Raw genomic sequence first — 57,671 nt, forward strand, 5'->3', positions numbered from 1 at the left:
CCCGCATGGGATTGAGGCTGTTCGATAACCCTTGTTGTGCCGCTGATAAGGAGCCTGAACCCTATGATGGATACCGAAGCGCGCCGACGCCCTCTGTCGGCGCTGTTGGATAGCAACCGTTGCCTGCGTGTACTCGAAGCCCATAGCCCGATATCGGCGTTGCTCGCGCAGCGCGCCAGGCTGGAGATCAGCCCAGGGCATACGGTGGGGTACGATGCCATCTGGTCGAGTTCGCTGACCGACTCGACCCAGCGCGGGTTACCCGACATCGAAATTCTTTCGCCCAGTAACCGATTGCCGGGGATTCGCGAAATATTCGACGTGTGCTCGCTGCCGCTGATCTTCGATGCCGATACCGGCGGCAAGGCCGAACATTTCGCGATTCATATCAAGATGCTGGAGCGTGCGGGCGTCTCGGCGGTGGTGATCGAAGACAAATGCGGCCTGAAGAAGAACTCACTCTTGGGCATCGAGGTCGACCAGGCGCAGGAGTCCATCGAGGCCTTTTGCGCCAAGCTCCAGGCCGGGTGCACGAGTCGCACCGGCTCAGGGCTGATGATGATTGCCCGGTGTGAAAGCTTGATTCTGAATCGCGGCATGGAAGAGGCGATGGCGCGATGCCTGGCGTATGTCGAGGCGGGGGCGGATGGCATCATGATCCACAGCCGCAAGCAGGATGGCCTGGAAATCCTGGAATTCGCCCGGCAGTTTCGCCTGCAGCGGCCCAGGGTACCGCTGATTTGCGTGCCGACCAGCTATGTTCACCTGAAGTTCGAGGTGCTGGAGCGAGCAGGTTTCAACGCGGTGATTTATGCCAATCACATGTTGCGCAGTGCCTACCTGGCCATGCGCGATACCGCCGTCGGAATCCTCGCCAATGGCAGGACGCTGGAACTGGAGCCACGTTGCCTGGGCATTGACGAGATACTCGACCTGGTGCCGGGCACGCGCTAGCGCCCTGCGCCAGGCTGTGGGCAAATGCTGTGGGAGCGGGCTTGCTCGCGAAAGCGGTGGGTCAGTCGCTGCCTCTGTTACTGCACCACCGCTATCGCAGGCAAGCCAGCTCCCACATTGGATGGAGTACACCGGTCATGTGGGAGCTGGCTTGCCTGCGATGGCGGCCTACCTGTTGGTGCGAAATTCAGAGTGAAATCCCCATTTAAGGGCAGAAAGCGCGGGTTATTTATACTTATTGCACCATTTAATTTCACAAAAGCGACATTTTGCCCTGTCGCGGTGCGAAACGAATTGATAAAGTCCGGCTCATTCTCTGTTTAACAACAATCAATTTGCCGAGACTGTTCATGACCGAATCCGTCGATTCCTTCCTTGCCCGCCTCAAGAAACGCGACCCGGACCAACCGGAATTCCACCAGGCTGTAGAAGAAGTTTTGCGCAGCCTGTGGCCCTTTCTTGAAGCCAACCCGCACTATCTGACCTCGGGCATCCTGGAGCGCATCTGCGAGCCGGAACGCGCGATCACGTTCCGAGTGTCGTGGGTGGATGACCATGGCAAGGTCCAGGTCAATCGCGGTTTCCGTATCCAGATGAACAGCGCCATTGGGCCCTACAAAGGCGGTTTGCGCTTTCACCCCTCAGTCAACCTGGGTGTGCTGAAATTCCTCGCCTTCGAACAGACCTTCAAGAACTCTCTGACCTCGCTGCCCATGGGCGGCGGCAAAGGCGGCTCGGACTTCGACCCCAAGGGCAAGAGCGACGCCGAAGTGATGCGCTTCTGCCAGGCATTCATGAGCGAGCTGTACCGCCATATCGGTGCGGACGTGGACGTACCGGCCGGTGATATCGGCGTGGGCGCACGGGAAATCGGCTTCCTGTTCGGCCAGTACAAACGCCTGAGCAATCAATTCACCTCAGTGCTGACCGGCAAGGGCATGACCTATGGCGGTAGCCTGATCCGCCCTGAAGCCACAGGTTTCGGCTGTGTGTATTTCGCCGAGGAAATGCTCAAGCGCCAAGGCCAGCGCGTCGAAGGCAAGCGTGTGGCGGTGTCCGGCTCCGGTAACGTGGCGCAATACGCGGCGCGCAAGGTCATGGACCTGGGCGGCAAGGTGATTTCCCTGTCGGACTCCGAAGGCACCCTGTACGCCGAAAGCGGCTTGACCGAAGAACAATGGTCGGCGCTGCTGGAGCTGAAAAACGTACAGCGCGGGCGTATCAGTGAACTGGCCACACGTTTCGGCCTGGAGTTCCGCAAAGGCCAGGCGCCTTGGGAACTGGCCTGCGATATCGCGCTGCCCTGCGCCACCCAGAACGAACTTGATGCCGACGCTGCGCGCACCTTGCTGCGCAACGGCTGCCTCTGCGTGGCCGAAGGCGCGAACATGCCGACCACGTTGGAGGCTGTGGATATCTTCATCGACGCGGGCATCCTGTTTGCGCCGGGCAAGGCGTCCAACGCGGGGGGCGTGGCGGTGAGCGGCCTGGAAATGTCGCAAAACGCCATGCGCCTGCTGTGGACCGCCGGGGAAGTGGACAGCAAGCTGCACAACATCATGCAGTCGATCCACCATGCCTGCGTGCATTACGGTGAAGAAAACGGCCGTATCAACTACGTCAAGGGCGCGAACATCGCGGGCTTCGTGAAAGTGGCTGACGCGATGCTGGCCCAGGGTATCGTCTAGGCCTCGGGTTCGATGCGCAGCACTTCGATCAACTGCTCGCCGACGGGGCGCTGCCACAGCACCTCGTCGCCCACCTGGGCGCCCAACAAGGCACGGCCCAGGGGCGAGCCCCAGTTGATCAAGCCTGCGTTGGCATCGGCCTGGTCTTCCCCGACTAACTGGATGCGCTGCTGTTCGTCCTGCTCGTTGGCGAACGTGACCCAACTGCCGATCTGCACCTTGTCGGTGGACGTGGCCGGCGCGACTACCTGGGCGCTCTGCACCCGCTGGTTGAAGTAACGCAGGTCCCGCTCAAGGTCAGCCTGACGCTGTTTATCAGCCTGTTCGCCCTTGGCGGTTTCGTCGCTGTGCTCCCCTTGCAACTGTGCCACCCTGGCCTGCAATTGCGCCAACCCTTGCGCGGTCAGGCGGTTAGGTTGCGCGCTGACCTGACGCTCCACCGGCTGATCAGCCTGGGCCGCCGCGTTATCTTCATTTACAAAAGCTCGGCTCATGGCGTTCTCCTTCCTATGAAGGTTGGGCCACGTTCGCTGCCTGATCGTTCCCACCGGCGCTGATCGTTCCCACGCTCCGCGTGGGAATGCATCCTGTGACGCTCCGCGTCACGACCTCGCGAGCGGACGCGGAGCGTCCAGGGCGGCATTCCCACGCGGAGCGTGGGAACGATCAGCGTGAGCGATAGGCTTTGGCGGCGTCACGATCTTTTTCCTGCTGCCAATCGTGTTCGCGGTCGTCCCTGCGGTTTTCCTCGTAATCGCGCATTTCCTGGCTTTCGCGCATGGCCTTGCACTGACGAAACCCATCTTCCCAACCTTCGGCGTATGGCCGGTCTTTGAGGTAGCGCGGCACATTCTTGCGAAACGCCCCGGTAATCACCCCAGCGGCCTGGCGACCGCTGCTGCAACCGTCGTCGAAGCCATCGGCGAAGGCGGGTGGGTAACCTTTGGCCAGCAATTCCTGATGGGTTGACTGGCAACCCGACAACCCCACCACCGCGCACAGCATGACCGCATACCGCCACATGGCGTACTCCCTGGCCGTTTTACGGCTGATAAGGGAAGTCTAGAAGGGGATTTGTTGGGGCGGTGTGAAAGGCAGGTCAGAAAGTTGTGGGCCGAGTATAAAACCTGTGGGAGCTGGCTTGCCTGCGATGGCGGTGCGTCAGTCACTTGAACCTTGGCTGATATACCGTATATCGCGAGCAAGCCCGCACTCATTAATCAGTAGTGGTACCACTTCAGCTCAAGCATCACTTCATTCACTGGCGTGGACAGGTGGCTGTACTCACGCTGGGCACTCAGGCGCAGGCCCAGGTTGCGTGACAGTTCCCATTGCTGGTTGAGGCTGATGCTGCGCCGCACTTCGCCGTTGGTGAAGAAATCGCCCTTGGCTTCCAGGCTCAGGTTGCCCAACGGGTTTTTCCACAGCACGCCGGTGTTGAACCCGGCGGCCGGGGAGATGGCTTCGCTGAAGTCGTTGTTGTGCTCCACGCGCACGGTGCCGAGGGCGAAGCCGAGCATGTCGTCGGAGAGTTGCCAGGTGCCACCGGCGCCGCCGTTGACGTGGGCCACCAGGGTTTCGTCGTCGTGTTTGCCCGGTACGCGTTCCAGGCCGCCGGTGACTTGCCACGACCAGGGTTGCAGCAGCGCATTGCGCGGCGTCAGCGAGCGGATGGTGGCAAGGTCCAGTTGCTGGAGCTGCCAGTGATTGCCCTCGTACTGGCGCAGTTTCATTTGCAGGATTTCGATCTGCGCGCCCAAGGGGAAGCCTTCGGCGTTGTCGTTGAGGTCGTGATAGGCCATGCGCAGGCCATATTCACCGAAGGCTTTGTCGCCGCGGGTGCCGATGCCGGCTTGCCAGGTGCGCGACTCATGGCCATTTTCCGGCAGGCCAGGCGGGGTGATCTTCAGGTCTGGCGCCGGGTTCTGGTTGATCGCACGCAGCAGTTCGAAGCTGCGCTGGGAGCGTGTCGCGTCGCGCTCCAGGCCATTGGCGCGGTAGCGGCCCAGGCGGTAAGCGGCGTCCACGATCAGTGCCTGGCGCTCGCGGGGCAGTGCTTTGAATGCCGGTTCCTGCAGTTGCTTTTGGTCGTCGCTGATTTTCAGCACCCACTGTTGCTCATCGCTATCGAGTGGCTTGGCGCGTTCCAGCAGTTCACGTTCACGGGAGGGGCGATAGTCGATCTTTTCCACTAGGCCTGCATCTTTTACCGCTTTGACGGTATCGGTAGGGATCGCGGTGAGTGGGAATTGCTCAGTCAAGCGCAGGCCAGGGCGGGCCACTTGCAGCAGTTCGAGCAGGCGGTAGGAGCAGTTTTCGTCGAAGAAGAAGTAATCGAACTGGATCTGCTTGAGCTCCCACACGTGCTCGACCATACGCTTGGTCTCGACCTCGGTGAGATTCAAGCGGTATTCCCACAAATCGCGGTTTTCGAGGCTGCGGTATTCCGAGAGTTTCTCCTGATAGGGCACCAGGGCGAACAGGCCCGGATAACCGCCCATCAGGCCCTTCCAGGCATAGAGGATGCTGTTGTCGGAGCCTTCGATATAGGCGCCGAAGTTGATCGCATAGCTGAGCAGCGCGGTGTTGTTGCTTTGCACGTCGGCCTGGTCGATGCGCAGCAGGGTGTGGCCGAACATCGACGACGGGCTGTTGAGGTAGGCCGCCGGGAAGATCATCACTGCGCTATGGGGCGCGACGTCCTTGAACCATTGGGTGAACTCTTTGCACTCCAGGGCGGGCAGGTCGTTCAGTTGCAACTGCGCCTTGAGCCAGCGTGTACGGGCGGGGTAAACGCACTGGGCGTGCTTTTCACCCAGGCTGGCCGGTGCATACAGCGCATCAACGGTCGCCTTGAGTTCGGCGTCCGGATGGTGTGCGCCATCGGGAGCGAGGAAGAATTTCTTGTCGCTGACGTAGCTGCGCCAGCCACTGACTTTGCCGGCTTCGTAGTGCCCCAGCGACAGCCAGAACGGATCATTGGCCAGTTGCTGCAAACGTTGATCGTCGAGATGCGGTGCCGCATGCAGCGGGGCGCAGGCGAAGAGAGCCAGGCAAGCGAGGCGTTTGAGCATGGGGGCTACTTAAGTCGGACGGAAAAAAAGACCCAAGGTGGGCGGGTCGAAAAAATAAAACCCGCGCCTCGAAAGGCGCGGGCAGGTCGAGCTTAAGCCTGGGTTGCGTATTTCGCCAGACGGGCATCGCTTTTCAGTACAGCAATGGTGTTGTTGTGCACGTCGTCAGCGGTCACGTCAGCCTTGCTGAAGATCTGCTGGAAGTGCTCGTGGGTCACGGCCGCGAAGTGATCGCGATCTTCCGGCGCAACACCCAGTACCACCGCGTAGGTGGTCAGCGCTTCGCCGTTGCCTTTGGCCATGTCTTCGGACAGCTCGTTCATCATGCCATTCATGGCAATCCAGGACTTGCCGCCGTAGGTCAGGGCGCTGTTGGTGCTGCAACCGTTGGTGCCCGAGGTCATGCCGAAGGTGGCGTTACCCGAAGTACCGTTGGTGGTGGAGGCGAGGAAGTGGGCCGGAGTACCGCGCTGGCCTTCGAACAACATGTTGCCCCAACCGCAGTTCGGGCCACCTGGTGCTTCTGCCATTGCATTGAGGGAGACGACGGTGAAGAGAGTACCAAGAAGGATCCGTTTCATAGCTTTGTTCTCTTTGTGTGCAAACCAATGGACAAGGGTTCAGGTGCTCAACGCACCCTAGGGGCCAGTTATTAGTCCAACCCGCGCAGTTTGGAGTTTAGGCACGTTCCCAGGGTTCCGTGTTTTTTTATAAACATTCAGTGGCGGGCGATTTTTTTGCAGGACGCATGCGATGGCTATGCTTTCCCGAAAGCGCGCCTTGCCAGAGCGCTCAACCGGGAGCCAGAATGCCCCATCTGCCCCGCCTGATGTAAGGAAGCCCGATGCCTGATCCTGTTGCTGCCAGCTTGCGTCTAGCGCCCGAAGCGCTGACTCGCCCTTTCTCCGCTGAACAGTTCAGCTTCTCGACCACCAATGATTTGGAGCCCTTTCGCGGTGTGCTTGGCCAGGAACGTGCGGTTGAAGCCTTGCAGTTCGGCGTGGCCATGCCACGCCCCGGTTACAACGTGTTTGTCATGGGCGAGCCGGGCACCGGCCGCTTTTCGTTCGTCAAACGCTACCTGAAAGCCGAAGGCAAGCGCCTGCAAACCCCGGCGGACTGGGTTTATGTGAATAATTTCGATGAGCCCCGCGAGCCCCGCGCCCTGGAATTGCCAGGTGGCGCCGCCGCGGCGTTTATTGCCGATATCAACGGCCTGGTCGATAACCTGGTCGCCACCTTCCCGGCGGTGTTCGAGCACCCGACTTATCAACAGCGTAAAAGCGCCATCGACCGGGCGTTCAACCAGCGCTACGACAAAGCGCTGGACGTGATCGAGCGCCTGGCCCTGGAAAAAGACGTGGCGCTGTACCGCGACAGCTCCAATATCGCCTTTACGCCGATGCTCGACGGCAAGGCGCTGGACGAAGCCGAGTTTTCGCAACTGCCGGAGGCCGATCGCGAGCGCTTCCACACCGATATCTCCGAGCTGGAAGAACGCCTCAACGAAGAACTGGCCAGCCTGCCGCAGTGGAAGCGTGAGTCCAACAACCAGCTGCGCCAGTTCAACGAAGAAACCATCACCCTGGCCCTGCAGCCTTTGCTGGCGCCCTTGTCGGAAAAATACGCAGAAAATGCCGGCGTCTGTGGCTACCTGCAGGCCATGCAGGTGTACCTGCTCAAAACCGTGGTCGAGCAGTTGGTGGACGACGCCAAGACCGACGCCCAGGCGCGCAAGCTGCTCGAAGAGCAATACTGCCCGAGCCTGGTGGTGGGCCACTCGGTCAACGGTGGCGCGCCGGTGGTGTTTGAACCGCACCCGACCTACGACAACCTGTTCGGCCGTATCGAATACAGCACCGACCAGGGCGCGCTCTACACCACCTATCGCCAGTTGCGTCCCGGCGCGTTGCACCGCGCCAACGGCGGTTTTTTGATCCTGGAAGCCGAAAAAATGCTCAGCGAGCCGTTTGTGTGGGATGCGCTCAAGCGTTCCCTGCAATCGCGCAAGCTGAAGATGGAATCGCCTTTGGGCGAACTCGGCCGCCTGGCCACCGTGACACTCAACCCGCAGATGATTCCCTTGCAGGTCAAGGTGATCATCATCGGCTCGCGCCAGTTGTATTACGCCTTGCAGGACGCCGACCCGGACTTCCAGGAGATGTTCCGCGTACTGGTGGACTTCGACGAAGACATCCCCATGGTCGACGAGAGCCTGGAGCAGTTCGCCCAGTTGCTCAAAACCCGTACTTCGGAAGAAGGCATGGCGCCGCTGACTTCGGACGCGGTGGCGCGCCTGGCGACCTACAGCGCACGCCTGGCCGAACATCAGGGGCGTTTGTCGGCGCGTATTGGTGATTTGTTCCAGCTGGTGAGCGAGGCGGACTTTATTCGCCACCTGGCCGGCGACGAAATGACCGATGCCGGGCATATCGAGCGCGCCCTCAAGGCCAAGGCCACGCGCACCGGCCGCGTGTCGGCGCGGATTCTCGACGACATGCTCGCCGGCGTCATCCTGATCGATACCGCCGGTGCCGCTGTGGGCAAGTGCAACGGCTTGACGGTGCTGGAGGTCGGCGACTCGGCATTCGGCGTGCCGGCGCGGATTTCCGCCACGGTATACCCGGGCGGTAGCGGTATTGTCGACATCGAACGCGAAGTTAACCTCGGCCAGCCGATTCACTCCAAGGGCGTGATGATCCTCACTGGTTACCTGGGCAGCCGCTATGCCCAGGAATTCCCGTTGGCCATCTCCGCCAGTATTGCCCTGGAGCAGTCCTACGGGTATGTGGACGGCGACAGTGCGTCCTTGGGCGAGGCGTGCACCTTGATCTCGGCCTTGTCGAAGACGCCGCTCAAGCAATGTTTTGCCATTACCGGCTCGATCAACCAGTTTGGTGAAGTGCAGGCGGTGGGCGGGGTCAACGAGAAGATCGAAGGCTTCTTCCGCCTTTGCGAAGCTCGCGGGCTGACCGGTGAGCAGGGGGCGATCATCCCTCAGGCCAACGTGGCCACGCTGATGCTCGACGAGAAGGTGTTGCAGGCCGTGCGTGCCGGGCAATTCCATATCTATGCGGTGCGCCAGGCGGATGAGGCCTTGAGCCTGCTGGTGGGCGAGGATGCCGGTGAGCCGGACGCCGAGGGGCAGTTCCCGGAAGGCACCGTGAATGCGCGGGTGGTGGAGCGCTTGCGGGCGATTGCCGAGATGATCAGTGATGAGGATTTGAAGGAGGCGGAGAAGGAGCTGGCGCAGCAGGCGTTGGCGGAAGCCAAGCCAACCTGATTGCTGTCATCACTCGGTCAAGGTGGGAGCTGGCTTGCCTTAAGGCCAGTCAGTTAAGACTTTTTTGTAGGAGCGAGCTTGCTCGCGAAAAACTTTCAGGCGCCGCGTTCATTCAGCAAACACGCGTTATCGTTGCCGTTTTTCGCGAGCAAGCTCGCTCCTACAGAAGGCGATGACCGCTTAAGCCAGCTCCCACAGTGGTCCGTGGTGTTTTTGGGAATGTTTAGCGTGCCACAAAATTGACTCCACCCTCAGGGACCAACGCCCGTTGGTCCCTACAACCTTGGTTTGTCGCGTTTTTATTCTATTCTCAGAGTCAGGGATATCCACAGGAGTCGCAGGATAGAAACAGCCTCGCCTTGCGCTGGGGCTGAACACCGATCTACCGAGGGGCGCCGCCATGTCGCGCAACCTTTGCCTTACTCGCCAGTGCCTGGGCCTGGTCACCCGTATCGAATGCTCCATTCGCCCTCTCGCCGGGGATAACGGGATGTGGACGCTGTTGTTTGCCGCCGGCATGTCGGGCGAGCAGCCTTCCACTGTCAAATCCCAGGGCCCGTTCCATGGGCCCTTCGTGGCAGAACGCATGCTGGGCACCATCGTTGATAGCCTGACCTTGCACGGCTACGAGCAAATGGACGAGCCGCAGATATGGTGCCTGCACCTGCAGGCTCATCTGCGCCAACTCAATGGCGGCCAGGAGCGACTAGCCCTCTGAGGATCGTTCCCACGCTCCGCGTGGTAACGCCGCCCCGGACGCTCCGCGTCCACCCAGGGCTATTTGCTCTCAGGCTTGTCCAGCTTCACCTCAAAGCCGTACTGCACGGTGCTGAGGTCGGTGCGCTGGTAACTTTCCAGCGTGGTCGGCTGGCCGTAGAAGTAATGCACGTCAAACATCGCCGTGCCGTATTCCTCGGCGCGGTGGCTGACACCGAGAATCTCCTTGAGGTAATTGCCGCTGGCATCCTTGGCATAGAAGCGCCAACTGTCGGCGGGGAAGTCCTTCTGGTCGACGATCAGCGCGTTGTCCTTGAGCGACAGGCCCTTGGGCAGCTTGGCTGCGTCAATCGTGGCCTTCTCGATGGTGGCCAGAAACAACGGTACCGAGCCCACCACAAACGCCGGGGTTTCCGGGAACAGGTTGAGGTCGTAGGTGAGCGTGCCGCTGACTGCGTTCAGCTCGAAAGCCTCGGTCGGCAGCTCGATAGGCTCGCCGCGCTCGCCCTTGTCATCGGCGGTGAAAAAGGTGATAGGCGCGTCACTGTTGTTGCGCTCGGCACCGACCAGGTCGTCATTGAAGGTGAACGGGTGGTCGAACACGATTTTTGCGGCGCTGGCGTCTTCGGTCGATTGGCTGATGGTGACGCTGTTTTTCAGTTGGTCCTCCGTCATCGAGGCATCTTTGAGCCAACTGGCGGCGCCGTCGTCATACACCGTGACCGGCATTGGCAGGGGCTGCACGGTGTTTTGCAGGCTGTTCCTGTCAAAGCGCATCACCGGCAGGTCCAGGTCTTTACGGGTGACCGTGGCCTTGGAGAAATCCAGCACATTCACCTGCAGGTTATCGATCAGCCCGTTGAAATACACCTTGGCGTAATGGCTGGTCTGCTGGCGCTCGAAGGCTTTTTGCGCGTCGGTGAGCTGTTTATCGAAGGCATCGGACCACGCGGTCTGTTTTTGCATCTCGGCCAGTTGTTTTTCATAGAACGCCACTTGCGCGGCACTCTCGTTGATCGAGCCTGAGCGGGTCAGAAACTGCCCGGTGCTGTCCCGTGCCTGCACCAGCAGCGGATTGGGTGACGCATCGCCCACTTCGGCGGCCAGGGGCTGGCTGTTGGTCAATTCGATCTCGGCGTAGTTCTTTTCCAGCGTCAGCAGGTTGAGGGTGATGTTGCCGTCGGTGCGTTTATGGCCCACGTCTTGTTTGGTCAGGTCGAACGTCAGCACCTTGCCCGGGGTGACCACCTCCACCGCGCCCTTGAGGCTGATGGGTTGTGGCTGGCTCTTGTTTTCCGTCTCGATGCCTTCGATAAACGGGTAGGTCACCGTCAGGTCGTCGGGGTTGGTCAGGTTGGAGCTGCTGGGGCTCAGTTGAATGCCGGGGTCGGTTTCTGACCATTCCGGTTGGAAGGGAATGACTTTATTGTTGCTCAGGGTGACCGACTGCCATTCCAGGCCATGGGGGAAGGGGAACTGGTCCGGCGCGTTGAAGTTGAACGGGAAGACCGGCTGCAAATCCGTCAGGTAGTCGGAGTGCGAGGTTTTGCGCAGCACGAACAGGCCATTGATGTAGCTGTCCACCAGCGCTTGGGGCGTAGGGTAATGCTTGAGCAGGGCCAGGCTGTCTTCGCCGTATTCGGCTTCGATGGGCTTGCTGGCGAGCTTGACGCGCGCGCGCTCCAGCAACAGCAGCGAGCCGCCCAGGTCGGCGATGGCATCGCGCAGCTTGGGATCCTGGATGCTGTCCAGAGACTGTTCGAACTTTGTGGTTTTCTCTTCGAGGGTCGCCTGCTTCTGCTCTTCTTTGGGGGAGCAGCCGCTGGCCATCAGCAACGCCGCGCACAGGCCGAAAGTGGCCAAAGGGGATCGCACATCCATCATCTGAGTTTTCCTGTCCGACATCATCGAGCCGAGTGAATGGCCTCGACACTAGCAGAAAAATTCTCTTACAGATGCCACTTGGGTCAGTTTTCTCGCGGTGACAGGGGCCGGGTAGCGGCTGGTATACTCGGCGCCATTTTTAGCCAAGCTGTGTGAGATTCAATGGAACGCTTTATCGAAAATACAATGTACGCCTCGCGTTGGCTGCTGGCGCCGATCTACCTGGGGCTGTCCTTGGGCCTGCTGGTCCTGGCGTTGAAATTCTTCCAGGAAATCATTCACGTGATTCCCAACATCTTCACCATGTTGGAAGCCGAAGTGATCCTGCTGCTGCTGTCGTTGATCGACATGGCCCTGGTGGGCGGCTTGCTGGTGATGGTGATGATTTCCGGTTACGAGAACTTCGTGTCGCAGCTGGATATCGACGAAAACAAGGAAAAGCTCAACTGGCTGGGTACCATGGACTCGTCGTCGCTGAAGATGAAAGTTGCGGCCTCCATCGTGGCGATTTCCTCCATCCACCTGCTGCGCATCTTCATGGACGCCAAGAACGTCGATCCACAGCACCTGATGTGGTACGTGATCATCCACATGACCTTCGTGGTCTCGGCGTTCGCCATGGGCTACCTGGACAAACTCACCAAGCATTGATACCCCGCGCTGGCCTTACTGCTCCACGAAGTAATAAGGCTGGCGGTTGACTGCCATTTGCTTGATCACCGTAACCGGCTCTTTTAGCCGGTCAGTGTGGTCCGTCAGCGCAACGTTGCCGGGCTTGGCGCTGAGGAAGGCGCGCAGTTCGGCTTCGGTGTTCAGGATCGGCAAGTAGGCCTGCAGGTAGAACACGCTGGCGCCGTCGATGCGCTCGTTGGGTTGGTACATGGCCACCGTCCTGCCTTCGTCTTGCAGGGTCTGGATCTGGCTGATCACCGGCACGAATGAATGGCGCACATCGGCTTTGGGTGCAAACCAGAACGCCGCGCTCAGGTAGCAGGCGATCGCCAGGCTGAAAACCCCGCCGATGATCTGCCGGTGATAGCGGTACAGCCCCGGCTTATGGTCCTTGGCCCACTCCAGCAACACCCGCGCATACTCGGCAGCCAGTACAGCGGCAGCTGGCGTCAGCGCCATCAAGTACACCGTGCGTTTGCTGGAAGCCAGGGTCAACAGGGTGAACTGCGCCACCAGCCACACACTGAAAAACAACCGATAGCGGTTGCGCACCAGGCTTTTGCGGAAGTGCCACAGGCCCAAGTACACCAGGATGTTCCAGGGCAGGAAGGCCTCGGGCAGTTTCGCGAGGTAATAGTAGAAAGGTTCGTAATGCCCGGCCTCGACGAACGAACCACTGAAGCGCCCGACGCTATTGGTCCATAACACCTCACCCACCGCCTGCATCCCACCGCGCTGAAACAGAAACCCCAGCCAGATCAGCAACGGCACCAAGGCCAACAACGTGAACAGCGCCGGCTTGAGCCAATCGCTCAGCCGCAGGCGCTTATCCATTAGGCTGGTGCTGAACAGGTACACGAAAATCACAATGCCCGGCATCGCCAGGCCCAACACACCCTTGCTCAACGTAGCGATGACCATCCCGGCGGTAAACAACGCCCAGGCCCAAGTACTTGAACCTTCACGCTCAGGCCGCACAGCCTGGTAAAACCCCAGCAGGGCAGCCGTGACACCGAGGCTGAGCAACGAATCCTCACCCACCCCCCGCACATTGCCCCAATAACTGGCCATGGTCGCCAGGATCAGCGCAGCGCTGAACGCCAGCGTCTGCGGCCGCCCGAACCGACGCAACATCCCGTACAACAGCATCACACTGAACAACCCGGCAAACGCCGACGCCAAGCGCACCGCCCCGGTGCTGGCGCCAAACAGGCGAATCGCCCCGGCATCCAGCCATAGGCTCAGGGGCGGTTTTTCCAAGAAGGGTTCACGAAACAGGCGCGGCACCACCCAGTCATTGTCCAGGTGCATCGCCATGGCGATCCCGGAGACCCGGGCTTCGGTAGAGCCTTGCAACTCATGGTTGCCGAGGGCGAAGAAGAACAACAGAGCAGCAAGCAAGAGCAGCAGGGGAGCGGGGCGCGTCATGGAGTCTGGCTACCGAGGCATGAGACCGATCGGGCGACCGGTCATGGGTAGTCAGGGAGTATACGAGCGCGATTCTTAACCTTTGGTGAACGGCCGTGGGGTTTTTCTCCGGCGCGTCAAGGCAGTTTCAAGCTGGGCACTGCCGCTTTGCCTTGTGCGGTCAGCACCGGCTCCAACTGCTCCCAGGTGAAGGCCAAGTCGTTGTCGCAACCGTCACCATTGGCCGGTGTCGAGAGTTGCAGGCCCTGGGTGTTGAAGCTCAGGTGAAAATTGGAGTAATCGGTAATCGCGGGGCAGCCCTCGTCGGTGGTGGTTTGCTTGGCCAGCCAAGTGCTGAAGGCGGCCGGCAGCTTCAAATGGCCGGAATAGGCGTCATGCCATTGCTGATGGCCGCCGAGCCAGGTCCATGGGTCCACACTCTCGCCGGTTTGCAAGTTCCAGGAGTGCAGGCCCCAACTGATGCCCATGGCGCCTTGGCCTGCGGCCCAGCGGTAGAACCGCACGGTGAGAAATTGCGATGACCAATAGGCAGGCTCAACCTCGATCTCACTGGTATAGACCGAGCCGTTTCGACCCAGGTATTCACGCCGCTCATAAAAATAGTCGGTTAGATCTTCGTCATTGACGGCCAACGCGGCGAGTTGCTGGTTGATCTTCTGCACCGCCGGGCCATCGCCCTCCAGCTTGAGCGTGACGCGGGGGCCTTGGGTCTTGAGCTGGTAGGTGTGGTTGTGGAAAGTCTTCTTCTCAGTCTTGATCGGCAGCGGCGCGGCTTCCATGGGCGCGTTATAGGCATCGCTACCGCAGCCGTCCGTACCAATGCGGCGCAGGGCCAGTGGCAGCGGCGCACCGCCGTCGGTTTTGCTCCAAGCACCAGAAAGAGTATCGCCCTGAGGTTTTTGCAGGGCCCAGAAACCGGTGTTGCCTTCCTCCACCCAAGGCGCGTTGTCGTTGGCCTGGGTCAGTTGAATCGGGGTACGGATGCGCTGGTAGTAATAACTGCCATGCTCCCCGTCGGCGCCGTTGAAACAGACGGTGATAGCGGATTTGCCCAAGGTGCCTTGCCAAACCCCGGCCAACTCGGCAGCGGTGGCGAGCAAGGGCATGACGGTGAGGGCGACGACGGCGAAGGGCTTGAACACGGGTATCTGACTTCCGGTTGTCTGATAAAGGCCGTCAGGGTAATGGGAAGTGTGAGGGGATGCCAGCGGGCGAGATACGCTGAGGCAGCTCGCCCTTTTGTGTGTTTTAGGGCTGTGGCGTCTGGCTGGTGAATGGTTGGGTGTTCAAGACTCGTTCTACCAGTAGCTCACCCAGAACGATCAATTGTTGGGCGCCCAGCAACTTGTGGCGGTGCGCGCCTTCAAGTTCGAAAGCCAGGTCGGTGGTCATCGCGTTGAGGGAGGCGAGGGTTTCGCTGGCTTGGATTAGCAGGGTTTCGGGGTGGATGTTTTCGGCGAGGGTGAAGAGGGTGGTTGGGGGATTGGGGGTGTTTTTTTTCATGGCTCAAACTCCTTGATTGATGGAGTCGCCAGACATCGCTGCTAAACGAAAAGGGTGGCGACCGTACGCGGGTTAGCAGACCAGGAATCAAGGAACCCGGCGCACCCGAAAGTGCCCCACGCACAGCCGCCATAAAACGAACCAGCGGATGCTGAAAGCATCGCTCGAACGGATGGTGGCTTTGCAGGCCTTGATATTAACCGAGCTGCTAAACCCGGTCGCTGATTTTGCAGCGACAGGGGGAGGCTAGGCTTGTTGGTTGGGGGGCGCTAGTTCATCAATCGCCCGGCAACTTGCAGGAAAATTCCGAAGCCCGGCCCTGTTGACCTCCCCGCCGTCAGGCTCTGTAAAAACTCCAGTCCTCAGCCTGAACCAACTGGCAGAACGGCCCGTTGAGCGTGGCATTGTGATGAGCCACGATAGCCTCGGCTTTCATCAAGGGCGTATCAGAACAGGTATGACCGTCGGCGATAAGCACCGCATCAAAGCCAAGATCACGTGCGGCACGGCAGGTGCTGTCGACGCAGTATTGCGTTTTCATCCCAGTGACTACCACGCCGGTGGCGCCGCTGGAGCGCAGATTGTCCGCTAGGTCAGTCATTGCAAAAGCGTTAGGCCGACGCTTTTCGAACACCACTTCCCCACCCAGCAGCTTCAGTTCCTCTGCAATCAGCGTAAGCGGGCTGCCCGATTCGATTGGCGAGCCTGCGGGCCCGATATGACGCGCGAGAAAAATCGGCGCGCCTGCGCTGCGGGCCTTGTCCATCAGGGTATTGAGGGTTTCCAACAGCTCGTCGCAGCGCCAGGGTTTTTCCGGGCCGTGGATGAGTCCGACTTGGATATCCAGTATCAACAGGGCGTACATGGGTGCATCTCCTTGCGTGTGAACCAGCGACACAAGGCACAAAAAAAGGCCCTGTCCATCGCTGGCGGGCCTTTGAAGTGTTCGTTTGTTATTGGCTCACGACACCTCGCACGCTCCGCTTGATGCGGTCGTGGTGGTGGTTGTCGAGGTGAGGCAATAGGCAGTCATGGGGCGACACTAGCATTGTGGTTGATGGAATGCCAGGTACAAAAAAGACGTCTTTGGACGTCTTTTTTGTTGATTCCGGGGGAAGCTGAAAAGTTTTTTCACCTTATTAATTTATAAAAGTTGAGCTGGAATATTTTGTAAGAAGTTTCCTCTTTTTTGGTAGGCTTTTTCCATCAGTCGAGAGGAAATGGAATGCCCGCAGTCATCGTTGAAAACGACACATCGCAATGGCAAGACGAGACCGGTGCTGTCTATCACTTCCCCAAGCGGTACCAAGCCTGGCTTGCTGAGGGAACCGAAGTGATCTATTACAAAGGACGCATCAAGGACAAAACCTTTGCTTCTGTCCGCCTCAGCACCGATCCGCATTATTTTGGTATGGCACGCATCGGCAAGGTCTACGCAGACCGGAAGAGTGATAAGGGTGACCTTTTTGCTTTGATCGAAAACTTCACTCCGTTTGAAGGCGCTATCCCCTCGAAAATTAACGGAGCGTACCTGGAGACGATCCCCGCTACTCGCGTGAACAACTATTGGCGTGACGGGGTTCGGTCCGTTTCCCAACTGGATTACGATGCAATCCTAAGTCATGCGAAGCTCCTGTCTCCCCAGGCTGACCAGGTTGCGCCAAATTCCGAAGGCGATTCATTGACCTTTGAATCGGCCAATGAAGGCAGCAAGTCAAGTTACTTTGGAACCCGTTACGAACGCCGGAAAGATCTGAGGATGAAGGCCATTGCTATTCACGGGCTTGACTGCAAGGCATGTGGCTTTGATTTCGAACAGGCGTACGGCGAGCACGCGAGGGGCTTCATTCACGTTCACCATATAGTGCCGATTTCGGACTTTGGTGGTGAGAAAACCGTGAATCCTGAGACCGACCTCGTTACGTTGTGCGCCAACTGTCACGCCGTTGTCCATCGCAAGCGGGATATGACGCTGAGCGTTAATGAGCTGAAAGGCATGTTGCGCGGGCGATGGGTAATCGAGCCTTAGCTTTCTACTGTGTTCAGCCTACGGTTGTGAGGCTGAATCCTGGATAGTGACATCCTACCGGCGGGCCCATTAGCCGTTAATGTAACCGGCAAGCCGGCTTTCAAAGTATTGCGCAGTCTCCTGATCGGTACAGTGTAGGTAGCAGCCTTTCATCCCACTGGAAAATGGGACTGGAACAAGGAGGCGGGTTTATTTTTCCCCATATTTACTGGACTTCAGGCACACAAAAAACGTCCATAGACGTCTTTTTTCGTTCGTTTTGGCCGGGGCAATCTGAATTGATGTTCTATCTCATTGATTATTATCATTAAATTTATTTTTATATTTTGATTGGAATACCTCACGAGATAGCCATGCTCTGGCCCGTCGCTTGTAATCGGTTTTACACCCTTGGTTCTCATCTATGAGTTACGCTTAATGAGAGGCTGAAGGTGGTGAGTGGCAGAAACTGGCCGGGTCTGTTGCAAAAGTAGATCCCCTTTCTGACCTTCGGCAGAATCTCAGCATTGGTCGGCGGGGGGACCAGACAGCGTGGCACAGTTATCGAGTGGGCAGGGGCGCTTGTTTTACTCGTTCAACCTTGAAGATCACACCCCAGCCAATCATTTTCTGCGCAGCATTTATTCGTGTCTCGATCTGAGCGACTTTCGGAATTACCTCGCCGACTTCTATAGCCCGATTGGACGTCCGTCGATGATCCTGAGCTGATGATCCGCATGCTGATCGTGGGTTATTGCTACGGCATTCGCTCCGAGCCGCGGTTGTGCGAAGAAGCCTGTTTGAACCTGGCGTATCGCTGGTTTGCCGATGGTGCCTTGAAGATGAAGTCCCTAATCAGTCGACGTTTTCCAAGAACCGACACGGCCGTTTTCGGGGCAGCGATCTGTTTCACTGGTTGTTCAATGAACTGCTGGAGCGCCGCATGGACGCCGGCTTGGTTAAAGCACCCGTGCCATGCAGAGTACCTTGAAGCGCTCGATGAAGAGGCTATGGCCGAAACGCAACCTATCTCTGACTTGCGGTACGAGTTAGCGCATAAGGGGCAGTTCAATAGTCTCGCTCAATTACGCTTAATTTCGGTACTATCCAGATTATCTAAATATTTTGGATAGTTTAGAAATGGATTTCACGCCGATTATCGTGCAGGTCATGGGACATGCTGAGCTGGCTTATTCCACCCAAGCTGCACATCACGCGATTAAAGTCGCCTTGGGCCATGGGTGATGGCTGCGAACTCTTGCTGCGGCTGTTTGCTCACTGGCAACTGGATGCGCATACCTACCACCGCGAGCACGTGCAAAACCTAAAAAACAGCCAATCGGCAATGCCCGAAATGCGGTAACGTTCTAGTTATTCGCACCCGTAAAATAGTGGCTGATGCCGGCCAACAATTCTGAGTCTGCTCGACCTTCCCCAAATACCGCATCGCGCAGACGTCTGACACCATCTAGTGACGCCCAGAACGCTCATTCAAAGGAGAAATTAATGGAGCTTATGAACCAGCCCTTTACCGGGCAGCTTGGAAACCGTTTGATCGAGCTGCTCGACTCATCGGACTATCACACCCTGAACATCGCGGTCGCCTTCGCAAAGAACAGCGGCGTTCTCAGAATCAAGGACTCGCTCGAAAGGTTCAGAAAACAGGGGGGGAAGGTAAATGTTTACGTCGGCGTCGACCTAGGCGGGACGTCGTACGAAGCTCTTACAGCTTTGCTACTTCATACTGATTCGTTGAATGTTGTCCACTCTGAAACAGGCCAAACATTCCATCCAAAAATCTACCAATTTGTGGGTAAGGACAAGGGACTGTTAGTGGTTGGCTCACACAATTTGACCGGAGGCGGCCTGTGGACTAACTTCGAAAGCTCAGTACTCATCCCGGTAGATGGATCGGGGGCCAATGACGTGAAAATACTGAAGGGGTTGGATGACTACATCGAGAATCTAACCTTACTCAAAGACTCATTCATGTCGATAGGCGCACAAGACGACATACATAAGCTCCTCCAAAACGGCTACATATTTAACGAAGCGATCGAGCAAATACGCCGAGCGAAAGCTGCCACACAGGATGGAGCTCTGGGGCGTCTATTCGGTGACGGTGCCCCTGCAAAGCTACCTCGCCTTACCATACCGAAGAGCAAGAAAGCGGCCTCGGTATCCGCTGCCCCAGCAAGTCCTATCTCACCACCCCAAAGTGATGCGGATCAGACTATTTGGTTTGAAACGAGGAAGATGACTGGCGGATCACGAAATATCCTTGATCTGTCAATGAAGTCTCTGGTTGAGAGCGGGGACCCCACAGGGACCTATTTTGATCTTGGCGAACCAGGGTTCATGCAAGGCGGGGTCATGTTTTTTGGTCTAAATCCTACAGATACTGCTAAGGGTAAAGATATTACCATTAACTTCGAGGGGGTTGACTACGCAGGCAACACCATACTCTTTCCTGATGGAGAAAAGGCAAATGGTACGTGGAGACTCCAAGTAAAAGGCGAAAACTCTTCTAAAGTTAAGATTACTGAAACTTTTAAAGACCTTAACACTGCCGAAGCTGAGCGCTATGGTGCCAAAGGTGAGCTACTGCTCTACTTGCAATTCAAGATAATTACCTTTGCTAAGATTCAGGATGATTACTACTTTATGTCTGTATTTCCAGAGTCTGAGCTTGAAAACTTCCGGGAAGTTTCAAGAATCACGGCTCGAAACGGGAGAACAAATCAAGCTAGGCAGCTTGGCCTGCTCTAGAGGCGACTTAGCCATTCCTGGTGTTTTACTTTCCGAATTCCGCTAATGCCGCCGTTTGCCCCCCCGAACTTGAGCATCACAGCGTTGTCACTCAACGGAGCTCCTTCGGAAACGAACAAAGGGACCTGGTTTGCTTCGCGAAAGCGGTTTATGAACGATGTTACATCGAAGCTGAACGCATACCTTGTCGTGCTTTGATATGGCGGGTCTATATACACGACAGCATTGCTGGGAAAGGGGTCACTTAGGATCGTCATGATATCCATGTTGAGACAGGTCACTCCTTTCATTCCAGTCACGAGCGCATCGATTCTGCGACGCAGCTCGGCTGAAGAGGGTTGCATTGGATTCGCAGGGCTGCGGCGTATGCTAGTCGCGGTTGGTTCCCAGTAGTCCCGAAAGCACGCATTGGCCCAACGTTCTCCGTTGCGAAAAATTTGCTTTCCACCAAAGGAGCAGGCCTGAAGTACCGGATAAAATTCTACCTCATGGTCACCTACCGGGAGCGCCGATAACGACAACATGTGAGCCTTAAGATCGCGCTTATCAATCGGCAGCTCTGACAAAAATCGATCAAACACGTCCATATTGAACGTACCGGATCCAATCGCGGACCAGAAGGCCCCCCAAGAGCTGATGTCGAGCATCCAAATGCGTGATGGATCGACCCCTCTGTTAACCAGCTCGATTGACACCGCGCCAGATCCGCAGCACAGGTCGTAGAATCGCGAGTCCGGCCCTGGGGCGGCCTTGAGCAGATGGTCGACGATCTGAGCCGCTACGCGCTGCTTGCCGCCCTGATATGCGCAAGGTACGCGCATTACACAGCTCATGAGGATTTCCTGCGGATCAGAATTCGTACATATACGCGCCGACCGTTTATGATACCGACACCTCCCTTGTCCTCAGGATGCGGACGATACCCAACTCTTGCAAGAGTCTTAGCAGGTACGTTGCTGCGCGCGTTACCGTTGGCAAGCATAACGATCTCGAACTGATCAGGACTGTATTTGTCTAGGAAAGTGATCGGCACGCCCATGATCCCGTCGTAGTCGATAGGAATATTTTGGGTGCGCCCAACGTCGATAGCATCGTAGTTCTCGTAATGTGGGTACTCTTCCGGCGTATATCGTCGAGTCAATACTATGGGATCGTGCCGCCTGCTAGTGTCCAAGTTGGTAAACCAGCGTACGCCCTTCACCCGGATGAAGCGTCGCCCTCTCTCGTCTATACCACAGCCAGCTGCGTTTAGCGGGTAGCTATCAGGCACATAAAATTTACGATCCCCGGAGCGTATGGATTCCCCATACCAGACTTTATCGTCACGAAAGAGCGGAAAAACCTCCCTGTACGTCACAGCATTCATGTTTCCAAGGATAATGAAATACTTTTCGTGACGCTCCAGCAGGCTAATGTACTCGCGGAAGAGGCTGAAGGGTGGATTGGTGACCACTACATCTGCGCCCTCAAGCAAAGCTTCGCATTCGTCGGACCGAAAATCGCCATCACCTGCAAGATACACTAGAGAGTTGCCTGGCATAGCAAACAAGGACTCTAAATCCAGCGAACCGTCTGGCCTCACAAGCGTTTCGTCAGGTACTTCGGTTACTACCGCCTTGTAGGCGCCCGGCCCCCCCTCTAGTGGATACTCCTGCCCTGCGATTGGAGAGCTTGCGTAGCATGTGGATGTCAGCCCCGCTAGCCCGATGTTGTTGAAGTGAAGCACAAAGAACCGGAAGAAGGCCGATTCAAAAGGGTCATCACAGTTACAAAGTATGGTCTTTCCCTTTAGCTGCTCTCGATGCTTCACCATTTCTCTAGCGACGTCCTCATACTGCGTATAGAACTCATCCTTCTTGACGATAAACGCATGATTGAGTGTCGCATTTCCGGATTTAGAGTCTAGTTTTGGTCGTTCTATCTTCATATCAAATGGCATGGTGCCCTCGCGAACCACCGCTTTAAGAAAACTATTAATTGCGGCGGACATGCTGATGCCAATCGAGTCGAACACCTCGCCGGCGCATCTCTTGACGTCTAGGTCGATGCGTATTGTCGTAGTGGGCTTGATCGACATATTTGAAACTCCTCATGCGACATACAATGTAGCACACTTGAAGAGTAACAGTTTCGCCATTTTTCACCCGGTTCGTAAGCCAGCGGCATTACACCTAGCCGGCGGATACCCAGCTGTGCTGCAGCAGCTAGGCCAGAGCACTGACGTTCACCGTCGGTAGTCGTACCAGCACATCCTAAGATTTTGTTAGCCAGACAGTTGGCGCTGGTGCGATTTTGACCTGTGGAAAAAGGGACGGATTTATTTTTCCCTAATGTCTCGTCCTTGTCCCGTTCGCATAAGGTTTACACCTTCTGATCTGTTTTTCAGGCACAAAAAAAGACGTCCATGGACGTCTTTAGATGATGAATTGGTGGAGCCGGGGGGATTTGAACCCCCGTCCGCCAGTACTCCGCTGTCGGTACTACATGCGTAGCCGTTTCTATTAAGTTAACCCTCAGCGACCCGAAGGGCAGGGTGCTTTGGGCGAGTTGTGTAAGTTTTAGCCGCTTCGTCCACAACGTACTGCACGGCGATTCTGTTCTATATGACAATCACTTTGGGTTTACAGACATCCCCTGGTGATTGCTGGACCCGAAGGTACCAGAAGCTCAGGGCTAAGGCTGCTTACGCAGCGAGAGCGAATTCCTGGCCGTAGTTTTCGTCATTGGCAACTATAAGAAGTTGCAACAGTGGATTTACGAGTTCTGTTACCAACTCGGCATGCACCTAAAGTTTCGCGACCGGCGTCGAATCCTAAACGGCCCCGTGCTTGTAACTCGTTGTTTCTTAGTGAGTGACAAGCCTGTGCAGTGTACGCCAAAACGTCAGCGAAGGCCAACCCGAAGGTTGGCCCTCTCGCTTACTGGCCGCCTTTCTCGCTGTTCTGTAGGTCTTGCAGGGCCTTGGAGGTGATTTCGATGCACTTCTTCTCATCACCGGCGGCGTGGGCGGCCTTGGCCTGGGAGACGGCGGTGTCTATTTCGCCACTTTTACCGCTGGTGTCGGTGGCGAGCAGGGCTTTGCCGTTGTTGATTTTGTCCAGGTTGATCTGGCACAGGTCTTTGTCACCGGCGGCGAAAGCAGGGGAGGCGAGCATCGCAGCGGTCATGAACAAGCCAGCAAGAGCGGAACGCTTCATAGGGTGTCTCCTTGCGCAAAAGGGCTCGACGCTGCTGGCGTGCAACCGCTGCCAGCGACATCACTGAGGGGCCTCGTTTGTCGAGGCCTATGCAGATGACTGCGCCGGTGCGTCAGGGTTCGGTTTTTTTGCCGGGTCAGTGGGCGCGGGCGCGAGTGACTCGGTCGACCAGGTAAACCAGGCCGTGGTAGTCAATGCCACCATGCTGGCTCAGGCCGATCTCGCAGGTGCGGCTGGTGGAGATGCCTTCGCTGCAATATTGCACGGCGTCCTTGAGTGAGCGCAGGGAGTGGGCGTTGAGCTCTGGTGTGGTGAAGCCTTTGTCGCCGGCAAAGCCGCAGCAATGAATGCCTTCGGGGATCACCACGGTTTTTGCGCAGCGTCGTGCCAGTTCGATCAGGGCCTGGCTCTCGCCCAGGTGTTGGGTGCTGCAGGTGACGTGCACGGCGATGGGCGCTTCCTGGGGTGTGAAGTCGAGGCGGTCCATCAGGTGGGTGCGGATAAAGCGCACTGGGTCGTAGAGGTCCAGGCGCGTTTCTCCCAACTCTTGCACCAGGCGCAGGGTGCAGGGGCTGGTGTCGCAGTAGATCGGGTCCAGGCCGCCACGACTGGCGTGGAGCAGGGCGCCGATCAGTTCCTGGCGCTTGTGTTCGGCCTGCTCGGCGTAGCCTTTGGATGCGAAGGGTTGGCCGCAGCAGAGGCTGTCCTGGTTGTCGGGGAAGACCACTTGGTAGCCGGCTTTTTCCAGCAGTTGGCGGGTTTTGTCGTACAGCGACATTTGCTCTTTATCGCCGGCTGCCGGGCCCATGGCGCGGGAGACGCAGGCTGCCAGGTAAACCACGCGCGGGCGCGCGTCCGTCACTGCCGGACTGAAGCGGATGGCTTTTTCCGGCTGTGGCATGGCGTTGGTCCACTGCGGAATTTGCCCTTTGGACAGCTTGGTCAGCGTGCTCGAGAGCTTGGCCAGCCGTGGGGCGCCCAGCAACATGCGCGCACCGTTGGCGACGTGCAGGGTAAAGCGCGCACCTTGCAGCGCGGTGGCGAAATGGCTGGCGAGCCAGTCGGCGGTTTTCGTACGGTCGGCCTCGCGGCTGCGCAGCTTTTTCACCAAGTCGCCGGTATTGATGCCTACAGGGCAACGTTGCGCGCATAAGCCGGTGGCGGCGCAGGTGTCGATGCCCTGGTAGTGGTAGGCCGCTTCCAGTTCGGTGGTGTCCACGCCTGCGCGTTTTTTGGCCTGGATGTCGCGCCAGATCACGATGCGCTGGCGCGGGCTCAGGGTCAGGCCTTTTGACGGGCACACCGGCTCGCAGAACCCACACTCGATGCACTTATCCACAAGCTCATCGGCGGCGGGCAGGGGCTTGAGGTGTTTGAGGTGGATTTGCGGGTCTTCGCTGAGTACCACGTCGGGGTTGAGGATGCCGTTGGGGTCGAGCAGGCGCTTTAGCTGCCACATCAGTTGGTACGCGTCGCTGCCCCATTCCAGTTCAACGAAAGGGGCCATATTACGGCCGGTGCCGTGTTCGGCCTTCAGCGAGCCACCGAACTCCACGGCAACCAGTTGCGCGACGTCGTCCATGAACGCTTGATAGCGTGCGACTTCTTCGCTGCTGTTGAAGCCCTGGGTGAACACAAAGTGCAGATTGCCTTCCAGGGCATGTCCGAAAAGGATGGCTTCGTCGTAGTGATGTTTGTCGAACAGTGCGATCAAGCGGTTCACGCCAATCGCCAGTTGTTCTACCGGGAAGGTCACGTCTTCGATGATCACGGTGGTGCCGGTTTGGCGCACGGCACCTACGGCCGGGAAGGTGTCTTTGCGGATCGCCCACAGGCGGGCGTTTTCCAATGGGTCTTCGGTGAAGTCGACTTGTTTCTCCACGGGAAACGCCGCCAGGGACGCCATGATCCGCGTCAGTTGTTCGTGCAGCAGCGATGGCGAAGCGGCGCGGGATTCGATCAGCAGTGCGCAGGCGTTTTCCGATAGGTGCTGTACGAAAGCGGGCATGCCCGGTTTGTCCTGCACCGAACGCATGCTGCGTCGGTCCAGCAGTTCAACGGCAGAGACTGGCTGGGTTTTCAGCACGGTGACTGCGTTGCAGCAGGTTTCGACATCCGGGAAGATGATCAGCGCCGAAGCTTTGTTTGGGTGATCGATCACGGTGTCGTAGGTGATCGCACTGATAAACCCCAGGGTGCCCTCGGAGCCGACCAGCAGGTGGCTGAGGATATCCAGGGGGTCATCGAAATCCACCAAGGCATTGAGTGATAGGCCGGTGGTGTTTTTCAGGCGGTATTTGTGGCGGATCTTTGCCGCCAGCTCAGTATTTGCCCGTGTCTCGCGGCCCAATGTAGCCAGGCGTTCAAGCAGTGCGCTATGTGACTGGCGGAAGGCTTGCACGCTGGCGGCATCTTCGGTGTCCAGGCGGCTGCCATCGGCCAGCACCAGACGGATGCCCGCCAGGGTGTGGTAGGTGTTTTGCGCCGTGCCGCAGCACATGCCACTGGCGTTGTTGGCGACGATACCGCCGATCTTGCAAGCATTGATGGACGCAGGGTCCGGGCCGATCTTGCGCCCGAACGGTGCGAGCCAGGCGTTGGCCTGGGCGCCGATCACGCCGGGTTGCAGGCGAATCTGGGTGCCTTGCCCGCGAATTTCGCGGTGATTCCAGTTATCACCCAGCACGATCAGCACCGAGTCGCTGATGGCCTGGCCCGAGAGGCTGGTGCCTGCGGCACGGAAGGTCACCGGTACGCGGTCGCGCTGGGCCAGTTGCAGCAGTGTTACCACTTCGTCTTCTGACTCCACGCGGATCACCAGCTGTGGGATCAGTCGGTAGAAACTGGCGTCGGTGCCGAAGGCGAGGGTGGAAAGTGGATCGTCGAAGCGACGATCTTGCGGGATCAGTTGTGCGACGTCGCTCAGGAAAGCAGCAGGCAGGCTCATCGGTCCTCCAGAAATAGCAGACGCCGGAAGGATGCCCCAGCGTCGATTCTTACCCTATTACGTGCAGGTCTCAGTGCACCAGCATACCGGTGAACCAGTACGCCTGCGCCAAGGTGATCAGCCCGACGATGGTGGCAAAAAACAGGCTGTGCTTGAGGGTAAAGCGGAACAGGTCGGATTCCTTGCCCACCAGGCCGGTGGCGGCGCAGGCCACGGCGATCGATTGCGGCGAGATCATTTTGCCGGTCACGCCACCGCTGGTGTTCGCGGCTACCAGCAGGGTGTCGTTGACGCCGATCTGGTGCGCGGTAGTGGCTTGCAATGAGCTGAACAGGGCGTTGGATGAGGTATCGGAGCCTGTCAGGAAAACTCCCAGCCAACCAAGGAATGGCGAGAAGAACGGGAAGGCAGCACCGGTGCCGGCCAGAACCAGGGCCATGGTCGAGGACATGCCGGAGTAGTTGGTGACGAAGGCGAATGCCAGCACCATGCCGATGGACAGGATCGGCCAGCGCAACTCAAAGAAGGTCTCTTTTAAAGTGGTAAGACCAGTTTTGACGTCGATTTTCAACACCAGCATGGAGACCAGTGCCGAGAAGAAGATCGCAGTGCCGGTGGCAGATATCGGGTCCAGCTTGAATACGGCCGGGATCGCGGTGGGGTTGGTCACGATGGGCGCGACTTTAACCACCAGTTGATCCAGGTGCGGGATCGCGAAATTGAACACCCAGCCGTACATCGAACCGCCCGCGGCGAACAGGGCTTTGAAGGGTTTGAGGGTCCAGATAGTCACCAGTACGGTGAGGATCAGGAACGGTGACCACGCCTTGAAAATTTGCCCCAGGCTGTAGGGCGAAACCACGGTGTTGCGCGGCAAGCCGAAGCCGCCGGCGCTGGAGGTGACCGCCACGCTGGATGTAGCGCCGGCAATTTGTGCGCCTGCGGTGCGCTTGGGTTGCCAGACTTTCAGGAACAGCGTCAGGGCAATCAGGCTGGCGAGTGCCGAGGTGATGTCCGGCAGCTCTGGGCCAATGAAATTCGAGGTGAAATATTGGGTGACGGCAAAGCTCAAGCCGGCCACTAGGGCTGCCGGCCAGGTTTCGCGAACGCCACGCAGGCCGTCCATCATGAACACCAGCCAGAACGGCACGAACAGCGACAGCAGCGGCAGTTGGCGGCCGGTCATGGCGCCAATCTTGAACGCGTCAATACCGGTGACCTGGCCGGCGACGATGATCGGAATGCCCAACGCGCCGAAGGCCACAGGCGCGGTATTGGCGATCAGGCACAGGCCGGCGGCGTACAGCGGGTTGAAGCCCAGGCCCACCAGCAGCGCGGCGGTGATTGCCACGGGCGCGCCGAAACCGGCCGCGCCTTCGAGGAAGGCGCCAAAGCAAAAACCGATCAACAACACCTGCAAGCGCTGGTCGTCGGTGATCGACAGAACGGAGCTGCGGATGATTTCGAACTGGCCGCTCTTGACCGTCAATTTGTACAGGAATACCGCCGCGACGATGATCCAGGCGATGGGCCACAGGCCGTAGGCAAAACCGTAACCGGCCGCAGCCAGCGCCATGTCTACCGGCATCTGGAAGGCGAAAATGGCGACCAGGATCGACAGGGCCAAGGTGATGCTGCCGGCCACATGGCCTTTGAGGCGGAACACGGCCAGCGCCAGGAAGAAGAATACGATGGGAATGACGGCGGCCAGTGCGGACAGGCCGAGGCTGCCGAGTGGGCTGTAAAGCTGTTGCCAGGTTTGCATATGGGGTGGCCCCTGATTGTTGTTGTTTGGTGAGCTTGGGTAATTGGTAATACCAATTTACAATCGCTGTGGGCTAGATTAAGAGCCTGGGCAGGGGTGTGTCAATTTGCCGCCTGCGAAACTTTGGTCGTAGGTCGGGAGGCGGGGTGTTCTGATCGGCGAAATTGAAGGCGTTCTGATAGGTGCTGCCGGCACGTCGATAGGCCAGAATAGGGGCCCCGGCGAGTGATCGGGATGGCGGAGAGTGAGTTATGGGGTTTGATCAGGTGCGTCAGCGCCGTTTGTCTGACGATATTGTCGAGCAGCTTGAGGGGATGATTCTCGAGGGCACGCTGAAGTCGGGCGAGCGCTTGCCGGCCGAGCGCGCGTTGGCTGAGCGCTTTGGTGTGTCGCGCCCTTCGTTGCGTGAGGCGATTCAGAAGCTGGCGGCCAAGGGGTTGCTGGTCAGTCGCCAGGGCGGTGGCAACTATGTGGTGGACTCCCTGGGTTCGACCTTCAGCGATCCGCTGCTGCACTTGTTGGAAAGCAATCCCGAAGCGCAGCGCGATCTGCTGGAGTTTCGCCAGACCCTTGAGGCTTCGTGTGCTTATTACGCGGCGTTACGCGCCACGGAGGTTGACCGTGAACGGCTGACCGCAGCGTTTGAAGCGTTGCAGGATTGCTATGCGCGCGCCGACGAAGTGAGTCGAGTGGAGGAGGGTGCTGCGGATGCACGGTTTCACTTGGCGATTGCCGAAGCCAGTCATAACGCCGTGTTGCTGCACACCATTCGCGGGCTGTTCGACCTGCTCAAGCGTAACGTGGTGACGAATATTGGTGGCATGTACCAGCAGCGTACTGAGACCCGCGACATGCTGATCAATCAGCATCGGGACTTGTACCTGGCCATCATCGAGGGGCGGGCGGAGCAGGCGCGCGAAGTCTCGACACGGCATTTGCTGTATGTGCAGGAGGTATTGGAGGAGGTGCGTCAGGAGGTTCAACGCGTGGCTCGGGCGGAGCGACGCAAAGGGATGTAGCCCGCGTGGGCTACACCGTCACAAGGATTACTCTTCCTTGCCTTTGTTGCGCACGGCGCGATGCAGCTCGCGATTGGAATCGCGCTCGCGTTCGGTGTCGCGCTTGTCGTATTCCTTTTTGCCCTTGCCCAATGCGATCTCGCATTTGACCAAGTGCTTGCTCCAGTACCAGGACAAGCAGATGCACGCGTAGCCTTTTTGCTGCACGGCTGCGGCGAGCTTTTCGAGCTCGCGGGCATTGAGCAACAACTTGCGCGTACGCACCGGGTCGGCAATCACGTGGGTGCTCGCGGTGGTCAACGGGGTGATATGACTGCCAAGCAGCCATGCCTCGCCATCCTTGAGCAGCACATAACTGTCGACCAACTGCAGTTTGCTGGCACGCAGACTTTTTACTTCCCAGCCGGCCAGGACCAGACCAGCCTCGAACCGATGTTCGATGAAGTAATCGTGTCGCGCTTTTTTATTTTGCGCGATGGTCCCTGTGGGGTGTTTCTTTTGTTTAGCCATAGGGGCGGCATTATAGGGAGTTGCGAGCGTGTCGGCTACGGTCAACCTGTGTGCTTGAGCGAGTTGGACGAATCCCGGACAATGCGGGCAGTTCTTTGGTTTTTTTCTCTCGCGGATTGGGCTGTTCTTTCGCGATGTTTGCCTTAAGCAGTGGAAGTAACGCTCACATGACGACGCATATTCAACGTTCGGCCCTGTTGCCCTATCCGGCGCACGCGCTCTATGACCTGGTCAACGACGTGGCGCGTTACCCGGAGTTTCTGCCTTGGTGCTCGACAGCCGAGGTTCTGGAGAGCAGTGACGAGCACATGGTTGCCAGTGTGGGGGTGGCCAAGGGCGGCCTCAGCCAGCATTTTGTGACGCGCAATGTGCTGGTGCCGGGCCAATCCATCGAAATGAACCTGCAGGAAGGGCCGTTCACCCAACTGCACGGTGTGTGGGTGTTCAAGGCCCTGACGGACAAGGCTTGCAAGATCAGCCTGGATCTTTCGTTTGATTATGCCGGGCCGATTGTTCGTGCGACGTTGGGGCCTTTGTTCAATCAGGCAGCCAATACCCTGGTGGACGCGTTCTGTCAGCGCGCCAAGCAACTGCATGGTTGAGATTGAGGTGGTGTTCGCCGCTGAGGATCGCCAGGTGTTGCTGGGGGTAAAGGTGGCTGAAGGCACTAGTTTGCGCGAGGCGGTGCGAGCGTCGGGAATGGCGGCGCATTTTCCTGATGTTGATCTGGCTGATTGCCCGGTGGGTATATTTGGCAAGGTTGTCGTGGATGCCGGGGCGCGTTGCGTACAAGCGGGCGACCGTATTGAGATCTACCGGCCTTTGCTGGCCGACCCTAAAGAGGTGCGCAGGTTGCGCGCGGCCAAGGCGGCATTGGCCAGGCAAACGAATTCTTGAGCTTGCCAAATGGCAGCCTAGCTATCTGGAGCGCCGCGATCCAACTGTGGGAGCTGGCTTGCCTGCGATGACGCCCTGATAGCCGGCGCATATCTACCTGATGCCCACGATCCAAATGTGGAAGGGGGCGGTCCCGATAACGGATATGTACTCGATCTGATCCAGGATCCTGGTCGACTGTCAGATCGCTCGCAGGCAAGCCAGCTCCCACAGGTTCACGTCGCACCAAGGTTATGTAGATGCCTATGTAAATGGCAGGCAACAAAAAGCCCGGCATGCCGGGCTTTTTATCGAGCGCAAAATTATTGCGGGCTGGTGTCCAGAGGCTGAGGCGTCGGGACGGGCACGGTTTCCACGTTGTCGATGTCTTTCTGGATGGTGTCCAGCAACGAACCTGGCTTGGCCGGTACCTCGGATTTCGGTTTTTCGGCTTCTTGCGCAGGTGCGGTCACGTTGGTGCCGCTGTCCTTGCCCAGCAAGGCTTCATCGCGGCTTACGCCGGGCATGAAGTCACCGGACAGGCTCACGAGCTGGTCATTGCCATTGAAGATGACACTGACGCGCTCCTGCTGGCGTTCACCGCCACCAGGCTGCAGGCTGTAGAGATAATCCCAGCGATCGGCATGGAAAGTGTCGGTCAGCAGGGGATTGCCCATGATAAACCGTACTTGCCGTCGGGTCATTCCCGGGCGTAACTGGTCTATCATGTCCTGCGTGACGACATTGCCCTGCTGGATGTCGATTTTGTAAACCCCGGGGAATGAACAACCGGCGAGTGCGAGCAGTCCCACAAAGGTGAAACTGGTTAGCAAGAGCTTGGTGTTTTGCATCGGTGGGCGACTTCCACTATCTTGGCTGGGACAACGTAAACGCCGATCATACCCGTATTAAGAGAAGCTGCGAAGCAGCATCCGCGAGAAAGCTAACCATGGTTGAAAATAGCGAACTACGCAAAGCCGGTCTCAAAGTGACTCTGCCACGAGTCAAGATTCTACAAATGCTCGATTCTGCTGAGCAGCGCCACATGAGTGCCGAAGATGTTTACAAGGCGCTGATGGAGTCTAATGAGGACGTCGGCCTGGCCACGGTCTACCGTGTACTGACCCAGTTTGAAGCCGCAGGGCTGGTGGTTCGTCATAATTTCGACGGCGGTCATGCGGTGTTTGAATTGGCTGACGGTGGTCACCATGACCACATGGTTGACCTGGATACCAATGAGGTTATCGAGTTCACCAGCCCTGAAATCGAAGCGCTGCAGCACAAGATTGCTGAGGAGCACGGGTTCGATTTGGTCGACCACAATCTCGTGTTGTACATCCGTAAGAAAAAGTAAAAATCGACGCAGTTTTGCTTTGCGAAACGATTGAAGGCGACCCTCGGGTCGCCTTCGTGCTTTCTATAGAGTGGAAAATGTCGCTTCAGGCCTTCGCGGCTACCACCATTTTTTTCGCGTGAGCCAAGGACTCCTTGGTCAAGTCGATACCGCCGAGCATCCGCGCCACTTCTTCCACCCGTTCCGACTTGTTCAGCTTGGAGACGGCGGTGTGTGTCGCGTCGCTACCTCGAACCTTATGCACAAACAGGTGCTGATGCCCTTGGGCTGCCACTTGCGGCAAGTGGGTCACCGTAAGCACCTGGCCGCGATCCCCCAGGCGACGCAGCAATTGGCCAACAATTTCTGCGGTTGGCCCGCCAATGCCCACATCCACTTCATCGAATACCAGGGTGGGTACGCGTGAGGTCTGGGCGGTAATCACTTGGATCGCCAGGCTGATGCGCGAGAGTTCGCCGCCGGAGGCCACTTTGGCCAGGGCCCTGAGCGGTTGCCCGGGGTTGGCACTCACCAGCAGTTCGACGTGCTCCAGCCCATGAGGCTGCAATTCTTGAGTGGCGTTGGGGTGCAACTCGATGGTGAAGCGCCCGCCTGGCATGCCCAGGCGTTGGATTTCCAGCTCAACGGCGCTTGCCAGGCTAGTAGCTGCCTGCTGGCGCAGAGCGCTCAGCTCCCGGGCCTTTTCCTGATAATGACGGGCAAACGAAGCGAGCTCCTCGCCCAGTTGTTCGATGGATTCGTCGTTCGCGTTGAGTGTTTCGATTTCATCCAGCAGTTTCTGCTGCATGGTTGCGACTTCAGTCGGCTGGATTCGATGCTTGCGAGCCAGGGTATAAATAGTGTCCAGGCGCTCTTCTATTTCCTGCAGGCGAGCGGGGTCAGCGTCGAAGTGGTCCAGGAAGCGATTGAGTTCGCCCACGGCCTCTTCAACCTGGATCTGCGCGCTGGTCAACAGGGTGGTTGCTTCGCTCAGTGAGCCGGAAGCATTGTTCACACTGGACAGGCGGTTGAGGCTGGCGGTCAGTGCGTTGAGCACATTGCCGGAGTCGCTCTCGCTGCATTGCTCGACCACTTGGCGGCAGATGCCCAGCAAGGTTTCGGCGTTGGTCAGGTTCTTGTGTTCCTGCTCAAGTTGCTCCAGCTCTGTCTCACCCAGGCCAAGGCTTTCGAGCTCTTCCAATTGGTAGCTGAGCAACTGGTGGCGGGCGCGTTGTTCGTCGCCGGAGTTGGAGAGGCGTTCCAGTTCCTGGCGTGTCTGGCGCCAGCGTTGGGCGGCCAGTTGAACTTGCCGGGAAAGATCGGTGGCGCCGGCGTACTCATCGAGCAGGCGACGGTGGGTATCGGTTTTCAGCAGGGATTGGTGTTCGTGCTGGCTGTGGATATCGATCAGCAATTCGCCCAGGGCTTTCAGGTCGCCCAGTGGGCAAGGCGTGCCGTTGATATAGCCGCGGGAGCGCCCCTCGGCGGTGATCACCCGGCGCAGAATGCAGGGGCCTTCATTATTAAGGTCGCGCTCGGCCAGCCATGCTTCGGCTTCGGGGATGTCCGCCAGGTCGAAGGTGGCCAGGATGTCGGCCTTGTCGGAGCCAGGGCGTACCACGCCACTGTCGGCGCGGTCGCCAAGCGTCAGGCCGAGGGCGTCGAGCATGATCGACTTGCCGGCGCCGGTTTCGCCTGTGATTACGCTCATCCCGCGATCCAGTTCAAGATCCAGATGTTCAACGATGGCGTAGTTATGTACAGACAGGTGCACGAGCATGACGGCCGCTCCCAGGCTTTAGGTCTGGTTATTTATACAGTGTTTTGTTCAGGCCTGACAATCCTGACGCTTAGCTCGATTTGCTTGAGTCTCGTATTTTTTTAGCGCGATGTGGAATGAGGGAGAAGGAAATGATCCAGGTCAATCGAAAGACTTTTGGTAACGCCTGCGCCCTTGAACCTGAAAATTGTGGCCCCATATACCGGAGCAGAAGCGCGAGTTGAGTTCGCGCATGATTTTGAAAGGAGAAATCTATGGCTGACGAACAGACGCAGGATACGCAAACTCCAGACGCCAATTCGGCTGCCGGTGATGAACTGGCGACTCGTGTGCAAGTGCTCGAAGAGCAATTGGCCGCTGCGCAGGATCAATCGTTGCGTGTTGCCGCCGATCTGCAGAACGTCCGCCGCCGTGCCGAGCAGGATGTAGAGAAGGCTCACAAGTTCGCGCTGGAAAAATTCGCCGGTGACCTGCTGCCGATCATCGACAGCCTGGAGCGTGGTCTTGAGTTGTCCAACCCGGACGATGAAAACATCCGCCCAATGCGCGAAGGCATCGAGCTGACCCTGAAAATGTTCCAGGACACCCTGAAGCGTTATCAGTTGGAAGCTATCGATCCGCAAGCCGGCGAGCCGTTCAATGCTGAACATCACCAAGCCATGGCCATGCAGGAAAGCCATGACCTGGAACCCAATAGCGTCATCAAGGTGTTCCAGAAGGGCTACCAGCTCAACGGTCGCCTGATGCGTCCGGCAATGGTGGTGGTGAGCAAGGCTCCTTCACCCGTTGCACCTTCTATTGATGAGCAGGCTTGAAATTCGCCGCAAGGCCCCCATCTATAAGTCAAGCGTTTAAGTGCTACCGCAGTTAGCCAAAACTGCTGCGGCAACCAAATTCAAGTTTCGGGAGAGTAAATCATGGGCAAAATTATCGGTATCGACCTGGGGACCACCAACTCCTGCGTCTCAGTGCTGGAAAACGGCGTTGCAAAAGTTATTGAAAACGCCGAAGGCGCACGTACCACTCCGTCGATCATCGCTTACGCCAACGACGGTGAAATCCTCGTCGGTCAATCGGCCAAGCGTCAGGCGGTGACCAACCCGCACAACACCCTGTACGCGGTAAAGCGTCTGATCGGTCGTAAGTTCGACGAAGAAGTCGTACAGAAAGACATCAAGATGGTGCCTTACAAAATCGCCAAGGCCGACAACGGTGACGCCTGGGTTGAAGTGAACGGCCAGAAAATGTCGCCGCCGCAAATCTCGGCTGAAATCTTGAAAAAGATGAAGAAGACCGCCGAAGACTACCTCGGTGAAGCAGTGACTGAAGCGGTGATCACCGTTCCTGCCTACTTCAACGACAGCCAGCGTCAGGCCACCAAAGACGCCGGCCGCATCGCGGGCCTGGATGTAAAACGTATCATCAACGAACCAACCGCAGCCGCGCTGGCTTACGGTATGGACAAGGCCAAGGGCGACCACACCGTGATCGTTTACGACCTGGGTGGCGGTACGTTCGACGTCTCCGTGATCGAGATCGCAGAAGTTGACGGCGAGCACCAGTTCGAAGTGTTGGCCACCAACGGTGACACCTTCCTGGGTGGTGAAGACTTTGACATTCGTCTGATCGACTACCTCGTTGACGAATTCAAGAAAGAAAGCGGCATGAACCTCAAGGGTGACCCGCTGGCCATGCAGCGCCTGAAAGAAGCCGCTGAAAAAGCCAAGATCGAGCTGTCTTCCGCTCAGTCGACTGACGTGAACCTGCCGTACATCACTGCAGACGCTACCGGTCCTAAGCACTTGAACGTGAAGATCTCGCGTTCCAAGCTCGAAGCACTGGTTGAAGACCTGGTTCAGCGCACCATCGAGCCTTGCCGCATCGCGCTGAAAGACTCCGGTATCGACGTTGGCTCGATCAACGACGTGATCCTGGTGGGCGGTCAGACCCGTATGCCACTGGTTCAGAAGCTGGTCACCGAGTTCTTCGGCAAAGAAGCCCGTAAAGACGTGAACCCGGACGAAGCCGTTGCCATGGGGGCTGCCATCCAGGGTGCGGTATTGGCCGGTGACGTAAAAGACGTGCTGCTGCTGGACGTAAGCCCGCTGACCCTGGGTATCGAAACCATGGGTGGCGTGATGACTGCGCTGATCGAGAAAAACACCACGATTCCTACCAAGAAATCCCAGGTGTTCTCGACTGCCGATGACAACCAGGGCGCCGTGACTATCCACGTGCTGCAGGGCGAGCGTAAGCAAGCCGCACAGAACAAGTCCCTGGGCAAGTTCGACCTGGCTGAGATTCCACCAGCACCACGTGGCGTGCCACAAATCGAAGTGACCTTCGACATCGACGCCAACGGCATCCTGCACGTCGGCGCGAAAGACAAGGCCACCGGCAAAGAGCAGAAGATCACCATCAAGGCCAACTCCGGCCTGTCTGATGAAGAAATTCAACAGATGATCCGTGATGCTGAAACCAATGCTGAAGCCGACAAGAAGTTCGAAGAGTTGGCAGGCGCCCGTAACCAGGGTGACGCGCTGGTTCACTCGACGCGCAAAATGATCGCTGATGCTGGCGACAAAGTGACCGACGAAGAGAAAACTGCAATCGAAGCAGCAGTGGTTGCCCTGGAAGCCGCTATTAAAGGCGACGACAAGGCTGCCATCGAAGCCAAGGTTGAGGAACTGTCGAAAGTCTCCGCGCCAGTTGCTCAGAAAATGTACGCCGAGCAAGGCCAGCCGGCTGACGGCGCTGCGCAACAAGCAGAGCCTGAAGCCAAGCACGACGATGTTGTCGATGCCGAGTTCGAAGAAGTTAAAGACAACAAGTAAGTTGTCGCCCGGTTGACCGCGCACAAGCGGTGACTGGTAGGATGTCGCCGCGCGGGAGCTTGCTCCCGCGTTGGCGTGTCTGGGGTATGCGAATTTTTACAGCATGCGACAACGCTCGGATGCTGGCGGTGTGAACGGGAATGCTCCTGCTTTCCGAATGACAGTCACCGCGTTTTTGGCCGGCTCCCTGGCTAAAAGCAGTAATGACCAGGATCGTTGAATTGACGTGAGTTGGGTCCGGGCCTGTATTGGGGCTCAACGAGTTTGGCAGGGTTCAGGAGGGCCAGGTCGAACGTCCTTAAGAGTGCAAAGACTTATGGCAAAGCGTGACTATTACGAAGTATTGGGTGTGGAGCGTGGCGCCAGCGAGGCGGACCTGAAGAAGGCCTACCGTCGCCTGGCGATGAAACACCACCCGGACCGTAATCCGGATAACAAAGAATCCGAAGAGATGTTCAAAGAGGCCAACGAGGCCTACGAATGCCTGTGTGATCCCAATAAGCGTGCGGCTTACGACCAGTATGGCCATGCTGGCGTCGACCCGAGCATGGGTGGCGGCGGTGCCGGTTTTGGTGGCCAGAACTTCTCCGATATTTTCGGCGACGTATTCAGCGACTTCTTCGGCGGCGGCCGGGGCGGCCAGCGTGGTGGCCCTCAGCGCGGCAGTGACTTGCGTTACACCCTGGAGCTGAACCTGGAAGAAGCCGTGCGCGGCACCAGTGTCAATATCCGTGTGCCGACGCTGGTCAACTGCAAGCCGTGCGACGGCTCGGGTGCGAAGAAAGGCTCCTCGCCGATCACTTGCCCGACCTGCGGCGGTATCGGGCAGGTGCGCATGCAGCAGGGCTTCTTCTCGGTGCAGCAAACCTGCCCGCGTTGCCATGGCCAGGGCAAGATCATTTCCGATCCGTGCGATTCCTGCCACGGCGAAGGCCGCGTCGAAGAGTACAAGACGCTGTCGGTGAAAGTGCCGGCGGGTGTGGATACCGGTGATCGTATTCGCCTGTCGGGCGAAGGCGAGGCGGGCGCCCAGGGTGGCCCCACGGGCGACCTGTACGTGGTGATCAATGTGCGCGAGCACTCGATCTTCCAGCGTGACGGCAAGCACTTGTTCTGCGAAGTGCCGATCAGCTTTGTTGATGCGGCCCTGGGTGGCGAGCTGGAGATTCCGACGCTGGATGGTCGGGTCAAGCTCAAGATTCCCGAGGGGACTCAGACCGGCAAGCAGTTCCGCATTCGTGGCAAGGGCGTTGCGCCCGTGCGCGGTGGCGGTGCTGGCGACCTGATGTGCCGTGTGGCGGTTGAAACCCCGGTGAACCTGAATCGTCGTCAGCGTGAACTGCTGGAAGAGTTCCGCAGCTCGCTGGAAGGCGATGACTCGCACTCGCCGAAGACTACGGGCTTCTTCGACGGTGTAAAACGCTTCTTCGGCGACCTGTAAGGATCTGAATATGCGACGTATAGCCGTAATGGGCGCTGCCGGGCGCATGGGCAAGACGCTGGTCGAGGCGGTGCAGCAACGCTCGCCGGCCTCCGGGCTGACGGCGGCGATTGTTCGCCCAGGCAGTACGTTGATCGGCGCGGACGCAGGTGAGTTGGCCTCGTTGGGTCGCATCGGTGTTTCGTTGTCTGGCAACCTCGAGCAGGTGGCGGACGAATTCGACGTGCTGATCGACTTCACCTTGCCGGAAGTGATGCTGAAAAATCTGGCCTTCTGCCGTAAGGCGGGCAAGGCCATGGTGATTGGTACCACCGGTTTGAGTGCCGAGCAGAAACAGTTGCTAGTGGAGGCGGGCAAGGATATTCCGATCGTCTTCGCCGCCAACTTCAGTGTGGGCGTGAACCTGTCGCTGAAGTTGTTGGACCTGGCGGCGCGCGTGCTAGGTGACGAGGCTGATATCGAGATTATCGAGACTCATCACCGTCACAAGATCGACGCTCCGTCGGGCACTGCGTTGCGCATGGGTGAAGCTATTGCCGATGCGCTGGGCCGCGATTTGTCGAAAGTGGCGGTATACGGGCGTGAAGGCCACACCGGTGAGCGCGCACGCGACACCATCGGTTTTGCAACCGTGCGCGGTGGTGATGTGGTTGGCGATCACACCGTGCTGTTCGCCACCGAAGGCGAGCGCCTGGAGATCACGCACAAAGCCTCCAGCCGCATGACTTTCGCCAAGGGCGCGGTGCGTGCTGCGCTTTGGTTGGACGGCCGCGAGCCGGGCCTGTACGACATGCGTGACGTGCTGGACCTGCACTAAGCAGTAGCTAAAACGGGGGCTCAGGATTATCCTGTGCCCCCGTTTTTACCCGCTAGGCGACGTCCTGTCGCATTCCCCTGCCTTTAAGGCTCATTAGCGGTGGACCAAAAAAGCCTTTTTCTGTAAGCTACAGCTTTAGTGTGTCCACTAAAAGCGCGCAGAATAATTCAGTGAAGAAGCGGGGTGACGTGTCCATACGTCACTCCGCTTTTTTACAACCTGCGATCGCCCTTTCAGGCTTTATTTACGGGAGGTCTTCTTGACTAAGCCAGCCATACTCGCCCTTGCTGATGGCAGCATTTTTCGCGGCGAAGCCATTGGAGCCGACGGTCAGACCGTTGGAGAGGTGGTGTTTAACACTGCCATGACCGGCTATCAGGAAATCCTTACCGATCCTTCCTACGCCCAACAGATCGTTACCCTGACCTATCCGCACATCGGCAACACCGGCACTACGCCGGAAGATGTCGAGTCTGATCGTGTCTGGTCGGCGGGCCTGGTGATTCGTGACCTGCCACTGGTTGCGAGCAACTGGCGTAACACGATGTCGCTGTCCGATTACCTGAAAGCCAACAACGTTGTGGCGATCGCCGGTATCGATACGCGCCGCCTCACGCGCATCCTGCGTGAAAAAGGCTCGCAGAACGGCTGCATCATGGTCGGTGACAATATCTCCGAAGAGGCGGCGATTGCCGCGGCGCAAGGTTTCCCGGGCCTGAAGGGCATGGACCTGGCGAAAGTCGTCAGCGTTAAAGAGAAGTACGAGTGGCGTTCCACTGTGTGGGATCTGAAGACCGACAGCCACGCGACTATCGAGGCTGCCGATCTGCCTTACCACGTGGTCGCCTATGACTACGGCGTCAAGTACAACATCCTGCGCATGTTGGTCGAGCGCGGTTGCCGTGTGACCGTGGTGCCCGCGCAAACCCCTGCCAGCGATGTGCTCGCGATGCAGCCGGACGGTGTGTTCTTGTCCAACGGCCCGGGTGACCCTGAGCCATGCGACTACGCTATCCAGGCCATCAAGGACGTGCTGGAGACCGAGATTCCGGTGTTCGGCATCTGCCTTGGCCACCAGTTGCTGGCTTTGGCCTCCGGCGCCAAGACCCTGAAAATGGGCCACGGCCACCACGGTGCCAACCACCCGGTACAAGACTTGGACACCGGCGTTGTGATGATCACCAGCCAGAACCACGGTTTTGCGGTGGATGAAGCCTCCCTGCCTAGCAACGTGCGCGCCATTCACAAGTCGCTGTTCGACGGCTCCCTGCAAGGCATCGAGCGCACCGACAAGAGCGCGTTCAGCTTCCAGGGCCACCCTGAAGCCAGCCCGGGCCCGAACGACGTAGCGCCGCTGTTCGACCGTTTCATCAATGAGATGGCCAAGCGACGCTGACTGAGTGGTCTGCGGGCGGCCCCGGATTGCGGTGGCCCCCGCAGGCTCTTCAAAGATTGTTCAAGACGGCTTGCCGACTGACCTGCGGATTTGAGTGACAAACCCATGCCAAAACGTACAGACATAAAAAGCATCCTGATTCTCGGCGCTGGCCCGATCGTGATCGGCCAGGCCTGCGAATTCGATTACTCCGGCGCCCAGGCCTGTAAAGCCCTGCGCGAGGAGGGCTACCGCGTCATCCTGGTGAACTCCAACCCGGCCACCATCATGACCGACCCGGCCATGGCCGACGCCACCTACATCGAGCCGATCAAGTGGCAGACCGTTGCCAAGATCATCGAAAAAGAGCGTCCGGACGCGCTGCTGCCAACCATGGGTGGCCAGACCGCTCTGAACTGTGCCCTGGACCTGGAGCGCGAAGGCGTCCTGGAAAAGTTCGGCGTAGAGATGATCGGTGCCAATGCCGACACCATCGACAAGGCTGAAGACCGTTCGCGTTTCGACAAGGCCATGAAGTCCATCGGCCTGGCGTGCCCGCGTTCCGGTATCGCCCACAGCATGGAAGAGGCCAATGCGGTCCTCGAGACCCTGGGCTTCCCGTGCATTATCCGTCCGTCCTTCACCATGGGCGGCACCGGCGGTGGTATTGCTTACAACCGTGAAGAGTTCGAAGAAATCTGCGCTCGCGGCCTGGATCTGTCGCCGACCAAAGAGCTGCTGATCGACGAATCGCTGATCGGCTGGAAAGAATATGAGATGGAGGTTGTCCGCGATAAGAAGGACAACTGCATCATCGTCTGCTCCATCGAAAACTTCGACCCGATGGGCGTGCACACTGGTGACTCGATCACCGTGGCTCCGGCACAGACCCTGACCGACAAGGAATACCAGATCCTGCGTAACGCCTCCCTGGCGGTACTGCGCGAGATCGGCGTTGAAACCGGCGGTTCCAACGTTCAGTTCGGCATCTGCCCGGACACCGGCCGCATGGTCGTGATCGAGATGAACCCACGTGTATCGCGTTCTTCGGCCCTGGCCTCGAAAGCGACGGGCTTCCCGATTGCGCGTATCGCCGCCAAGCTGGCTATCGGCTACACCCTGGACGAGCTGCAAAACGAAATCACCGGCGGCGCTATGCCGGCGTCTTTCGAGCCGTCTATCGACTACGTCGTGACCAAGCTGCCGCGCTTTGCCTTCGAGAAATTCGCCAAGGCTGATGCGCGCCTGACCACCCAGATGAAGTCTGTTGGTGAAGTCATGGCGATCGGCCGCACCTTCCAGGAATCCTTGCAGAAAGCCCTGCGCGGCCTGGAAGTTGGTGTTTGCGGCCTGGACGAGAAGCTCGACCTGAGCAGCCCGGAAAGCATGAGCATCCTCAAGCGCGAGCTGACCGTGCCGGGTGCCGAGCGTATCTGGTACGTGGCTGACGCCTTCCGTGCCGGCCTGAGCGTCGAAGATATCTTCGGCATGAACATGATCGACCCGTGGTTCCTGGTGCAGATCGAAGATCTGATCAAGGAAGAAGAGAAGGTCAAGACGCTGGGTCTGTCGTCTATCGACCGCGACCTGATGTTCCGCCTCAAGCGCAAAGGTTTCTCCGACCAGCGTCTGGCCAAGCTGCTGGGTGTGACCGAGAAGAACCTGCGTACTCATCGCCACAAGCTGGATATCTTCCCGGTCTACAAGCGCGTTGATACCTGCGCCGCAGAGTTCGCCACCGACACGGCCTACATGTACTCCACCTACGAGGAAGAGTGCGAAGCCGCGCCGACAGGCCGCGACAAGATCATCATCCTGGGTGGCGGTCCGAACCGTATCGGCCAAGGTATCGAGTTCGACTACTGCTGCGTACACGCCGCCCTCGCCCTGCGCGAAGACGGGTACGAGACCATTATGGTCAACTGCAACCCTGAAACGGTTTCCACTGACTACGACACTTCCGACCGCTTGTACTTCGAGCCGGTAACGCTGGAAGATGTATTGGAAATCTGCCGCGTCGAGAAGCCTAAAGGCGTGATCGTCCAGTACGGCGGCCAGACCCCGTTGAAACTGGCGCGTGCCTTGGAAGCTGCCGGCGTACCGATCATCGGTACCAGCCCGGACGCTATCGACCGTGCCGAAGACCGTGAGCGCTTCCAGCAGATGGTTGAGCGCCTGAACCTGCGTCAGCCGCCGAACGCCACCGTGCGCAGCGAAGACGAAGCCATCCGTGCGGCCAGCAAGATCGGCTACCCGCTGGTGGTGCGTCCGTCCTACGTACTGGGCGGCCGGGCGATGGAAATCGTCTACGAAGAAGAAGAACTCAAGCGCTACCTGCGTGATGCGGTGAAAGTCTCCAACGACAGCCCGGTGCTGCTGGACCACTTCCTCAACTGCGCCATCGAAATGGACGTGGACGCGGTTTGCGACGGTACTGACGTCGTGATCGGCGCCATCATGCAGCACATCGAACAAGCCGGCGTTCACTCCGGTGACTCCGCGTGCTCGCTGCCGCCGTACTCGCTGCCGGCGCACATTCAGGACGAGATGCGCGAACAGGTCAAGAAAATGGCCCTGGAACTGGGTGTGGTCGGCCTGATGAACGTACAGTTGGCGCTGCAAGGCGAAGACATCTACGTCATCGAAGTCAACCCGCGTGCCTCGCGTACCGTACCGTTCGTGTCCAAGTGCATCGGTGTGTCCCTTGCCATGATCGCTGCGCGTGTGATGGCCGGTAAGACCCTGAAGGAAATCGGCTTTACCAAGGAAATCATTCCGAACTTCTACAGTGTGAAAGAGGCGGTGTTCCCGTTCGCCAAATTCCCTGGGGTGGACCCGATCCTAGGCCCAGAGATGAAGTCCACCGGTGAAGTGATGGGCGTGGGCGATACCTTCGGTGAAGCGTTCGCCAAGGCCCAGATGGGTGCCAGCGAAGTGCTGCCGACCGGCGGTACTGCGTTTATCAGCGTACGTGATGACGACAAGCCACTGGTTGCAGGGGTCGCCCGCGATCTGATCAACTTGGGTTTTGAAGTCGTGGCTACCGCCGGGACCGCCAAGCTGATCGAAGCTGCCGGCCTGAAAGTACGTCGCGTGAACAAGGTGACGGAAGGCCGTCCGCATGTGGTCGACATGATCAAGAATGACGAAGTCACCCTGATCATCAACACCACCGAAGGTCGCCAGTCGATCGCGGACTCCTATTCCATTCGTCGTAATGCCTTGCAGCACAAGATTTACTGCACCACTACCATTGCTGCTGGCGAAGCTATCTGTGAAGCGCTGAAGTTCGGTCCGGAAAAGACCGTGCGTCGCTTGCAGGATCTACACGCAGGATTGAAGGCATGAGCATAACCAAATACCCGATGACCGTTCAGGGCGCGCGCGCCCTGGAAGAGGAGCACGCCCATCTGACCAAGGTCGTACGTCCAAAGCTGAGCCAGGACATCGGTACGGCCCGCGAACTGGGTGACTTGAAGGAAAACGCCGAATACCACGCTGCTCGCGAGCAGCAGGGTATGGTCGAGGCGCGGATTCGTGACATCGAGGGCCGTATGCAGAACGCGGTGATCATCGATGTCACCACCATTCCGCATACCGGCAAGGTGATTTTCGGCACGACCGTGGAAATCGCCAACGTCGAGACCGACGAAAGCGTGACCTACCAGATCGTGGGTGAGGATGAGGCTGACTTCAAGCAAGGCAAGATCTCTGTCGGCTCACCGATTGCTCGCGCCTTGATTGCCAAGGAAGAAGGCGACGTGGTTGCCGTGAAAACGCCGAGCGGCGTCATTGAGTACGAGATTGTCGAAGTTCGTCACATCTGAAAGGCGGCGCCCGCTGCGTGCGGGCGCCATGCTTTGGCAGCTCTCTCAGATGCTTTGGGTGGGTGGCCTATGGCTGTTACATATTGGCGTGTTGCCGGCGTTGGGCCTGATTGGCCTGGCGCCGCTGCTGATCGATGAGATCGATGGATTGCTGAGTGCGTTGCTGGTGGGTTTTGCGGCGGCGTGCGTGATGCTTCAGGCGTTGGTGCTGATCACGGCCGAAGGCTTGAAGAGTTTGTGGCGGGATATTCGCGGGCAACTGCTGTTGATGGCGCTGTATGCATGCGCAATGTTTTGTATGGTGCATGTGTGGCTGCCGCAAGCGTTGCGCTGGCAGTTGTTCAGCTATCTTGTGCTAGGGTTCTCTGGCTTGGTGCTGGTTGCGCAGCCTGCGCCGGGATGGAGTGGCGGGGCGCGCGAAGCACGCCCTTGACCCTTTTCATCATTTGAAGCGATGAACGTTCGACAGTTGCTTGTTGACGCTGAAGTTCTTGCGATACAGCAGCGCCATCTTGCCGATGACCTGAACCAGGTCCGCTTTGCCGACCTTGCACAGTTCTGCAACGGCAGCCAGGCGCGCTTCGCGATCAAGGATGTTGACCTTGATCTTGATCAGTTCGTGATCGTTCAGTGCGCGCTCGAATTCGGCTAGCACACCCTCAGTCAAACCGTTGTCTGCCACAATCAGAACTGGTTTCAGATGGTGGCCAATGGATTTGTACTGTTTCTTCTGCTCTTGAGTGAGCGGCATAATCTGACCCCTGCGTCTGATCTTGTAAAAAGCGGCGGCCAGTTTACCCGAGCGAGTCCGGGACCGCCCAGTTAATCACGACCCGTTTTATTTTTTCGAGGTGGCCCGTGGCCCGTTCCAAAACCAGCCTTAAGTGGCTACAAGAACATTTCAATGATCCTTACGTCAAAAAGGCGCAAAAGGACGGCTATCGTTCCCGGGCCAGCTACAAGCTGCTGGAGATCCAGGACAAGGACAAATTGATTCGTCCAGGCATGAGCGTTATTGATCTCGGCGCGGCCCCCGGTGGCTGGTCCCAGGTGACCAGTCGTCTGATTGGTGGGCAAGGTCGATTGATCGCTTCGGACATCCTCGAGATGGACAGCATCCCGGACGTGACCTTTGTTCACGGCGATTTCACCGAGGACAAGGTATTGGCCGAAATCCTGGAGGCTGTGGGAAATTCGCAGGTAGACCTTGTGATTTCCGACATGGCCCCCAATATGAGTGGATTACCGGCTGTTGATATGCCGCGTGCCATGTTCTTGTGTGAACTGGCGCTGGATTTGGCCGGTCGGGTGTTGCGTCCGGGTGGCGATTTCCTGGTGAAGGTCTTCCAGGGCGAAGGTTTCGACGAGTACCACAAGAACATTCGCAAGTTGTTCGACAAGGTGCAGACGCGCAAGCCGGACTCTTCCCGTGACCGGTCCAGGGAGCAGTATCTGCTGTGCCGTGGCTTCCGCGGCGTCGAAGGCGCTGCAAGCGAAGAGCGTTTTTGAGAAACTCGAGGAGGGCGATAGGTTTTTTTATATCGCTTTCGTCACGAAGCTTTACGAATATTGTGTAGTCAAAGTTTCACAAAGGGTTACAGACGGCGCCTGCCAGAGTTGTAGGTAATGTAGTAAGTTAGGCCGGTGAATATCATGCGAAGCGCGCGCCAGTAGCGGAGCTTGCTTCAGAGGGTAGTTAATTGAACGATATGGCAAAGAATCTGATCCTGTGGTTGATCATCGCGGCTGTCCTGGTGACGGTGATGAACAACTTCTCCAGCCCTAACGAGCCGCAGACCCTCAACTATTCCGACTTCATCCAGCAAGTTAAGGATGGCAAGGTCGAGCGCGTAGCGGTTGATGGCTACGTGATTACCGGTAAGCGCAACGATGGCGACAGCTTCAAGACCATTCGTCCTGCCATTCAGGACAACGGTCTCATCGGTGACCTGGTGGATAACAAGGTCATTGTGGAAGGCAAGCAGCCTGAACAGCAAAGCATCTGGACCCAGCTCCTGGTGGCCAGCTTCCCGATCCTGGTGATTATCGCCGTGTTCATGTTCTTCATGCGCCAGATGCAAGGTGGTGCGGGAGGCAAGGGCGGGCCGATGAGCTTCGGCAAGAGCAAGGCGCGCCTGCTCTCCGAAGATCAGGTGAAGACCACCCTGGCTGACGTTGCAGGTTGCGACGAAGCCAAGGAAGAAGTCGGCGAGTTGGTCGAGTTCCTGCGTGATCCGGGCAAGTTCCAGCGCCTGGGTGGCCGTATTCCTCGCGGTGTGCTGATGGTGGGCCCGCCGGGTACCGGTAAAACCTTGCTGGCCAAGGCGATTGCCGGCGAAGCCAAGGTGCCTTTCTTCACGATTTCCGGTTCTGACTTCGTCGAGATGTTTGTCGGCGTCGGCGCCAGCCGCGTTCGCGATATGTTCGAGCAGGCCAAGAAGCACGCGCCATGCATCATCTTTATCGACGAAATCGATGCCGTTGGTCGCCATCGTGGCGCTGGCATGGGTGGCGGTCACGATGAGCGTGAGCAGACCCTCAACCAGTTGCTGGTAGAGATGGATGGTTTCGAGATGAATGACGGCATTATCGTCATCGCCGCAACCAACCGTCCGGACGTGCTGGACCCTGCGTTGCTGCGTCCGGGCCGTTTCGACCGCCAGGTTGTGGTCGGCCTGCCGGACATCCGTGGCCGTGAGCAGATCCTGAAAGTACACATGCGCAAGGTGCCGATGGGTGACGACGTGGCTCCGGCTGTGATCGCCCGTGGTACTCCCGGCTTCTCCGGTGCTGACCTGGCAAACCTGGTCAACGAGGCGTCGCTGTTCGCTGCCCGTACTGGCAAGCGCATCGTTGAGATGAAAGAGTTCGAATTGGCGAAAGACAAGATCATGATGGGCGCCGAGCGCAAATCCATGGTCATGTCCGAGAAAGAGAAGCAGAACACCGCTTATCACGAGGCCGGCCACGCCATTGTAGGTCGCGTTGTGCCAGAGCATGACCCCGTCTACAAAGTGTCGATCATTCCCCGTGGTCGGGCACTGGGCGTGACCATGTTCCTGCCGGAAGAGGATCGTTACAGCCTCTCCAAGCGTGCGCTGATCAGCCAGATCTGCTCGCTGTATGGTGGCCGTATTGCTGAAGAAATGACCCTTGGCTTCGACGGTGTGACCACTGGTGCCTCCAATGACATCATGCGTGCCAGCCAGATCGCACGAAACATGGTGACCAAGTGGGGCTTGTCGGAAAAACTCGGCCCATTGATGTACGCCGAAGAAGAAGGCGAAGTGTTCCTCGGCCGTGGCGGCGGTGGGCAAAGCGCCAGCTTCTCGGGTGAGACAGCCAAGCTGATCGACTCCGAGGTTCGCAGCATCATTGACCAGTGCTACGGCACGGCCAAGCAGATCCTGACTGACAACCGTGACAAGCTGGACGCCATGGCTGATGCGTTGATGAAGTACGAAACCATCGATGCCGACCAGATCGACGACATCATGTCGGGCCGTACGCCGCGTGAGCCGCGCGACTGGGAAGGTGGTTCGGGTACTTCAGGCACTCCGCCTGTGGTGCAGAATGAGCGCCCTGAAACGCCTATCGGCGGCCCGGCAGCTGATCACTAAGGTTTGAAATGACTTCTGCTTTGTCCTCTACCCGGTTGCCTTGCGGCAACCGGGTTCTTGATTTGGCCCGGACGCATGTCATGGGCATCCTCAATGTAACCCCTGACTCCTTTTCCGATGGTGGCCGCTTCAGCCAGTTGGATGCCGCGTTGCGTCATGCGGAGGCTATGGTGGCTGCCGGTGCGACCCTGATTGATGTGGGTGGGGAATCGACCCGCCCCGGCGCCCGCGTTGTTTCTCCTTTGGAGGAGCTAGAGCGGGTGGCGCCCGTGGTCGAACGTATTGCCCGTGAGCTGGATGTCATCATCTCGGTAGACACCTCCACCCCGGCAGTGATGCGCGAAACCGCGCGGCTGGGGGCTGGGTTGATCAACGATGTGCGTTCGCTGCAGCGTGATGGAGCCCTTGATGCGGCCGCCGCAACGGGCCTGCCCGTCTGTCTGATGCATATGCTGGGTGAGCCCGGCAACATGCAGGACAATCCGCACTACGACGATCTGGTCGGCGAGGTGAGTGGGTTTCTTGCTGAGAGGATTGCCCAATGTGTGGCTGTGGGTATTGCGCCGGAGCAGATCATCCTCGATCCGGGGTTTGGCTTTGCCAAGACCCTGCAGCACAATCTAAGCCTGTTCAAACACATGGAAGCGCTGCACGCCCTTGGTCGCCCGCTGTTGGTCGGTGTTTCGCGCAAGAGCATGATAGGGCTCGCCCTGAATCGCCCGGTCGGCGAACGCCTGTATGGCGGCTTGGCGCTTGCGGCGCTTGCCGTGACCAAGGGCGCACGTATTTTGCGTGTGCATGATGTCGCCGAAACGGTCGATGTGGTGCGCATGCTCGCTGCTGTAGAATCAGCTGAATAAGAATGATGGAGCACTTATGACTAAAAAATATTTTGGCACCGACGGCATTCGTGGTCGGGTCGGCGAATTTCCGATCACTCCTGATTTCATGCTCAAGCTGGGTTGGGCGGCAGGCATGGCGTTCCGCAGCATGGGCGCGTGTCGCATCCTGGTGGGCAAGGACACCCGTATTTCGGGCTACATGTTTGAGTCTGCGCTGGAGGCCGGGTTGTCCGCCGCCGGGGCCGATGTGATGCTGTTGGGGCCTATGCCCACGCCGGCAATCGCTTACCTGACGCGTACCTTCCACGCTGAAGCCGGTATTGTGATCAGCGCCTCCCACAATCCTCATGATGACAATGGCATCAAGTTTTTCTCGGGGCAAGGCACCAAGCTGCCTGACGAGATCGAGTTGATGATCGAAGAGCTGCTGGACGCGCCGATGACGGTGGTCGAGTCCAGCAAGCTGGGCAAGGTGTCGCGCATTAACGACGCGTCAGGCCGCTATATCGAATTCTGTAAAAGCAGCGTCCCGAGCAGCACCAATTTTGCAGGCTTGAAGATTGTTGTCGATTGCGCCCATGGGGCGACCTACAAGGTGGCGCCGAGCGTCTTCAAGGAGTTGGGCGCACAGGTCACCGTGCTGTCGGCTCAGCCCAACGGCTTGAACATCAACGACAACTGCGGTTCCACCCACATGGAGCAGCTGCAGGCTGCTGTGCTGGCTGAGCATGCGGACCTGGGCATCGCTTTTGATGGCGATGGCGACCGCGTGCTGATGGTGGATCACACTGGCACGATCGTGGATGGTGATGACCTGTTGTTCATCATTGCCCGTGACCTGCATGAGCGTAACAAGCTGCAAGGTGGCGTGGTCGGCACTCTGATGAGTAATCTCGGGCTGGAATTGGCGTTGGCAGAACTGGGGATTCCCTTTATTCGCGCCAATGTCGGTGACCGCTACGTGATCGCCGAACTGCTGGAGCGTAACTGGTTGGTCGGCGGCGAGAACTCCGGGCACGTGGTCTGCTTCCAGCACACCACCACGGGTGACGCGATCATCGCCGCGCTACAGGTGCTGTTGGCCCTGCGTCGCCGCGAGGAGAGCCTGGCCCAGGCGCGTCAAGCCCTGCGCAAGTGCCCGCAAGTGCTGCTCAATGTGCGTTTTGCCGGTGGCGAAAACCCCATCGAGCACCCTGCTGTCAAAGAGGCTTGCGAGCGCGTGACCCAGGCAATGGCGGGGCGCGGGCGTGTGTTGCTGCGCAAGTCCGGCACAGAGCCGCTGGTGCGTGTGATGGTCGAAGGCGAGGACGAAACACAGGTTCGCGGCCATGCCGAAGACCTGGCAAAACTGGTAACTGAAGTTTGCGCCTGAATTCGGCTTGCCAGTGATGATGTGGTTGGGTAACATCTGCGCCCACTTTGACCGACGGGGTACAGCATGCGTCGCACTATGGTAGCTGGTAACTGGAAGATGCACGGTACCCGCGCCAGTGTCGCTGAGCTGATCAACGGCCTTCGTCACTTGGCCTTGCCTAGCGGTGTTGACGTCGCGGTGTTCCCGCCTTGCTTGCATATCAACCAAGTGGTTGATGGCTTGAAGGGCAAGTCGATTCAGGTCGGCGCGCAGAACTCTGCGGTAGAGCCGATGCAAGGTGCGTTGACCGGCGAGATTTCGCCGAGTCAGCTGGTTGATGCGGGTTGTTCCTATGTGCTTGTCGGGCACTCCGAGCGTCGCCAGATGATGGGCGAGCGGGATGGGACGCTCAACCGCAAGTTCGCCGCAGCACAGGCTTGTGGCTTGATTCCGGTGTTGTGCATAGGGGAGACCCTTGAGCAGCGCGAATCGGGCAAGACTCTTGAAGTTGTCTCGCGTCAGCTGGGCAGCATCATCGAGGAGCTGGGTGTTGGTGCATTTGCAAAGGCAGTTATTGCTTACGAGCCGGTCTGGGCCATTGGCACCGGGCTGACTGCTACACCGCAACAGGCGCAGGATGTGCACGCAGCCATCCGCGCGCAGTTGGCGGCAGAGAATTCTGAGGTCGCACAAGGTGTGCGGCTTCTATACGGCGGCAGCGTGAAGGCGGCCAATGCGGTCGAACTGTTCGGCATGCCGGATATCGATGGGGGGCTCATTGGTGGAGCTTCCCTGAATGCAGATGAGTTCGGTGCGATCTGTCGCGCCGCGGGAAACTGAAAAAATGCTGGAAACAGTCGTAGTCGTTTTTCATCTGTTGGCTGCCCTGAGCGTAGTTGCTCTGGTTTTGTTGCAACAGGGTAAAGGTGCGGATGCTGGTGCGTCTTTCGGTGCAGGTGCTTCAAATACTGTGTTCGGAAGCCAAGGTTCCTCTACCTTTCTTAGTAAGTTTACTGCTATACTTGCCGCAGGTTTCTTCATAACCAGCTTAGGGTTAGGTTACTTTGCTAAAGAGAAAGCTCATGTGCTGACTCAAGTAGGTTTGCCAAACCCAGCAGTGTTGGAAGTTCCAAAAGCAAAACCGGCTTCTGATGATGTCCCGGTGCTTCAAGAGCAAAAGTCGGCTACTCCAGCGACTGACGTACCTCCAGCTCAAGAGCAGAAGTAAGAAGGGTTGTAAACGCTGTATTGCCGAGGTGGTGGAATTGGTAGACACGCAACCTTGAGGTGGTTGTGCCCATAGGGTGTAGGGGTTCGAGTCCCCTTCTCGGTACCAATTATCAGGAGAGCCCGCTGTTGCGGGCTTTCTTGTAGGTGGAAGGTTACATTGACCCTGTAAGGGATCGGTCGTATACTTCCGCCCCAGCTTTGTCGCGGGGTGGAGCAGTCTGGTAGCTCGTCGGGCTCATAACCCGAAGGTCGTCGGTTCAAATCCGGCCCCCGCAACCAGTTTTAGCGGAGCCCCTTTTAAGGGGCTTTTTGTTAGCTGGACACTTTCAACGCCGCTGTTCGACGGCGTTTCAAGGATGGGCGTTTCGCCCATTTTTTTATTTTGCACAGCATGCACATACATGCACGAGGGGGTTCAGGTGTCGAGCAAGCTAGAAGAGTTGCAGGCCTTGTTGGCCCCGGTGGTCGTGGCCCTAGGCTATGAATGCTGGGGTATTGAGTTTTCGGCTCAAGGTCGCCACTCAATGTTGCGCGTTTATATCGATAAAGAGGGCGGCGTGCTGGTGGACGATTGTGCCATTGTCAGCCGTCAGATCAGCGGTGTGCTGGATGTTGAAGATCCAATCTCCGTTGAATACACCCTTGAAGTTTCCTCGCCAGGCATGGAACGCCCACTGTTCACTATCGAGCAGTTTGCTAAATATGCCGGTGAACAAGTGAAGATCAAGCTGCGCTCCCCCTTTGAAGGGCGACGCAACTTTCAGGGCCTTCTGCGCGGTGTAGAAGAGCAGGATGTCGTGGTGCAGGTAGAAGACCACGAGTTCCTGTTGCCGATCGATATGATCGACAAGGCCAACATTATTCCCAGTTTTGACTGAGACGCGGATCCCGCGGATCCAATGGCTTGCGAAAGGCGAGGCGTACGATGAGCAAAGAAGTACTGCTGGTTGTTGAGTCGGTATCCAATGAAAAGGGTGTACCGGCAAGCGTGATTTTTGAAGCGTTGGAGCTGGCCCTGGCCACTGCTACCAAGAAACGTTTTGAAGACGAAGTAGATCTGCGTGTGGAAATCAACCGCCACACCGGTGCCTATGAGACTTTCCGTCGCTGGACGGTGGTCGAAGAGGACGATCTTGATGATCCGGCCATCGAAACCTGGCCAAGCAAGGTTGCGCAAACGCATCCGGGCGCTCAGGTTGGCGATGTTGTCGAAGAAAAGATCGAGTCGATCGAATTCGGCCGTATTGCTGCACAGACCGCCAAGCAGGTCATTGTGCAGAAGGTTCGCGAAGCCGAGCGCGCTCAAGTCGTTGACGCCTATCGCGAACGCCTGGGTGAAATCATCTCTGGCACCGTGAAAAAAGTTACCCGCGACAACGTGATCGTCGACCTGGGCAACAACGCCGAAGCGTTGCTGGCCCGCGAAGACATCATCTCTCGCGAAACCTTCCGTGTTGGCGTGCGTCTGCGTGCGCTGCTCAAGGAAATCCGCACCGAGAACCGCGGCCCGCAGTTGATCCTGTCGCGTACCGCGCCGGAAATGCTGATCGAGCTGTTCCGTATCGAAGTGCCGGAAATCGCCGAAGGCCTGATCGAAGTGATGGCTGCGTCCCGTGACCCGGGTTCGCGTGCCAAGATCGCGGTCCGCTCCAAGGACAAACGCATCGACCCGCAAGGCGCTTGCATCGGGATGCGCGGTTCGCGCGTCCAGGCAGTGTCGGGCGAATTGGGCGGTGAGCGTGTGGACATCGTCCTGTGGGACGATAACCCGGCGCAGTTCGTGATCAACGCCATGTCGCCAGCTGAAGTGGCGGCAATTATCGTTGACGAAGATGCCCATGCAATGGACATCGCCGTTGGCGCAGACAATCTGGCTCAGGCCATTGGTCGTGGTGGTCAGAACGTGCGTCTGGCCAGCCAACTGACCGGCTGGACCCTGAACGTGATGACCGAATCGGACATCCAGGCTAAGCAGCAAGCTGAAACCGGTGACATCCTGCGCAACTTCATCGAAGAGTTGGAAGTCGATGAAGAACTGGCACAGGTGCTGGTAGATGAAGGCTTCACCAGCCTGGAAGAGATTGCCTACGTACCGTTGGAAGAAATGCTCAACATCGACGGCTTTGACGAGGATATCGTCAACGAGCTCCGCGCTCGGGCCAAGGATCGTTTGTTGACTAAAGCCATCGCTACTGAGGAAAAGCTGGCAGACGCCCATCCGGCCGAAGACCTGCTCTCGCTTGAGGGTATGGACAAGGATTTGGCGATGGAACTGGCGGTGCGCGGCGTAATTACCCGCGAAGACCTGGCCGAGCAGTCTATTGACGATCTGCTCGACATCGACGGCATTGACGAAGATCGTGCCGGCAAGTTGATCATGGCCGCCCGAGCCCATTGGTTCGAGTAATTAGGCGCGGCCTGAGGAGAGAAGTGCATGACGCAAGTCACGGTGAAACAACTGGCCGATGAGGTCAAAACACCGGTAGAGCGCCTGTTGCAGCAGATGCGTGAGGCAGGTCTGCCGCACACCGCCGCCGATGAAGGTGTGAGCGATAGTGAGAAGCAGTCTTTGCTGACTCACTTGAAGAGCAGCCACAAGGCGAAAGTGGAAGAACCGCGCAAGATTACATTGCAGCGCAAAACCACCAGCACCCTGCGGGTTGCAGGTAGCAAGAGCATCAGCGTTGAAGTACGCAAGAAGAAAGTCTTCGTACAGCGCAGCCCGGAAGAAATCGAAGCCGAGCGCAAACGCGAGCTGGAAGAACGTCGCGCAGTAGAAAATGCTGCACGTCAGAAGGCTGAAGAAGAAGCCAAGCGTCGCGCCGAAGAAGAAGCGCGTCGCCAGCCTGCTGCTGCGCAACCTGCTGCCACTGACGCGGTCGCCGCCCCTGTTGAAGCTGTGCGTGAGGCTGCCCCGGCTGCCGCCGCACCTGCTCCTGCAGCAGACGCCCGCAAGCGCGACGAGCCTCGTCGTCCGGACAAACCACGTGCTGACGACAACAATCGTCGCGGTGGTGGTGGCGATGGCGAGCGTAAAAACGCTCCGCACCGCGCCTCGGTCAAAGAGAAAGCGCCTGCGCCACGCGTTGCCCCACGTACCACCGACGAAGAAAGCGATGGCTTCCGTCGTGGTGGTCGCGGCAAGGCCAAGCTGAAGAAGCGCAACGCCCACGGTTTCCAGAGCCCAACCGGCCCTGTCGTGCGTGAAGTGAAGATCGGCGAGACCATCACTGTGGGCGATCTGGCCCAGCAGATGTCGGTCAAGGCTGCTGAAATCATCAAGTTCATGTTCAAGCTGGGTACTCCAGCCACCATCAACCAGGTACTGGACCAGGAAACTGCCCAGTTGGTTGCTGAAGAGCTGGGCCACAAAGTGACCCTGGTCAGCGACACCGCCCTGGAAGATTCCCTGGCCGAGTCCCTGAAGTTTGAAGGTGAAGCGGTTTCCCGTGCGCCGGTCGTGACCGTAATGGGCCACGTTGACCACGGTAAGACTTCCCTGCTCGACTACATCCGTCGTGCCAAGGTTGCCGCAGGCGAAGCCGGTGGTATTACCCAGCACATCGGTGCATACCACGTTGAAACCGAGCGCGGCATGGTCACCTTCCTCGACACCCCAGGTCACGCCGCGTTTACCGCAATGCGTGCCCGTGGTGCCAAGGCGACCGACATCGTGATCCTGGTGGTTGCAGCGGACGACGGCGTAATGCCGCAGACCATTGAAGCTGTCCAGCACGCCAAGGCTGCCGGTGTTCCTCTGGTCGTTGCCGTGAACAAAATCGACAAGCCGGGCGCCGATCTCGATCGCATCCGTAGCGAACTGTCGGTTCACGGCGTGACGTCCGAGGAATGGGGTGGCGAGACGCCATTCGTATCGGTCTCGGCGAAAATGGGTACCGGCGTTGACGAACTGCTCGAAGCGGTCCTGTTGCAAGCCGAAGTCCTGGAACTGACCGCTACTCCATCGGCTCCTGGCCGTGGCGTCGTGGTTGAGTCCCGTCTCGACAAGGGCCGTGGCCCGGTTGCCACCGTGCTGGTCCAAGACGGTACCCTGCGCCAAGGCGACATGGTACTGGTCGGTTCGAACTACGGCCGTGTACGTGCCATGCTCGACGAGAACGGCAAGCCAATCAAGGAAGCAGGTCCTGCTATCCCAGTCGAGATTCTCGGCCTGGACGGTACGCCGGACGCTGGCGACGAGATGAGCGTAGTGGCTGATGAGAAGAAAGCCCGTGAAGTGGCTCTGTTCCGTCAAGGCAAGTTCCGCGAGGTCAAGCTGGCCCGTGCTCACGCCGGCAAGCTGGAAAACATCTTCGAGAACATGGGCCAGGAAGAGAAGAAGACGCTTAACATCGTCCTCAAGTCTGACGTTCGTGGTTCCCTCGAAGCGTTGAACGGCGCCTTGAACGGCCTGGGTAACGACGAAGTGCAAGTGCGCGTTGTCGGTGGCGGTGTCGGTGGTATCACCGAATCCGACGCCAACCTGGCACTGGCTTCCAACGCTGTACTGTTCGGCTTCAACGTGCGTGCCGATGCTGGCGCTCGCAAGATCGTCGAGCAGGAAGGCCTGGACATGCGTTACTACAACGTCATCTACGACATCATCGAAGACGTCAAGAAAGCCCTTACCGGTATGCTTGGCAGCGACGTCCGGGAGAACATCCTGGGTATCGCCGAGGTGCGTGACGTGTTCCGCTCGCCGAAATTCGGTGCGATCGCCGGCTGCATGGTGGTTGAAGGCACTGTGTACCGTAACCGTCCAATCCGTGTACTGCGTGAAGACATCGTTATCTTCGAAGGCGAGCTGGAATCCCTGCGCCGCTTCAAGGATGACGCTGCCGAAGTACGTGCCGGCATGGAATGCGGTATCGGCGTCAAGAGCTACAACGACGTCAAGGTTGGCGACAAGATCGAAGTCTTCGAGAAGGTTCAGGTTGCTCGCAGCCTCTAACTCGCGCACTTCAGGAGCCGCGCAGCGTGTGGGCATGCAGATGCCCCGCGTAGCGTCAGGACTCTAAACGCAACGCCCGGTCTGGCTTTTGTCAGGCCGGGCGTTTGCCGCTTTCAGACCCCACGGGTTTCACCGTGTGGCAGTAACAGGTAACAAGACATGGCAAAAGAATACAGCCGTACCCAGCGTATCGGCGATCAGATGCAGCGTGAGCTGGCCCAACTGATCCGCCGCGAAGTCAAAGACCCACGCGTTGGCCTGGTCACCATTACCGCTGTTGAAGTGAGCCGTGACGTGGGTCACGCCAAGATCTTCATCACCGTAATGGGGCAGGACAACAGCGAAGAAATCGCGCAAAGCATCAAGGTGCTCAACTCCGCCGCAGGTTTCCTGCGTATGCAGTTGGCCCGTGAAATGAAGCTGCGCAGCGTTCCACAGTTGCACTTCCACTACGACGAAAGCGTCGTGCGCGGCGCGCACCTGTCGGCCCTGATCGAGCGCGCCGTGGCTGAAGACAGCCAGCATCCGTCCACACCTGAAGACGCCAAGGAGTAAGCGGTGGCTCAGGTCAAACGTATTCGTCGCAACGTCAGTGGCATCATTCTGCTCGACAAACCCATTGGCTTTACCTCCAATGCCGCGTTGCAGAAGGTTCGCTGGCTGCTCAACGCCGAGAAGGCCGGGCATACCGGCAGCCTTGATCCATTGGCCACCGGTGTATTGCCGTTGTGCTTTGGCGAGGCCACCAAGTTTTCGCAATACCTGCTTGATTCCGACAAGGGTTACGAAACCCTGATGCAACTGGGCAAGACCACCACCACGGCGGATGCCGAAGGTGATGTTTTGCAGGTTCGCGACGTGACCGTTGGTCGTGCGGATATCGAAGCTGCCTTACCCGCTTTTCGTGGGCAAATCAGTCAGATACCGCCGATGTACTCGGCACTCAAGCGCGATGGCCAGCCACTTTACAAGCTGGCACGTGCGGGCGAAGTAGTGGAGCGCGAACCGCGTTCTGTTACTATTGCGCGCTTGGAATTGCTCGCTTGTGAAGGCGACACTGCCCGTTTGGCCGTGGACTGCAGCAAAGGCACCTATATCCGTACTCTGGTGGAAGATATTGGTGAAAAGCTCGGTTGCGGCGCGTACGTTGCAGAACTGCGACGCACCCAGGCCGGGCCTTTCAGTCTGGCCCAGACGGTCACGCTGGAAGAGTTGGAAGCGGTACACGCCGAGGGCGGCAATGAAGCGGTTGATCGCTTCCTCATGCCATCGGACAGCGGTTTGCTCGATTGGCCGCTGCTGCACTTCTCGGAGCACAGCGCGTTCTACTGGCTCAACGGCCAGCCGGTACGCGCCCCGGATGCCCCGAAGTTCGGCATGGTGCGAGTACAGGATCATAACGGTCGCTTTATCGGTATCGGTGAAGTGAGCGAAGACGGGCGCATCGCGCCGCGTCGGCTGATTCGGTCAGAATGACCGAACGAGTGTGGCTGTTAACAGGCATGGTCAACACTCATTTTTAGATACAGGGATTTGTCCCTGGCCTGTTGAAACTGCCCTTTGGGTGGTTTCCTGAAAAAAGGATTGCCTCATGGCTCTCGACGTTCAAGAAAAAGCACAAATCGTAGCTGACTATCAGCAAGCTGTTGGTGACACTGGTTCGCCAGAAGTGCAAGTTGCACTGCTGACCCACAACATCAACAAACTGCAAGGTCACTTCAAGGCCAACGGTAAAGACCACCACTCCCGTCGTGGTCTGATCCGCATGGTAAACCAGCGCCGTAAGCTGCTGGACTACCTGAAAGGCAAGGATCTGGGTCGTTATCAGACTCTGATCGGTCGCCTGGGTCTGCGTCGCTAATAAGCGATTGCGCTAGAGGTTGGTTGTCTGCCGCGTGTCATCGGGATTCCCGGTGGCCCGTGGTAGGCTCCCAGCCTCAAGTTTTATCTGGATACACGTTTTACCCTGGACG

50 protein-coding genes, 2 tRNA genes, 1 other RNA gene and 2 pseudogenes (1 of these 55 only partly in view) are annotated in these 57,671 nt (G+C 58.1%); 36 read left to right on the plus strand and 19 right to left on the minus strand.

Annotated elements, in window-relative coordinates:
• The 3 genes from BT204_RS22350 to gdhA form a co-directional block, all read left to right on the plus strand.
• Positions 1-15, plus strand: the end of a protein-coding gene (locus BT204_RS22350) for a hypothetical protein (protein WP_072448311.1). 831 nt of this gene lie to the left of the window's left edge; 15 of the gene's 846 nt are visible here — the last part of the coding sequence; the start codon falls outside the window, past its left edge; its stop codon occupies positions 13-15.
• A gap of 48 nt (positions 16-63) precedes the next feature.
• Positions 64-954, plus strand: coding sequence for a phosphoenolpyruvate mutase (aepX, locus tag BT204_RS22355; protein WP_072448313.1), 891 nt, complete (start codon positions 64-66; stop codon positions 952-954).
• 350 nt (positions 955-1,304) lie between these two features.
• Positions 1,305-2,642, plus strand: a complete 1,338-nt coding sequence (gdhA, locus tag BT204_RS22360; protein ID WP_034126961.1) for an NADP-specific glutamate dehydrogenase — start codon at positions 1,305-1,307, stop codon at positions 2,640-2,642.
• Here the strand turns inward: gdhA and BT204_RS22365 are convergent.
• From BT204_RS22365 to BT204_RS22380, 4 genes are all read right to left on the minus strand, one after another.
• The gene (locus BT204_RS22365) at positions 2,639-3,136 is read right to left on the minus strand and encodes a GreA/GreB family elongation factor (RefSeq protein ID WP_072448315.1); all 498 of its coding nucleotides are present in this window, start codon (positions 3,134-3,136) and stop codon (positions 2,639-2,641) included. The genes gdhA and BT204_RS22365 overlap by 4 nt on opposite strands.
• Before the next feature lie 172 nt (positions 3,137-3,308).
• A complete protein-coding gene (locus BT204_RS22370) occupies positions 3,309-3,665 on the minus strand; it encodes a hypothetical protein (RefSeq protein ID WP_072448317.1) in 357 nt (118 codons plus the stop codon).
• A gap of 197 nt (positions 3,666-3,862) precedes the next feature.
• Positions 3,863-5,716 carry an Lnb N-terminal periplasmic domain-containing protein gene (locus BT204_RS22375; protein WP_072448318.1) on the minus strand — a complete coding sequence of 618 codons (1,854 nt, stop codon included), beginning with the start codon at positions 5,714-5,716 and terminating at the stop codon, positions 3,863-3,865.
• Positions 5,717-5,808: 92 nt separating this feature from the next.
• The gene (locus BT204_RS22380; RefSeq protein WP_003194274.1) at positions 5,809-6,297 is read right to left on the minus strand and encodes a DUF3015 domain-containing protein; all 489 of its coding nucleotides are present in this window, start codon (positions 6,295-6,297) and stop codon (positions 5,809-5,811) included.
• Positions 6,298-6,560: 263 nt separating this feature from the next.
• Between BT204_RS22380 and BT204_RS22385 the strand changes: the two genes are divergently transcribed.
• Positions 6,561-8,999, plus strand: coding sequence for a Lon protease family protein (locus BT204_RS22385; RefSeq protein WP_034126964.1), 2,439 nt, complete (start codon positions 6,561-6,563; stop codon positions 8,997-8,999).
• Between the two features lie 400 nt (positions 9,000-9,399).
• Entirely contained in the window at positions 9,400-9,717 is a 318-nt protein-coding gene (locus BT204_RS22390) for a PA4575 family protein (RefSeq protein ID WP_003194269.1), read from the plus strand.
• 59 nt (positions 9,718-9,776) lie between these two features.
• Here BT204_RS22390 and BT204_RS22395 read toward each other — a convergent pair whose 3' ends face one another.
• Positions 9,777-11,600, minus strand: a complete 1,824-nt coding sequence (locus BT204_RS22395) for a hypothetical protein (RefSeq protein ID WP_083544081.1) — start codon at positions 11,598-11,600, stop codon at positions 9,777-9,779.
• Positions 11,601-11,762: 162 nt separating this feature from the next.
• Here BT204_RS22395 and BT204_RS22400 point away from each other — a divergent pair, with 162 nt between their 5' ends.
• A complete protein-coding gene (locus BT204_RS22400) occupies positions 11,763-12,251 on the plus strand; it encodes a TIGR00645 family protein (protein ID WP_014719996.1) in 489 nt (162 codons plus the stop codon).
• Between the two features lie 15 nt (positions 12,252-12,266).
• Here BT204_RS22400 and BT204_RS22405 read toward each other — a convergent pair whose 3' ends face one another.
• The 4 genes from BT204_RS22405 to BT204_RS22420 form a co-directional block, all read right to left on the minus strand.
• Positions 12,267-13,700 carry an ArnT family glycosyltransferase gene (locus tag BT204_RS22405; RefSeq protein ID WP_072448320.1) on the minus strand — a complete coding sequence of 478 codons (1,434 nt, stop codon included), beginning with the start codon at positions 13,698-13,700 and terminating at the stop codon, positions 12,267-12,269.
• 116 nt (positions 13,701-13,816) lie between these two features.
• A complete protein-coding gene (locus BT204_RS22410) occupies positions 13,817-14,842 on the minus strand; it encodes a hypothetical protein (protein ID WP_072448322.1) in 1,026 nt (341 codons plus the stop codon).
• Between the two features lie 106 nt (positions 14,843-14,948).
• On the minus strand, positions 14,949-15,203 hold the full coding sequence (locus tag BT204_RS22415; RefSeq protein ID WP_072448324.1) for a DUF6124 family protein: 255 nt from the start codon (positions 15,201-15,203) through the stop codon (positions 14,949-14,951).
• A 337-nt stretch (positions 15,204-15,540) separates the two neighbouring features.
• Positions 15,541-16,068 (minus strand): cysteine hydrolase family protein, encoded by a 528-nt coding sequence (locus BT204_RS22420; protein ID WP_072448325.1) that lies wholly within the window; start codon positions 16,066-16,068, stop codon positions 15,541-15,543.
• Between the two features lie 360 nt (positions 16,069-16,428).
• Between BT204_RS22420 and BT204_RS22425 the strand changes: the two genes are divergently transcribed.
• From BT204_RS22425 to BT204_RS22440, 4 genes and pseudogenes are all read left to right on the plus strand, one after another.
• Positions 16,429-17,232, plus strand: a complete 804-nt coding sequence (locus BT204_RS22425; protein WP_072448327.1) for an HNH endonuclease — start codon at positions 16,429-16,431, stop codon at positions 17,230-17,232.
• A 531-nt stretch (positions 17,233-17,763) separates the two neighbouring features.
• Positions 17,764-18,175 (plus strand): annotated as a pseudogene (locus BT204_RS22430) (transposase); the annotation flags it as partial.
• A 176-nt stretch (positions 18,176-18,351) separates the two neighbouring features.
• Positions 18,352-18,629 (plus strand): annotated as a pseudogene (locus tag BT204_RS22435) (hypothetical protein).
• Positions 18,630-18,717: 88 nt separating this feature from the next.
• Positions 18,718-19,980 carry a phospholipase D family protein gene (locus BT204_RS22440; RefSeq protein ID WP_072448331.1) on the plus strand — a complete coding sequence of 421 codons (1,263 nt, stop codon included), beginning with the start codon at positions 18,718-18,720 and terminating at the stop codon, positions 19,978-19,980.
• On the opposite strand, the gene BT204_RS22445 is transcribed toward BT204_RS22440, so the two are convergent.
• From BT204_RS22445 to BT204_RS22470, 6 genes are all read right to left on the minus strand, one after another.
• On the minus strand, positions 19,977-20,801 hold the full coding sequence (locus BT204_RS22445) for a DNA adenine methylase (RefSeq protein ID WP_199772300.1): 825 nt from the start codon (positions 20,799-20,801) through the stop codon (positions 19,977-19,979). The two genes, BT204_RS22440 and BT204_RS22445, sit on opposite strands and share 4 nt — an antisense overlap.
• A gap of 8 nt (positions 20,802-20,809) precedes the next feature.
• Positions 20,810-22,057 carry a type II toxin-antitoxin system RelB/DinJ family antitoxin gene (locus BT204_RS22450; RefSeq protein WP_072448335.1) on the minus strand — a complete coding sequence of 416 codons (1,248 nt, stop codon included), beginning with the start codon at positions 22,055-22,057 and terminating at the stop codon, positions 20,810-20,812.
• A 350-nt stretch (positions 22,058-22,407) separates the two neighbouring features.
• Positions 22,408-22,804: a transfer-messenger RNA gene (gene ssrA, locus BT204_RS22455) on the minus strand.
• Between the two features lie 94 nt (positions 22,805-22,898).
• Entirely contained in the window at positions 22,899-23,177 is a 279-nt protein-coding gene (locus BT204_RS22460) for a hypothetical protein (RefSeq protein ID WP_020301768.1), read from the minus strand.
• A gap of 136 nt (positions 23,178-23,313) precedes the next feature.
• Positions 23,314-26,124, minus strand: a complete 2,811-nt coding sequence (locus BT204_RS22465; RefSeq protein ID WP_072448336.1) for an FAD-binding and (Fe-S)-binding domain-containing protein — start codon at positions 26,122-26,124, stop codon at positions 23,314-23,316.
• A gap of 70 nt (positions 26,125-26,194) precedes the next feature.
• Complete coding sequence (locus BT204_RS22470; RefSeq protein ID WP_020301770.1) at positions 26,195-27,889, minus strand: lactate permease LctP family transporter; 1,695 nt, start codon at positions 27,887-27,889, stop codon at positions 26,195-26,197.
• Positions 27,890-28,140: 251 nt separating this feature from the next.
• Between BT204_RS22470 and BT204_RS22475 the strand changes: the two genes are divergently transcribed.
• Positions 28,141-28,908: an FCD domain-containing protein gene (locus BT204_RS22475; protein WP_014719963.1), complete on the plus strand. Its 768-nt coding sequence runs from the start codon at positions 28,141-28,143 to the stop codon at positions 28,906-28,908.
• 27 nt (positions 28,909-28,935) lie between these two features.
• Here BT204_RS22475 and smpB read toward each other — a convergent pair whose 3' ends face one another.
• A complete protein-coding gene (gene smpB, locus BT204_RS22480) occupies positions 28,936-29,418 on the minus strand; it encodes an SsrA-binding protein SmpB (protein ID WP_003176160.1) in 483 nt (160 codons plus the stop codon).
• Between the two features lie 167 nt (positions 29,419-29,585).
• On the opposite strand from smpB, the gene BT204_RS22485 reads away from it, so the two are divergent.
• Both BT204_RS22485 and BT204_RS22490 read left to right on the plus strand, forming a co-directional pair.
• On the plus strand, positions 29,586-30,020 hold the full coding sequence (locus tag BT204_RS22485; RefSeq protein ID WP_057975473.1) for a type II toxin-antitoxin system RatA family toxin: 435 nt from the start codon (positions 29,586-29,588) through the stop codon (positions 30,018-30,020).
• Entirely contained in the window at positions 30,013-30,315 is a 303-nt protein-coding gene (locus BT204_RS22490) for an RnfH family protein (protein WP_072448338.1), read from the plus strand. The genes BT204_RS22485 and BT204_RS22490 overlap by 8 nt, the downstream gene beginning before the upstream one ends.
• 302 nt (positions 30,316-30,617) lie before the next feature.
• On the opposite strand, the gene BT204_RS22495 is transcribed toward BT204_RS22490, so the two are convergent.
• Complete coding sequence (locus tag BT204_RS22495) at positions 30,618-31,145, minus strand: outer membrane protein assembly factor BamE (RefSeq protein ID WP_034126997.1); 528 nt, start codon at positions 31,143-31,145, stop codon at positions 30,618-30,620.
• A 98-nt stretch (positions 31,146-31,243) separates the two neighbouring features.
• Between BT204_RS22495 and fur the strand changes: the two genes are divergently transcribed.
• A complete protein-coding gene (fur, locus tag BT204_RS22500) occupies positions 31,244-31,648 on the plus strand; it encodes a ferric iron uptake transcriptional regulator (RefSeq protein WP_003194220.1) in 405 nt (134 codons plus the stop codon).
• Positions 31,649-31,733: 85 nt separating this feature from the next.
• Here the strand turns inward: fur and recN are convergent, their stop codons facing one another.
• Entirely contained in the window at positions 31,734-33,407 is a 1,674-nt protein-coding gene (gene recN / locus BT204_RS22505; protein WP_072448340.1) for a DNA repair protein RecN, read from the minus strand.
• 254 nt (positions 33,408-33,661) lie between these two features.
• Between recN and grpE the strand changes: the two genes are divergently transcribed.
• From grpE to BT204_RS22545, 8 genes are all read left to right on the plus strand, one after another.
• Positions 33,662-34,222, plus strand: coding sequence for a nucleotide exchange factor GrpE (gene grpE / locus BT204_RS22510; RefSeq protein WP_034126999.1), 561 nt, complete (start codon positions 33,662-33,664; stop codon positions 34,220-34,222).
• A gap of 102 nt (positions 34,223-34,324) precedes the next feature.
• Positions 34,325-36,241 (plus strand): molecular chaperone DnaK, encoded by a 1,917-nt coding sequence (gene dnaK, locus BT204_RS22515; protein WP_014719959.1) that lies wholly within the window; start codon positions 34,325-34,327, stop codon positions 36,239-36,241.
• A 316-nt stretch (positions 36,242-36,557) separates the two neighbouring features.
• Positions 36,558-37,682, plus strand: a complete 1,125-nt coding sequence (gene dnaJ, locus BT204_RS22520; RefSeq protein ID WP_054896114.1) for a molecular chaperone DnaJ — start codon at positions 36,558-36,560, stop codon at positions 37,680-37,682.
• A 10-nt stretch (positions 37,683-37,692) separates the two neighbouring features.
• Positions 37,693-38,499 (plus strand): 4-hydroxy-tetrahydrodipicolinate reductase, encoded by an 807-nt coding sequence (gene dapB, locus BT204_RS22525; protein WP_014719957.1) that lies wholly within the window; start codon positions 37,693-37,695, stop codon positions 38,497-38,499.
• A 259-nt stretch (positions 38,500-38,758) separates the two neighbouring features.
• Positions 38,759-39,895 (plus strand): glutamine-hydrolyzing carbamoyl-phosphate synthase small subunit, encoded by a 1,137-nt coding sequence (gene carA, locus BT204_RS22530; protein ID WP_003194208.1) that lies wholly within the window; start codon positions 38,759-38,761, stop codon positions 39,893-39,895.
• Positions 39,896-40,000: 105 nt separating this feature from the next.
• Positions 40,001-43,222 carry a carbamoyl-phosphate synthase large subunit gene (carB, locus tag BT204_RS22535; RefSeq protein ID WP_054898018.1) on the plus strand — a complete coding sequence of 1,074 codons (3,222 nt, stop codon included), beginning with the start codon at positions 40,001-40,003 and terminating at the stop codon, positions 43,220-43,222.
• 2 nt (positions 43,223-43,224) lie between these two features.
• Positions 43,225-43,701: a transcription elongation factor GreA gene (gene greA, locus BT204_RS22540; protein WP_032873232.1), complete on the plus strand. Its 477-nt coding sequence runs from the start codon at positions 43,225-43,227 to the stop codon at positions 43,699-43,701.
• Positions 43,702-43,729: 28 nt separating this feature from the next.
• Positions 43,730-44,134, plus strand: a complete 405-nt coding sequence (locus BT204_RS22545; RefSeq protein WP_054898019.1) for a hypothetical protein — start codon at positions 43,730-43,732, stop codon at positions 44,132-44,134.
• Positions 44,135-44,143: 9 nt separating this feature from the next.
• On the opposite strand, the gene BT204_RS22550 is transcribed toward BT204_RS22545, so the two are convergent.
• Positions 44,144-44,452 carry a YhbY family RNA-binding protein gene (locus tag BT204_RS22550; RefSeq protein ID WP_003176146.1) on the minus strand — a complete coding sequence of 103 codons (309 nt, stop codon included), beginning with the start codon at positions 44,450-44,452 and terminating at the stop codon, positions 44,144-44,146.
• Positions 44,453-44,559: 107 nt separating this feature from the next.
• Between BT204_RS22550 and rlmE the strand changes: the two genes are divergently transcribed.
• The 14 genes from rlmE to rpsO all read left to right on the plus strand — a co-directional run bounded on the left by rlmE (position 44,560) and on the right by rpsO (position 57,559).
• Positions 44,560-45,210, plus strand: coding sequence for a 23S rRNA (uridine(2552)-2'-O)-methyltransferase RlmE (gene rlmE, locus BT204_RS22555; protein WP_014719954.1), 651 nt, complete (start codon positions 44,560-44,562; stop codon positions 45,208-45,210).
• A 200-nt stretch (positions 45,211-45,410) separates the two neighbouring features.
• On the plus strand, positions 45,411-47,321 hold the full coding sequence (gene ftsH, locus BT204_RS22560; RefSeq protein WP_034127004.1) for an ATP-dependent zinc metalloprotease FtsH: 1,911 nt from the start codon (positions 45,411-45,413) through the stop codon (positions 47,319-47,321).
• 8 nt (positions 47,322-47,329) lie between these two features.
• Positions 47,330-48,181: a dihydropteroate synthase gene (folP, locus tag BT204_RS22565; RefSeq protein WP_054898020.1), complete on the plus strand. Its 852-nt coding sequence runs from the start codon at positions 47,330-47,332 to the stop codon at positions 48,179-48,181.
• Between the two features lie 16 nt (positions 48,182-48,197).
• Positions 48,198-49,535, plus strand: coding sequence for a phosphoglucosamine mutase (gene glmM, locus BT204_RS22570; protein WP_003194195.1), 1,338 nt, complete (start codon positions 48,198-48,200; stop codon positions 49,533-49,535).
• Positions 49,536-49,601: 66 nt separating this feature from the next.
• Positions 49,602-50,357 carry a triose-phosphate isomerase gene (gene tpiA / locus BT204_RS22575; RefSeq protein WP_003194193.1) on the plus strand — a complete coding sequence of 252 codons (756 nt, stop codon included), beginning with the start codon at positions 49,602-49,604 and terminating at the stop codon, positions 50,355-50,357.
• A 4-nt stretch (positions 50,358-50,361) separates the two neighbouring features.
• Complete coding sequence (secG, locus tag BT204_RS22580) at positions 50,362-50,745, plus strand: preprotein translocase subunit SecG (RefSeq protein ID WP_003194191.1); 384 nt, start codon at positions 50,362-50,364, stop codon at positions 50,743-50,745.
• Positions 50,746-50,767: 22 nt separating this feature from the next.
• Positions 50,768-50,853, plus strand: a tRNA-Leu gene (locus BT204_RS22585).
• 96 nt (positions 50,854-50,949) lie between these two features.
• A tRNA-Met gene (locus tag BT204_RS22590) sits at positions 50,950-51,026 on the plus strand.
• A 140-nt stretch (positions 51,027-51,166) separates the two neighbouring features.
• Positions 51,167-51,625, plus strand: a complete 459-nt coding sequence (gene rimP, locus BT204_RS22595; protein ID WP_032873230.1) for a ribosome maturation factor RimP — start codon at positions 51,167-51,169, stop codon at positions 51,623-51,625.
• Positions 51,626-51,672: 47 nt separating this feature from the next.
• Entirely contained in the window at positions 51,673-53,154 is a 1,482-nt protein-coding gene (gene nusA / locus BT204_RS22600) for a transcription termination factor NusA (RefSeq protein ID WP_003194187.1), read from the plus strand.
• A 27-nt stretch (positions 53,155-53,181) separates the two neighbouring features.
• Positions 53,182-55,698 carry a translation initiation factor IF-2 gene (infB, locus tag BT204_RS22605; RefSeq protein WP_003194185.1) on the plus strand — a complete coding sequence of 839 codons (2,517 nt, stop codon included), beginning with the start codon at positions 53,182-53,184 and terminating at the stop codon, positions 55,696-55,698.
• A gap of 159 nt (positions 55,699-55,857) precedes the next feature.
• Positions 55,858-56,253, plus strand: a complete 396-nt coding sequence (rbfA, locus tag BT204_RS22610; RefSeq protein ID WP_003176137.1) for a 30S ribosome-binding factor RbfA — start codon at positions 55,858-55,860, stop codon at positions 56,251-56,253.
• Positions 56,254-56,256: 3 nt separating this feature from the next.
• Entirely contained in the window at positions 56,257-57,174 is a 918-nt protein-coding gene (truB, locus tag BT204_RS22615) for a tRNA pseudouridine(55) synthase TruB (protein WP_014719950.1), read from the plus strand.
• Between the two features lie 115 nt (positions 57,175-57,289).
• Positions 57,290-57,559, plus strand: coding sequence for a 30S ribosomal protein S15 (gene rpsO, locus BT204_RS22620; protein WP_003177875.1), 270 nt, complete (start codon positions 57,290-57,292; stop codon positions 57,557-57,559).
• Positions 57,560-57,671 lie beyond the last annotated feature (112 nt).

This window comes from Pseudomonas sp. NFPP02, assembly GCF_900119355.1.
Lineage (GTDB): Bacteria > Pseudomonadota > Gammaproteobacteria > Pseudomonadales > Pseudomonadaceae > Aquipseudomonas > Aquipseudomonas paracarnis.

Excerpts from the sequence above, each read along its gene's own strand:
- BT204_RS22390 (WP_003194269.1), top strand. The coding sequence starts at position 9,400 with ATGTCGCGCAACCTTTGCCTTACTCGCCAGTGCCTGGGCCTGGTCACC.
- BT204_RS22545 (WP_054898019.1), top strand. The coding sequence starts at position 43,730 with ATGCTTTGGCAGCTCTCTCAGATGCTTTGGGTGGGTGGCCTATGGCTG.
- BT204_RS22405 (WP_072448320.1), bottom strand. The coding sequence starts at position 13,700 with ATGACGCGCCCCGCTCCCCTGCTGCTCTTGCTTGCTGCTCTGTTGTTC.
- gdhA (WP_034126961.1), top strand. The coding sequence starts at position 1,305 with ATGACCGAATCCGTCGATTCCTTCCTTGCCCGCCTCAAGAAACGCGAC.
- rbfA (WP_003176137.1), top strand. The coding sequence starts at position 55,858 with ATGGCAAAAGAATACAGCCGTACCCAGCGTATCGGCGATCAGATGCAG.
- secG (WP_003194191.1), top strand. The coding sequence starts at position 50,362 with ATGCTGGAAACAGTCGTAGTCGTTTTTCATCTGTTGGCTGCCCTGAGC.
- dnaK (WP_014719959.1), top strand. The coding sequence starts at position 34,325 with ATGGGCAAAATTATCGGTATCGACCTGGGGACCACCAACTCCTGCGTC.
- infB (WP_003194185.1), top strand. The coding sequence starts at position 53,182 with ATGACGCAAGTCACGGTGAAACAACTGGCCGATGAGGTCAAAACACCG.
- BT204_RS22465 (WP_072448336.1), bottom strand. The coding sequence starts at position 26,124 with ATGAGCCTGCCTGCTGCTTTCCTGAGCGACGTCGCACAACTGATCCCG.
- BT204_RS22380 (WP_003194274.1), bottom strand. The coding sequence starts at position 6,297 with ATGAAACGGATCCTTCTTGGTACTCTCTTCACCGTCGTCTCCCTCAAT.
- folP (WP_054898020.1), top strand. The coding sequence starts at position 47,330 with ATGACTTCTGCTTTGTCCTCTACCCGGTTGCCTTGCGGCAACCGGGTT.
- BT204_RS22445 (WP_199772300.1), bottom strand. The coding sequence starts at position 20,801 with ATGCGCGTACCTTGCGCATATCAGGGCGGCAAGCAGCGCGTAGCGGCT.
- BT204_RS22370 (WP_072448317.1), bottom strand. The coding sequence starts at position 3,665 with ATGTGGCGGTATGCGGTCATGCTGTGCGCGGTGGTGGGGTTGTCGGGT.
- BT204_RS22375 (WP_072448318.1), bottom strand. The coding sequence starts at position 5,716 with ATGCTCAAACGCCTCGCTTGCCTGGCTCTCTTCGCCTGCGCCCCGCTG.
- BT204_RS22415 (WP_072448324.1), bottom strand. The coding sequence starts at position 15,203 with ATGAAAAAAAACACCCCCAATCCCCCAACCACCCTCTTCACCCTCGCC.
- BT204_RS22425 (WP_072448327.1), top strand. The coding sequence starts at position 16,429 with ATGCCCGCAGTCATCGTTGAAAACGACACATCGCAATGGCAAGACGAG.
- fur (WP_003194220.1), top strand. The coding sequence starts at position 31,244 with ATGGTTGAAAATAGCGAACTACGCAAAGCCGGTCTCAAAGTGACTCTG.
- BT204_RS22485 (WP_057975473.1), top strand. The coding sequence starts at position 29,586 with ATGACGACGCATATTCAACGTTCGGCCCTGTTGCCCTATCCGGCGCAC.
- BT204_RS22395 (WP_083544081.1), bottom strand. The coding sequence starts at position 11,600 with ATGATGGATGTGCGATCCCCTTTGGCCACTTTCGGCCTGTGCGCGGCG.
- tpiA (WP_003194193.1), top strand. The coding sequence starts at position 49,602 with ATGCGTCGCACTATGGTAGCTGGTAACTGGAAGATGCACGGTACCCGC.
- aepX (WP_072448313.1), top strand. The coding sequence starts at position 64 with ATGATGGATACCGAAGCGCGCCGACGCCCTCTGTCGGCGCTGTTGGAT.
- BT204_RS22460 (WP_020301768.1), bottom strand. The coding sequence starts at position 23,177 with ATGAAGCGTTCCGCTCTTGCTGGCTTGTTCATGACCGCTGCGATGCTC.
- rpsO (WP_003177875.1), top strand. The coding sequence starts at position 57,290 with ATGGCTCTCGACGTTCAAGAAAAAGCACAAATCGTAGCTGACTATCAG.
- BT204_RS22440 (WP_072448331.1), top strand. The coding sequence starts at position 18,718 with ATGGAGCTTATGAACCAGCCCTTTACCGGGCAGCTTGGAAACCGTTTG.
- BT204_RS22365 (WP_072448315.1), bottom strand. The coding sequence starts at position 3,136 with ATGAGCCGAGCTTTTGTAAATGAAGATAACGCGGCGGCCCAGGCTGAT.
- BT204_RS22400 (WP_014719996.1), top strand. The coding sequence starts at position 11,763 with ATGGAACGCTTTATCGAAAATACAATGTACGCCTCGCGTTGGCTGCTG.
- nusA (WP_003194187.1), top strand. The coding sequence starts at position 51,673 with ATGAGCAAAGAAGTACTGCTGGTTGTTGAGTCGGTATCCAATGAAAAG.
- BT204_RS22420 (WP_072448325.1), bottom strand. The coding sequence starts at position 16,068 with ATGTACGCCCTGTTGATACTGGATATCCAAGTCGGACTCATCCACGGC.
- BT204_RS22470 (WP_020301770.1), bottom strand. The coding sequence starts at position 27,889 with ATGCAAACCTGGCAACAGCTTTACAGCCCACTCGGCAGCCTCGGCCTG.
- grpE (WP_034126999.1), top strand. The coding sequence starts at position 33,662 with ATGGCTGACGAACAGACGCAGGATACGCAAACTCCAGACGCCAATTCG.
- ftsH (WP_034127004.1), top strand. The coding sequence starts at position 45,411 with ATGGCAAAGAATCTGATCCTGTGGTTGATCATCGCGGCTGTCCTGGTG.
- glmM (WP_003194195.1), top strand. The coding sequence starts at position 48,198 with ATGACTAAAAAATATTTTGGCACCGACGGCATTCGTGGTCGGGTCGGC.
- BT204_RS22475 (WP_014719963.1), top strand. The coding sequence starts at position 28,141 with ATGGGGTTTGATCAGGTGCGTCAGCGCCGTTTGTCTGACGATATTGTC.
- recN (WP_072448340.1), bottom strand. The coding sequence starts at position 33,407 with ATGCTCGTGCACCTGTCTGTACATAACTACGCCATCGTTGAACATCTG.
- BT204_RS22450 (WP_072448335.1), bottom strand. The coding sequence starts at position 22,057 with ATGTCGATCAAGCCCACTACGACAATACGCATCGACCTAGACGTCAAG.
- dapB (WP_014719957.1), top strand. The coding sequence starts at position 37,693 with ATGCGACGTATAGCCGTAATGGGCGCTGCCGGGCGCATGGGCAAGACG.
- dnaJ (WP_054896114.1), top strand. The coding sequence starts at position 36,558 with ATGGCAAAGCGTGACTATTACGAAGTATTGGGTGTGGAGCGTGGCGCC.
- carB (WP_054898018.1), top strand. The coding sequence starts at position 40,001 with ATGCCAAAACGTACAGACATAAAAAGCATCCTGATTCTCGGCGCTGGC.
- smpB (WP_003176160.1), bottom strand. The coding sequence starts at position 29,418 with ATGGCTAAACAAAAGAAACACCCCACAGGGACCATCGCGCAAAATAAA.
- BT204_RS22385 (WP_034126964.1), top strand. The coding sequence starts at position 6,561 with ATGCCTGATCCTGTTGCTGCCAGCTTGCGTCTAGCGCCCGAAGCGCTG.
- BT204_RS22495 (WP_034126997.1), bottom strand. The coding sequence starts at position 31,145 with ATGCAAAACACCAAGCTCTTGCTAACCAGTTTCACCTTTGTGGGACTG.
- BT204_RS22490 (WP_072448338.1), top strand. The coding sequence starts at position 30,013 with ATGGTTGAGATTGAGGTGGTGTTCGCCGCTGAGGATCGCCAGGTGTTG.
- BT204_RS22550 (WP_003176146.1), bottom strand. The coding sequence starts at position 44,452 with ATGCCGCTCACTCAAGAGCAGAAGAAACAGTACAAATCCATTGGCCAC.